The following is a 53,510-nucleotide window of genomic DNA, read 5'->3' as shown; positions in this document are numbered from 1 at the left end:
TTCGCTCGCCTCAGTCGTGTGTCCGAGGGGGGAGTTGTCCACCTGCGACACGAGTTGAGACTTTTCGACTTAGTCCTTGACCGAACAAACGATAGCCATAGTCACGCTTTTGATCTGCAGGTATTGCGTAAATATGTCTTACAAGCGACGATATATGCATGAGCGAGATGACGGCTGTGGCCGGCGCGGAGATTCTGGGCGTCTCGGCGCGGCAGGTCGCGCGGCTCGCCCGGGCGGGGGAGTTGACGGTGACGCGGACAGTCGGCGGTGCGTTGTTGTTGGATGGTGCGTCGGTGCATCGGCTGGCAAACCAGGTCCGCCACAACGGGCGCCCCTGGACGCCGGCCACGGCGTGGGCTGCACTCGCGTTGCTCTCCGGTGAGCAGGTGGACTGGCTGGAGGCTTCGGCGTTGTCGCGGCTGCGGCACCGGCTGCGGGCTACCAGCGCGTCGCAGTTGTGTTGGATGACGCGTCGCCGCGCCGCGGTGCGTCGGATGCGTGGGTGGGGCACCGACATCGGGCTGCTGGCCTCGGGAGTCAGCGCCTTGCACGATGAGGCGATGTCGGCGCTGTTCGATCTCACGGCTGTCGATGCGGGAGTCGATGGTTATGTTCGTGCCCGCGATGTGGCCGACGTGGTCTCCGCGGCCGGGCTGGTCGACGACGTCGGCGGTGGCGTGATCGTGCGGGTGGTGCCTGAGGATGCCGGCTACGCCGTCGACCACGTCGTGACGGCCACGGTGGCGGTCGACTTGGCCGAGTCGCTGGACACCCGTGAGTCTGCTGCGGGGATCGCTGTCCTGGAGGATCTGCTCTACCGGTTACGTTCCGGGGACACCGGTCGGCGCGTGTCCGGACGACGGCACGGATGAGTCCGCAGGCCGAGAATCGACCTGGCAGGTGAATGCTCCAGCGGGCGAATGGCCGTCGCCGTGGCCGCAGCTCTTCGAGATCGCCCACGCCGTCCCCTGCACGCAGTGGACGCTGGTGGGCGGATTGATGGTGCAGCTGCACGCCGTGCGGGCGGGGATGCCACTCACCCGCGCCACGCGGGATGTGAACATGATCCTGCACATCGAGACCGGTGCGGCGACATTCGGTGGCGCTCGGCATGAGTTGGAACGCCTCGGCTATCGCCTGCGTGAACCTCTCGGCCGCGGGCCGGTACACTGATTTGTCCGCGGTGCTAGTGACGCCGAGACGGTCGACGTCATGGTGGCTGATCGCCTTGCGTCCAAGGTTCATCCGAAGGTGTTGCAGCGGAAGGTGTTTGCCGTCCCCGGTGGGACTTCGGCGCTGCGCAAGACGGTTAACTGTGAAGTAGGGGCCAGCACGGGCGTCGTCACGCTCAGCATTCCCGACCGCTGTGTTGAACCGTCTGCGTCGTGCGCAAGGACAACTGGCAGGCGTGATCTCCATGATCGAGAATGGTCGCGACTGCAAGGACGTCGTCACCCAGCTCGCCGCGGTATCGCGGGCACTGGACCGGGCCGGCTTCAAGATCGTGGCGACCGGACTGCGGGAATGCATCAGCGGTGTCGGTGCCGACGGAGCCAAGCCGATGACGGAAGCCGAGTTGGAGAAACTCTTCCTCGCCCTCGCCTAAGGGTTTCGGGGTTGCAAACGACCTCCCTGGGTCGGGGTGCAGTCCAGCGCGAGTTTTTTTGTTCGGGTAGCTACGCGCTTTTTGTGCCGGTGAGTGGCATATCCGGGGCATCTTCCCCAGCGAGGTCGGAATGGTGATGTCCCTAGCCTGAACCCCAGCTCTCAGGTCCGACGTGCCGGCGCGCCACACCGGGTGGGAAATGATTTGGCAGTAAATGCTCATCGACCCAACCGAGGCTGGGTGGGCGAGCGTGTCGATGTTGTCGACGCGGGTGTCAAGCTTGATATGCGCGGGTTGCTTACCGCAGGACGGACTGTTCTGCTGGAGCGGATCGCTGGTCTAGCTTCGGGCGTAATCACATGCCATGCAATGGAATTGCTCATAGGGGCATTCGCGGATCGCCCGCGGTGCTGTCTACCCCGGCTCTGGTTCGGACAATTTTGGGTGGCTGCCGTTACGTGTCGAGGACCGCCAGCGACCGGCACGAGCCAGGCTACTACTCACCTTCGGCGATGCTCCTCATCGCCTTCCAGCCGTGGGTTACGCCGCCACCGGCACGCAAGGCGGCGGCCACCATGACTGCTTCGGCAACATCAGCCTTGGAGGCGCCAGCTTTGACGGCGCGCTTGGCGTGGTCCTCGATGCAGAACGGACACTGTGTGGTGACGGCGACGCCGACTGCGATCAGCTCCCTGGTGGCCAGGTCCAGGTTGCCACTGTTCTTACTGAACACAGCCTTGTCGAAGGCAAAGAACGCCGAGACCATCTCCGGCGCGGCGTTTTTGATGTCGGCCATGAATTTCACTTCGTCGTCGTGCGAATGCATCGCTGATCCTTTAATTGTCTCGTCGTTCCCGCTTTGTACGCGCAGGCATAGGATCCAGCCTATACTCTAGGGGGGTATAGGTAAACACGCGGATGCGCTTGCCTCCGCGCCAGAACTGTCAGATTCGGCTGGAAATCGCTTCGTCAGGTCGTTGGCGCGGTCCGCACCAGCTCGAGTCGAGGGTGACCGGATCGTAGAAGAAGCCGCTCGTCTTCGGACGCGGGCTCGCCGTGGACCCAGCCTGGCATCCAACAGGAAATCGCGTGTGCCGGACGCGCTGCGCGGGTTGTTGTTCTGTGCCATATGTGGTCGGCGAATGCAAGGTGCTGACCGCTCCTCAAAGCAAACACCACGCATTCTGTACCGCTGTGAGTTGGGTAAATCACGCTCGGTGCCCACCGAACTCGGCGATCACCCGCGCACCGTCTACCTGCGTGAAGACGAGGTGACTGAGCAGCTTGACCCATGGATCGCCAGTCTCGCTGATCCGGTGTCCCTCGCGCGTGGGCAGGACGTGGACTCAGCCCGCAACGCTGGGTATGCGGCTCTGCAGCGCGAACTCGGTGAGGTAAACCGCAAAATCGCCGCTCTGGTCGCGGCGGTGGAGTCGGGTGTTGCCGTCGAGGAACTGAAGGATGCATTGCTTCGCCGCACCGCAGAACGTGACGAACTCAAGGCAAAGCTTGAACGAACTGAGCAGCCGCAAGTCATGTCTGCAGCGCAGATCAAAGAACTGGTGAAGGAATTGGGTGGGCTCTCTGCAGTCCTCGACGCGGCGACACCGGGCGAGCGAGCAGAGGTGTACGTAAATTTGGGCCTGCGTCTTGACTACGATGCGTACCTGCGACAAGTTACGGCCACGGCCGACCTAAGTCGTGTCGCCGGTCGTGTGATCGCGGCTTCGCCGCTCAACACCCTCCATCGGCTCAGAAATGAACGCGAGCGTTCATTTCGCTCGCCTCAGTCGGGTGTCCGAGGGGGGACTTGGCCACTTACGACACGGGTTCTGACCTGGCGAATCGGTACCTGATCGTCATCCATGCCGGGGTCGACCCACCTCTGACGTCGAGCGGTCGGATTAGGGGTCGAGTTGGGCGGGGGCGAGTCGGCACCCGGCGGCTTGGGCTCCGGCGTGCAGGCGTCGGTCCCAAACGGCGACGATCAGGCCGGGTTCGCCGACTGCCAACGCGCTGGCCAGATGGACAGCGTCGGCTTCGCGCAAGGCATGGGCGCGGGCGAGGCGGCCGGCGTGCTGTTCAACCGTGGCGGTGAGTTCGATTGGGCGGGTGGCGGCCCAGAAGTCCTCCCAGTCACGCTCGGCGTCGGCGAGCTCGGATTCGGTTAGGTCGTGATTGCGGGCTGCTGCAGCGAGTGCGGCGCGGACTTCGGGGTAGGCCAGGCGGCTGGACAATGCGGCGTCGCAGCCGTCCCACAGCGCGGATGCCAGCGAGCTTCCTGTCTCGGTGGTGAGAAGTTTAACGAAGGCGCTGGCGTCGAAGTAGACGAGCGGCACCGGTCAGCGCCGCTGGTCGCTGACCTGGTCAGACACCGGCCGCCGCGGTCGGGGCCGGGACCGTCCCGCAGCGACGGGCCGCTGCGCGGTGGCCCTGGCAATCACGCCTTCGGCCGTGAGACGCTCCAAGGTGCCTGCGCTGTCCAGCGCAGCGAGTCGCGCGACCGGAATCCCGCGGTCGGTGATGACGACCTCATCACCAGCCCGAACTCGATCGAGCCAATCGCTAAGGTGCGCGCGCAACTCGGTCACGGATACCTCCACACCGTGAACTGTACACTCGCTGAACCGTGATTTGTACATGTCACTTCTGAGTGTGGCAACGACGACCTGAGAGATTGACCCGCGCAAGCCGGAGGCGAGGTGGCAACGGGCCGGTACACCGATTCGTCCGCGGTGCTGGCGACGCCGAGACGGTCGATATTATGGTGGCTGGTGGCCTTCCGTCCAAGCTGCATCCGAAGGTGTTGCGGCGGAAGGTGTTTGCCGTCCCCGGTGGGACTTCGGCGCGGCTGGCGTTCGTGGTCAGCTGTATGAAGACGGCAGCGCCTCGGTGTCGGACGCCGGGTCTAGCTTGCAGCAGCGGGCTCTTGAATTCTCTGCGTGAGGTGCTGTGTGCGGTGACTGCCGACGATCGCCTTCATTGGCGTTCTGTTGCCAGCGACCCGATTGAACGACTCTCCCAGTAGTAACAGTTGGCCTGAGTCGCGAAGAACCTCGACATCCCTTGGATCGTATTCGTATGACGGAGCGTGCTTCAAGCTGGTGTAGGCGTCCCAGAACAGTTGGCTCCACATGTCCAGTTGGTGGCATTACCCCGAGACCGTGGCTAAGAGACCGAAATCACAACTACCCGTTTGAAATTCAATAGCCCACAACTGACTAGGAACATAAGGGGTAACCGAGCTTCAACTTGGGTGCGATTGCTGAACAACCGTTTTTACTCAATCGTCACGTCGAGGGGCTCGCCCATCGGGCGGCCAGGAGTCGGTACCCGACTCAAGCGGAATATTCAAGGATCGAAGCAGGATCGAAAAGAGCCGCCAATTGGCGATCGCTCCGACAAGTTCGACCAAAACCGCGTGATCGCCATTGAATGCCTTGTGGCACGCGGCCCAGTTTTCCTCGGCAATGACCCCGTCACGTACCACATCATCGGTCGCCGCCAGGACCGCACGCTCGGCATGGCCCAGACGATTGGAACTCTGCCAGTCACGCACCGCCAGAAGGTCATCCGAAGCCACACCGAGCAGCGTCGCGATTCGCCAATGCTGTGTCCACTCATATACCGACCCCGTTACCCAGCCGATGCGCATGATGATCAATTCGCGTAGCCGGGCGTCGAGCACACCGTTAAATAGCAGCGCCTCAAGCATTCCGTACAGGGCCACTGCGAGGCTCGGCTGGTGAAGTGCCACGCGAAATACTGACAGTTCTGCCATCTCTGCGGGCAGCCCACACTCGGCAGCCCGCAGCCGGGCCTGCTCAAGGTCGAGCATCGGTACGCGTTCCGTTCTCGTCACGTGTGACCTTCCTCTGTTGAAGCTCCGCATGCTGTGAGGGCGTGGGCACGAAGACGTTGTGCAGGGCCGCACTCGATTTGGCATTTTCATCTGCAAGCGAACTGAGCAGCGGCGCGAGACCAGCGAATCCGGTTGATTCTCTTGTGATCCGGTCGAACGGCCAGCGGCGCGTGGCCAGAATCTCGAGGGCTGCCCGGTAGGCGGGATACTCCACGCCGAGTGCACCGGCGATGTGTAATTCCTTATACACCAGCGTGTCTGGTTCAAAGCCGGGCGCGCCGCCTCCGCCGCGGGTGCCAGCAACCACGACCCTGCCGCCAGGCCTGGCAAGGGCGACGGCGTCGGCGAACGCGGAGGGTGCTTTGGCGGTGACATCGATGACCACGTCGGCAAGCTGTCCGCCTGTCTCACGCTGGAGCGCTGTCACTGCATCGTCCTGCGATACGTCGATGGGCAGGTCGACACCGAATGATCTGGCTATGGCCAGTCGCTGATCGTCGCGTGGACCGATGCCGGTCATCGCGACGAAAGCGGCTCCCGCCTCTTTCGCCGCCACCGCCGCGCAGATCCCGCGGATGCCCGGTCCCAGTATCGCTACGATACCCCCCGCCTTGGTGTCGGGAAGAGTTTTCCCCCATTGGATACCGGCCCCGAGAGGGTTGAACAACGTGGCGAGAACGGGGTCCATGTCTTCGGCAATCGGGAGTAGCATCGCGTCCCACGGAAGCTCCACATGGGTGGCGTATCCGCCCCATAACCCGGCGCCGATCTCCACGTCGACGAACCCGAACATGGTGGCGATGCCGTTCACCGCACATCGCCGGTATTCGCCGCGGCGACACTCCGGGCAGTCTCGGCAGGACCGGAACACCTCGACGGCCACGCGCTGGCCGGCCCGGACGCACCAGCGTTCGCTGGCCGCATTGCCGACATGTTCGACGATGCCGACGATTTCGTGACCTGGAACGAATGAGAAGCCGGCAGGCAGGTGTCCGGTGAATTGTTCGTGATCTGTACCGCATAGACCACATGCTTCAACTCGCAGGATCGCACCGCGGTCACCGACGTCGGGGATGGTCATCTGGCGCCGCTCCAGATTCCGCGGTCCGGTCAACACCATGGCCTCGGCGATCATGGAAGCTCGAATCCCGTGGACGACCCTGTGTTTCGGAGGCAAACCGTTCTGCCAACGTACATCTCGCCCGCCATCGCCTCGGCAATCTGCGGATCGTCGCTGCGTGCGACGACTCTTCGCCCGTCGGACAGGTGCGCGATGGTCGGTGTCCATCGAGGTCGCCCGTCTCGGTCGTATTCGACCGTGTACCCGTCCACTGTCGCGCGACCGGTCGCCTCGTCGACGCCTGCGACGGCCAGCCGCGATGAATCGATCGGAGTTTGTTCGTCTGCCGTGTCGATCAGTCGCCACCCGGTTGGTGGAGGGGTGGCCGACCACACACCGACCGAATGTTTCGTCGAATACCAACCGAGGCCGGTGACGACGTCGTCCCCGCGATGGGTGACTTCGCCTACGCCGACCGCCACCGGAGTACGCGCTTCTACCGACAATCGATCACTCGCTCAGGGCCACGGGCTGTTGTGAGACACGAATGCGATGGTGTCATATCTGCAGTCAAGCCACAATGGTGTGCGCCCGCGGCATACTGGCTGTTGTGTCGACGAAGTTGGTGCGATGGGGTGCCGCCGCGCCGTCAGATCGTGATTCCGCTCGCGACCGATTGCTAGATGCTGCCGAGCGGTGCCTAGAGAGTTGCGGCGTGGTAGGCACGACCATGGAGGACATCGGCAGAACAGCGGGTGTCTCCAGGGCAACGGTGTATCGCTACTTCCCTAATCGGGAGGCGGTGATGTCGGGCGTCATCATTCGCGCCGCCGAGCGCTATCTCGATCGCATCAACCCCCGGATCGCGGAGCACACCGATCTGGGCTCCGCTCTCGTCGATTTCGTGGAATACACAGTTGAGGCCGCGCGCCGCGAAGAGATCATCGGATTGTTGTTCGGCAGCGACGAGGAACTCGCCGGCGTTGGCCTCGCGGCGGGGACCTCGACGTCACTCTTCGAACTCGTCACCGAGTTTCTCCGTCCCATCTTCAGGAGACACTGGAGTTACGTAGAACCGGGCGTCTCCGTCGACGACGCCGCCGAGTGGGTTCTCCGCACGATACTGAGCCTGCTGACTGTTCGAGGACCGCGGGAGCGCAGTCGTGACGGGCTCCGGACATTTCTTTCAAGGTTTCTCCTTCCCGCAATCCTGGCGAGCGACCATTGTCGACCGATGTGACAGACAAGGCGTAATGTCTCAACCACAGCTGAGGTAGGAGGCCGGACATGTCTGTGCAGTTCACCGCGTTCAACCAGCAGGTCGCTGAACAACTGCAGAGCGCAGCAGAAACCACGGGCGGGCTGGCCGGTTACCTCGGCTTCCGGCACACTGAATTCACTGCTGGACGGCTCGTCGCGGAGATGGACGCACGCGACGACCTGAAGACGCCTTTCGGCAACTTGCATGGCGGCTGCTTGTCGGCCATGGTCGACCATTGCCTTGGAGTGGTGTTTTATCCCGTGATTCCGATGGGATCCTGGGTCGCGACGACGGAGTTCAAACTGAATTTGCTTCGTCCAGTCTCCAGCGGAACCTGTGTAGCCACGGCTGAGATCATCTCGCTGGGCAGAACCAGCGGTGTGGCACGTATCGACATCTGCAACGACGGCAGAGCGGTGTGTGCGGCGCAGGGCACCGTCACCGTCGTCGCACCGAAGGCCATCTCTTGATGTCTGCAAACAGAGCACATGATTCGTCCGCTCCTGTCGTCGAGCGCGTGCCCACGGTGGATGGGCTCTCGCTGGCGGTCGACTTCTACCGCTGTGACGGACCGCGGGCGGTCGTGTTGCTCCTTCACGGCGGTGGTCAGAGCCGGCACGCCTGGGATGTCACCGCCCAACGATTGCATCAGCGGGGCTACACCGTTGCCGCCTACGACGCAAGGGGACATGGTGACAGCGACTGGGATCCAGACGGACGCTATGACATCGAACGGCTGGGGTCCGACCTGTTGGCCGTGCGCGCGTACGCCGGCTCCGCCCGCCCAGTTGCCGCGATCGGGGCATCGTTGGGCGGTTTGACCATCCTCGGCACGCACTTGCTCGCCCCATCGGAGCTATGGCAGGCCGTCGTCCTGGTTGACATCACTCCGCGAATGCAGATGCACGGCGCCCGCCGAGTCCTATCGTTCATGTCGGCCCATCCCGAAGGTTTCGACAGCCTAGAGTCGGCCGCTGACGTGATCGCCGCCTACAACCCGCACCGCCCTCGCCCCGAAAACGTCGACGGCCTTCAAAAAGTCCTCCGCCGACGTGGAGACGGTCGCTGGGCCTGGCGATGGGATCCGGCGTTTGCGACGTCGAATTTTCAGTTCCTGCAGAGTGATTCAGACGACGGCGCAGAGGAGTTCGAGATGATGAGCGCATTCCTTGTCGATGGCGCGCGACAGGTGTCCGCGCCGGCGCTGCTGGTCCGCGGCCTGCTGTCGGACATAGTCTCCGAAGAGACAGTGAAGGATTTCCTCACCTTGGTTCCCCACGCGCAAACCGTTGACGTGTCGGGCGCGGGCCACATGGTTGCTGGCGACAACAACGACGCATTCTCGACGGCGGTCGTCGACTTTCTCGACCGTACCGTTTGACGCCAGTCGTCGGGCTGCGCGGGAGATCCCAGTTCGCCACCTATTCTGCTCGTATGCCAACTGATTCGGCGCGGATGTCGTTTCGCCGACATATCCGCGAGCAGGTCTTGAGGGCGACACGGGAACTCACCATTGAGAAGGGCTGGGAACAAGTCCGAGTGAGTGAGGTCGCCGAACTTGTCGGCGTCTCCCGACCGACGCTATACAAGGAGTTCGGCGATAAGCAGGGACTTGGTGACGCGCTCGTGGTGGCCGAGGGTCAGCGCTTCCTGGAGGGTATCCACGCCATCCTCGCCGAACACACCGGCGACGTTCAGGGCGGCATCACCGCAGCGGTGCGGTTCACCCTGCGTGAAGCAGAAGCCAGTCCGCTCCTGAAGTCGGTGCTGACGTCCAGCCACTCAGGGGATGATCGCGCCGGTGCGCCGACGACGGGCGTTCTTCCTCTCCTGCCGACATCGGCGTCCCTGCTCCAGCTCTCCTCCGCGGCTTTGGTCGCGTGGTTTCACGACCACTTCGCCGATCTCGACTCCGAAGACGTCGAGGAGGTCGCAGACGTTCTGGTGCGGCTCACCGTGAGTCACGTCGTCCTTCCCTCCGCGGACATCGCCACCACGGGTGCGCGGATCTCGCGGGTGGCGCTCCGCTACCTCGGCGTTGGCTATAGATAGCTGTGACTTGAGCGGTCTTAGCCTCGATCCACTGACAATGGACTGTTTGTCGGGGTGTCGGGATAAGGAAAGTGCGTTCTGAGCTGGGAAGATTGATATTGTTCAGGCAACAATCGGTCCAGTTCGAGAACGGCACTTCCGGCGCGAGTGTCCCACACGTTCACCCCGCGGTCCGATGTGTTCGATGAGGACATCTGGTGTCGTGCGCGGGCCTGGTGCCGGTGATGGCGCTGGCTGAGCAGGCAGGCCTATCGGAGTTGTTGGCCAACAAGATTCACATCGCAGCTCCCAGGGTCAAGTCGAGGTCGGCCAATCCGGCTCCGAAACTGGCCACCCTGATCGCGAGCATGTACGCGGGCGCGGATTACATCGATGATGTCGACCTGGTCCGCGCTGGCGGCATAAAAACCCTTTTTCCGCCGGGTGTATCCCCCGTCAACGATGGGAACGCTGTTGCGGGAGTTCACTTTCGGTTATGCCCGCCAATTGGATTCGGTGCTGGCCGAGCATCTGGCCGGCTTGTGTGACCGGGTGAATCTGCTGCCCGGCGCGCAGGCTCGGGCCTTCATCGAACACCCGGGGAGAGGCGACGCTGCAGAAAGACGCCGCAAAGGTCGGGATCTCCGGACCCGCCGGGACAGCTCAATGTGGTGAGAGCCGAAACTCGCTCGGAGAGCGGCCGGTCCATCGCTTGAAGGCGTGTGAGAAGTTGGCGAGGTCGCTGTATCCGAGATCCGTGGCGATCTCACTCACCGATAGGGATCGGTCGAGTAGCTGCAGCATCGCGCGCTCGCGCAGGAATGCTTGGCGCAACTCGCGAAAGGTGGTCTCCTCTTCGGAGAGGCGCCGCTTGAGTGTGCTGGTGGACATCGACAGCTCATGTGCGAACCAATGTTTACTTCGGCGTCCGGGCTCCTTCTGCAGCAGCCGTCTCACCTTCTCCGAGAACGACGTGGTTTCGCTCCGCTGGTCGAGAGTTCGCTGCAGATCGACGATGGCGAGTCGGTATGCGACGGGATCGGAGAACCGGCACACCTCGTTGAGCGTGTCCGCGGGAACATGGAGGAAGGACATCGGAGCGTCGAAGAACAGGCGCCCGGCGGTAAGGTCGTCCTCGCGATCTTTCAAGGCGGCGGGCGCTGGCCAACTCAAGTGGAGTGTGAGGGTCGGCGCCGCACGGACGAGCATGTCCAGCAGTCGCAACAACGCCAACCCGGCGTACGTGACGGCGAGGCAGTCCAGGGCACGATCGCTGGTGTGTCCCCAGAGCCCGACGGTGAGGCCTTGGTCATCTGGATGAAACTGTGCTTTGACAGCCGTCGTGATCAACGGCAGATAAGTCAGCAGCTCTACGATCTCGGCCACTGAGCCCGCGCTGACCAGCGGAACACTCAGCGGGCCGAAGGACGTCAACTGTGCCTGTTCGGCTAACGCAAATCCGAGCAGCGTTGCCTGATCGATGTCTAGACCGGGGTACGCCTCACGAAACCACCGTAACGGGGCCTGGATATCACGCTGAATCAGCGTCGCCTCGTCGGTTCCTTCGCGAGCCATGATGTTGCGAAGCCGCGCGACGGCGTCTGGGTCAAACGCCGGGCTCTCGAGCATTTGCACGAATGCGAGTGGGGGCACACCCGCGTCATTGGGGTTCACTGACCATGGCCCCTTTGAGCCGAAATCACAAGTTTCTGACTCCGGCGAACATAGCCGCAGCGCTCATCTGGCGCAAGACTTGTGTCAAGTAACTGAGGACACGCAAGGAGCCTGGCTATGGCAGTTGTCACATTTGTCTCCCACGGCGGCGAGAAGTATGAGGCGCCTCTCGAGGAAGGTCAGTCACTGATGCGGGTCGCGACCAACAATGCGGTGCCCGGCATCGACGGCGACTGCGGAGGCGAAGCCGCGTGCGGCACCTGCCATGTGATCGTCGATCCGCAATGGTCCGATCGGGTCGGCCTCTCCGGGGCCAATGAAGAGGAGATGCTCGCGATGAACCCCGAGCGTCAGCCGACCTCCCGGCTGTCCTGCCAGATGCAGGTCTCTGAGGCGTGGGACGGTTTGATCGTCCATCTGCCCGAGTTCCAACTGTGATGACGAAAGAGAGGTGAGACGTGAGCAATATTCGCGAGGCAGTCACTGCCAAGGCTCAGGCAACAATTCCGATGGACCGAATAATCCAGGGCGCCCACCTCTACGACAGAACGCGGCGCTGGGTCACCGGCACCAACGGTGAAAAAATCTTCATCGAGCGACCGATCCCGCCGGCTGACGAGGTTGAACTGACCGACATCGACCTTAGCAATCCTTTCCTCTATCGTCAGGGTCGCTGGAAGTCCTATTACGAGCGCCTACGCAACGAGGCTCCCGTGCACTATCAGGCCCACAGCGCGTTCGGCCCGTTCTGGTCGGTGACGCGGCATGCCGACATCGTGGCCGTCGACAAGAACCACGAGGTCTTCTCCTCCGAGCCGTTCATCGTCATCGGGAGCCCGCCGCGCTTCCTCGACATTGCGATGTTCATCGCGATGGACCCCCCAAAACACGACCGGCAACGGCAGGCTGTCCAGGGTGTGGTCGCACCGAAGAACCTGCGTGAGATGGAGGGCCTCATCCGCGAGCGGGTGGTAGACGTGCTCGACGCTCTGCCGCTTGGCGAACCGTTCAACTGGGTGCAGCACGTCTCGATCGAGCTAACCGCGCGCATGCTGGCCACGCTGCTGGACTTCCCGTTCGAGCAGCGGCGCAAGCTCGTCCAATGGTCCGATCTCGCCACCTCCATGGAGCAAGCCAACGGTGGGCCCTCGGACAACGACGAGATATTTCGCGGCATGGTCGATATGGCTAGAGGTCTCAGCGCTCACTGGCGGGACAAGGCAGCCCGGACAGCTGCCGGAGAGCTGCCCGGCTTCGATCTGATCACCATGTTGCAGAGCGACGAGAGCACCAAGGACCTGATCGATCGCCCGATGGAGTTCTTGGGCAACTTGGTATTGCTGATCGTGGGTGGCAACGATACGACCCGCAATTCCATGAGCGGTGGTGTTCTGGCGCTGAACGAGTTCCCTGACCAGTTTGAGAAGCTGAAGGCGAACCCCGAGCTGATCCCCAACATGGTCTCGGAGATCATCCGGTGGCAAACCCCGCTCGCGCATATGCGCCGGATCGCCAAGGCCGACACTGTGCTCAACGGGCAGTTCATCCGCAAGGGCGACAAGGTCCTGATGTGGTACGCCTCGGGCAACCGCGACGAGCGCGTGTTCGATCGGCCCGATGACCTGATTATCGATCGGGCCAACGCCCGTAACCACATCTCCTTCGGTTTCGGCGTGCACCGCTGTATGGGTAACCGGCTGGCCGAGATGCAGTTGCGGATCCTGTGGGAGGAGCTGCTTCCGCGGTTCGAGAACATCGAGGTCGTCGGTGAGCCCGAGTACGTGCAGTCCAACTTCGTGAGGGGGATCAGTAAGCTGATGGTCCGCCTCACCCCGAAAGGTGGCGCATGACCGTGCAGCGAGCGGTCATCGCGGGGGCCAGCCACGCGGGCACCCAGCTCGCCGCCAGTCTTCGCCGAGAAGGGTGGGACGGCGAAATCGTCCTCGTCGGCGATGAGTCGGCGTTGCCCTACCAGCGGCCCCCGCTGTCCAAGTCGTACCTGGCCGACAAATGCGAACTGGCCGAACTCGCGATCCGCAACTCGGATTTCTACGCCAAGCAGCGGATCCGACTCCTGGATGCGACGGTGGCGGCGGTCGACCGCTCGGCTGGTCATGTCGTGCTGAGTACCGGCGACGCACTGCCCTACGACAAGCTCGCGCTGTGCACTGGCGCCCGGCCTCGTCGGCTCCCCACCCCGGGAGCGGACCTGGCCGGAGTCTTCTACCTACGCACCGCCGCGGACGGCGAGATGATCCGAGAGGCCGCCGGCCCCGGGCGTCGGGCGGTGATCGTCGGCGGCGGCTACATCGGACTGGAGACAGCCGCCTCGTTGCGTGCACTGGGTCTGGAGGTCACCCTGCTCGAGGCGACCGGGCGCGTCCTTGAACGGGTCACCGCCCCGGAGGTATCGGAGTTCTTCGACCGGATCCACCGGGAGGAGGGCGTCAACATCCGGACGGGCACGCTGGTCGAGGCTCTGTCCGGCGACGGCAGGGTCCGCGAAGTAATCCTGGCCGGTGGCGAATCAATTCCCGCCGACCTCGTCATTGTCGGCATCGGCGTGGAGCCGAACACCGAGCTCGCCGCCACCGCGGGCCTGGTCGTCGACAACGGCGTCGTGATCGACGATCAGGCCCGGACTAGCGACCCCGACATCGTGGCCGCCGGGGACTGCGCCAGCCACGACATGGCCCGTTACGGCCGTCGCATCCGCCTGGAGTCCGTGCCGAGCGCGGCCGAGCAGGCCAAGGTCGCCGCCGCGACCGTCTGTGGGAAGTCCAAGAAGATAGCGGCCCTTCCATGGTTCTGGTCAGATCAATACGACCTCAAGCTCCAGATCGCCGGTCTCAACACCGGGTACGACGAGGTCGTCCTCAGCGGCGACCCGACCCGGGAGCGCGACTTCACCTGCTTCTACCTCCGTGCCGGCGAGCTTCTTGCCGCCGACTGCATCAACCGTCCCCGCGACTTCATGTTCAGCAAGCGGGTCATCACGCAGCAAGTCGCCGTCGAACGGGCCGAACTGGTGCTCGCCGGCTCGGACTGAGGTGCCGGCGGTGCGTAGGCGGTGGGAACGACGACGGCGGATGCGACGCGTGTCTTGGAGAGGTACTTCAGTGACAATTGCCATCCAGCCCCGCTGGCAAAGGAACGCTAGCGGCTGCCCGGCGGTCGCCTTGGCGCAGCGCATCAGGACCTAGTGGGGTTTCCCAACGAGCATGACGATTCTTTCCGGAGGAGCAGCGTCAGAAGTCGGTGCCTGTTCTGTTCTGTTCTGTTCTGACAATGAGGTTAGTTGAGGTTGACGGTGGCGGTATTTAGGGACGAGGACGAGGTCTATGCCTTCCTGGGCGGGATCTTTCGGCGGGGTTTGGAGAAGGAGGGTCTGGCGGACAAGCTCGCGAATTCGGGTGTGGTGTTGCGGGTGCATTACACAGATCCGGATGCGGTTGTGACGGTGGACATGCCGAACAAGGTGGTGGAGACCGGAGCGGCCAGTACCGCGGTGCCCAACGTGGAGTTGTTCATGTCGGCAGACACGGGGAACAAGTTCTGGTTGGGGAAGGTGAACTTGACGATGGCGATGGCCAAGGGAACGGTACGTGCGAAAGGTCCGGTGCCGAAGTTGATCAAGTTGATCCCGCAGGCCAAGAACCTGTTCCCCGAGTACCGGTTGATGCTGGAGAGCCAGAATCGGCAGGACCTCATCGATGCGTGACCCTCGCCTCACCGCGGGCTGTAGGGCGGGTGTGCGATGAGGAGCACGATGCAGGACGTTGCGTTGACTGTGCCCGCGATCGTGGCCCATGCTTCGGCAGTCCATGGCGATCGCGAGGTGCTGACTGCGCGCGGACCCCGGCAGATCTCTGGGGTGTCCTATCGCGAGGTGGGTGAGCGTGCGGCACGGTTGGCAAATGCTTTGCGCCAGATCGGCATCCGTGGAGATGAGCGTGTCGCGACGCTGCAATGGAGCAACCAGGAGCATCTGGACTGTTACGCGGCGGTGCCGTCGATGGGCGCGGTGCTGCATACGTTGAACCTGCGGCTGCCGCCGGAACAGCTGACGTGGATCGCCAATCATGCCGAGGATCGGGTGATCATCGTCGACAGTACGGTGCTTGCCCTTTTGGCGGCGGCGTTGCCGTCGATGACCTCGGTGCGCACGGTGCTAGTGACCGGAACCGGCGATCTTGCCGCGGTCGAGGGGTGCGGAAAGGACGTCCTACGGTACGACGATGTGGTGGCCGCCCAGTCGAGTACGTTCGAGTGGCCCGATGTCGATGAGCGGTCGGCTGCAGCGATGTGCTATACGAGCGGTACCACCGGGCACCCGAAAGGTGTTGTCTACAGCCATCGTTCGACGTGGTTGCACTCTCAGGCGGCGTGCACCTCGAATGCCTTGGGCATCGGTCATGACGACACGGTGTTGGCGATCGTTCCGATGTTCCACGCCAACGCGTGGGGGTTGCCGTATGCGGCGATGATGGCCGGCGCGCAGCTTCTGCTGCCTGACCGTTTCCTGCAGGCGGGGCCTTTGGTGGAGATGATCGAGGCGGTGCGGCCGACGATGGCGGGGGCGGTGCCGACAATCTGGACCGATGTTCTGCATTACTTGCGCGACAATCCTGGCCATGACGTGAGTTCGCTGAAGATGGTGGCCTGCGGTGGTTCGGCGGTTCCGCGGTCGTTGATGACCGCCTATGACGAGCTGGGCATCCGCATTGTGCAGGCTTGGGGGATGACTGAGACTTCCCCGCTGGCCTCGGTCGCTCTGCCGCGGAGTTCTGATACCCCGGAGAGGTCGCTTCACCTGCGCGCAACCCAAGGCCGGGTGGTGGCCGGTGTGCAGGCCCGCATCGTCGATGACAGCGGTGCAGAACAACCGTGGGACGGAAAATCGGTGGGGGAGATTCAAGTCCGCGGCCCGTGGATCACTCAGTCGTATTACGAGAATGACAGTCCGGCGGCGTCGCCGGACGGGTGGTTGCGTACCGGGGACGTCGGGACGATCAGCGCGGACGCGCTCATCGCGCTGACCGACCGCTCCAAGGATGTCATCAAGTCCGGGGGCGAATGGATCTCCTCGGTGGAATTGGAGAACGAGTTGGCCGCTCACCCTGCGGTGCGCACCGCCACGGTGATTGGAGTGCCCGACGACAAGTGGCAGGAACGGCCGCTGGCGGTGGTCGTCCTGGCTGCCGACCGCACCGCCACCGCGGCGGAGCTGACCGAATTTCTGCGTGCGCGGGTGGCCAAGTGGTGGCTACCGGAACGGTGGGCGTTCGTCACCGACATTCCGCTGACTTCCACTGGCAAGTTCGACAAGAAGAAGCTGCGCCGCCAGTTCGCCGACGGTGACCTCATCATCGAGACGCTGGCGTGAATCATCAATCCACTGCGACCGAAACACTGACGTTAAGGAGACACACATGAAGACACGTGCTGCAGTGCTGTGGGGCCTAGGAGAAAAGTGGGAAGTCGAGGACATCGAGTTGGATCCTCCCGGCCCCGATGAAGTGCTCGTCCAGCTGACCGCGACCGGGTTGTGCCATTCCGACGAACACCTCGTGACCGGCGACCTGCCCATTCCGCTGCCCGTCGTCGGTGGCCACGAGGGTGCCGGCACCGTGGTCGAAGTGGGTGCGGGTGTCGAGAACGTCGCCGAGGGCGATTCGGTGATCCTGACGTTCCTGCCGTCGTGCGGGCACTGTTCCTATTGCGCGCGGGGGATGGGGAACATGTGCGACTTGGGTGCCGCGCTCATGATGGGACCCCAGATCGACGGCACTTACCGTTTCCATGCCAGGGGTGAGGACGTCGGCCAGATGTGCCTGCTGGGCACGTTCTCGGAATACACCGTGGTCCCCAAGGCGTCTCTGGTCAAAATCGACCAGGGGACACCGCTGGACAAGGCGGCGTTGATCGGGTGTGGTGTGACGACCGGGTACGGGTCGGCGGTGCGCACCGGTGAGGTGCGTGCCGGGGATACCGTGGCGGTGATCGGAGCCGGTGGCATCGGCATGAATGCGATTCAGGGTGCCCGCATCGCGGGCGCGTTGAACATCGTGGCTGTCGATCCGGTGGCGTTCAAGCGTGAACAAGCCGGCGGTTTCGGTGCGACGCATGCCGTTGCCACGATCGACGAGGCCTGGTCACTGATCAGTGACATCACCCGCGGCAAACTCGCCGATGTCTGCGTCTTGACCACCGATGTCGCCGAAGGGTCCTACATCGGCGAGGCGCTGTCCTTGGTCGGTAAACGCGGCCGTGTGGTCGTTACCGCGATCGGGCACCCCGAAGACACCTCGATGTCGGGTTCACTGCTGGAATTGACGCTGTATGAAAAGCAGATCCGCGGCGCTCTGTACGGTTCTTCGAACGCCGCCCACGACATCCCGCGGCTCGTCGAGCTCTACAACGCCGGACACCTCAAGCTGGATGAGCTGATCACCCGTGAGTACACCCTCGATCAGATCAACGAAGGCTACGCGGATATGCGATCGGGCCGCAACATCCGAGGACTCATCCGATTCTGATAAAGCAGCCGAAGCGCGGGAGCGCGACCACGGGAGCAAGCGAGCTGAGTACAACGGTTGAGTGCTGCGCGTCTGTGGCTCTTACCGTTGACGTGTTGATGCAGGACTAGCGATCGAAAGTCAATGTGCCCCATCGCCATAGGCTGTCGAGATGCGCGGCTGAGGTTGGCTGCGGTCACGCGTGTTGGTGTTGGCACCTACTGTCAGCCGGGAAGCCGTGATGAAACGTAGCTTTTGACGAGTCTCAACAGTGCTACTGACAAGGAAGGAAGCGGCGATGACGAGGATTCAAGTTCCCTATCCCCATAGGAGGGGAGGGCACTGTGGTTCCGGTGCGCTTCGTGACCTTACTGAATGGGCCCAACTCGGATGGGGGACAGAAGCACTCAGTGAAGGATTGGTCTTCACCCTCGGCGGAGTCTTGGACTTCTCGTACGTCCGCTCTACGCAGTTGTTCCCCCAGGTGTACCTGGTAGGACGAGGAAGCGACCTGGAACAGGATTACCTCTCCCGGGTTGGCGCAAAGTTCGTCGTGCGATCGACCGATGACCCGGACGTGGGATGGGCATTTGTGACCGACGAAATCGACAAAGGTCGACCCGTCATGGTCTGGGCTGACATCGGCGAACTTCCTTACCTGCGCGTCCGATTGCACATGAGCCGTCACGACATTGTCATCACCGGATACGATGACGAACAACGGGTCGCCTATGTGGTCGATAATGACCGCGAGACAACCCAGACGGTGGCCTACGACGACCTACGCCGGGCGCGGTCCTCGGTCGGGTTTCCCACACCTACCCGGCACACCACATATCACGTCGACTGGCCAGAGCGAGTGCCAGACCTTGGGCCGATCGCGGCCGCTGCACTCGCCGCGAGCGCAGCGTTCATGCGCGGCGGTGCCGTAGGTGCGCCGCTACTGCGCATCGAGGCAGCTGAAGTCGAATCTTCCGGTTTGAAGGGTGTGCAGGACTTCGCCGATGACGTAGGGCATTGGCCAACGCTGTTCGATGACGATGCCCTGACCGCGGCATTGTTCGGGCTCGGGGCGTTCATCGAGAAAGCCGGTACCGGCGGCGGGCTCTTTCGTACGCTGCAGGCAGACGGTTGCCAGAACATCGCCGATCTCCTAGATGACGCCGCCACTGCCGAAGCGGCTGCCGCGGCCCGACATGCTTCCAAAGCGTGGTCTACGCTTGCGGCCGCAGCCACGGATGCCGGCACATCGCTACGGAGTCGTAGTCTAGCTGCGGCCAAAGTCGCCGCGACGATCCCGGACGCCGAAACGCGCCTCGTCGAAGCCCTCGAAACGGCCAGTCGATCCGTTGGCACTGTCGATACCGGCATCGAAGCTCATCTGAAAGGCTATCTGTGAGTGGCACTTCAAATCAATCGAGTTTCCTGAAGACTACTGGTTTCTCGATTGGCAGCATGACGATGTTCAGCGCTTCGCCCAGAACGCGGTCGGTGACGTTCGTGACCCTTGTGCAGAAGGCGAGGTTGACCGTCACCGCTGTGGGGGACAGGATTTGGTATGACCCCTATAGCACCGACGACGACCCCGAGCATTATCGGGCGAGCTATGCGGCGACAGCGTCGAGGGCGTATTGCGGGGCAGGACCAAATGGCTGATAGTGACGGAACTGGAAGGTGTACCGCAGCGATGATCTCGGCGGGCTAACGAGTCCTTTACATACTGTCTTCGGGCGATCAGCCCAGCCGACGTCGGCGCAGTTCTTCAGTCGCATGGTGGTCCATGCACTGCGTGGTCCTATTTAGGAGGATTTCGTCATCGACGAGCAAGCGGAAGAAGATTCGGCCATCGCGTGGTGGCATAACTTTCAGAATCGTGTTATCGCCGCCGACGGCGACTACCTCGATGCGCACCATCCGTGGTGCCTTGGTTGCGGCACAGACAATCCGCACGGTCATCGCCTGCGAGCGCGTCGGCGTGGCGACGGGGTGGGCGCCAGGCATATCTTCGACGGCCGACATCGCGGCGCACCCGGGATCGCACATGGCGGCGCAGTCATGACGGTTCTTGACGACACGGTGGGCATGCTGCTCTACGTCGTCGGTGAGATGGCCGTCACCCGTAAGCTCGACACCGAGTTCTTCGCGCCGGTATTGCTGGGGGTTCCCTACGAGGTCAGCGCGGAGCTCGTGTCCAGAACCGGCCGGAAACTCGAAGTGCGGACAGAATTGCGCGAGGAAGCCACCGGCCAGCTGGTCGCGTCCGCGTCCGGGTTATTCGTCGTCGTCACGCTGGATCACTTCACTAGCTCCATACAGAAGGCGTCGTCAATACGCTGCACTGCGCGACCACCCTGGGAAGGATGACTCAACCCGTAAATCTGCTCATTTTTCAACCGGCGCAGGCTGCTCAGGATTGAACCGGGGCCGACAGGGGGTTTGCTAAGCAAACGCGTACTCGACCACATCGTGGTGTACCAGCCTTCGGTAGCGTGACGCCGCAGCGTGTCGGCGAAAATACCGCCGGTCTCATCTGTTGTGGCCCGCCGGGGAGTTGATATCGACCTGGATGTGCGAAGCGGCCGGGTCAGGTTTCTGGCCGAGGGTATACAGGCCAAGACTGCCGAGAAAACCCGCACAATGCTCGATAAGCACTTCGGTCGATAGGTTTAGTTGTCCGTCTATCCAGCGACGGAGAATCTCGAACAGGCCCCCGACACCGTAGGTAGCGGCGAGATCTGCGACCTGAATCACCTCGCTGGGTATATCGAGATGCAGGCGGGCCTCTCTGAGGACGAGCTCCGCAAATTCGGACATCAGTTCGCTTCGCAGCTGCCGAAGCAGGGGTTCAGCGCCCGATTCGACAAACAATATGCGGGCCATGCTGGGATCGTTCTCGATCATCTGAACCAGGGCCTTTATCGGAGCGTAAGCGAGTTCTTGAGGAGCAACGGTGTCATCCGGTATCGCCTTGGTGATCACGGCTTGGAAGGTGGTGGAGATCTTGGTGAACATCGCACGCAGGAGCGCGTCTCTGTCGCGAAACTGCTGGTAGAAGTACCGGCTCGTCACTCCTGACTCCGTACACACAGCGGTCACGGTGCACGCGGCGGCTCCCTGCTTGCCCATGAGCGCGACCGCGGCGTCAATCAGCAGTGCGCGGCGCTGCGCATCGCGTTGAGTTGCGGACAGCCCGCCATAAACACGTGCTGGACTCATGCCCTACATTCTGGCAGTCTCATGTGACAAGGCCTAAAGTCAGATCACGCAACGGAGGAAGGACCCCGTCAAGATGCCGGAAGATCGAGCCTCGACCAAGAGCCGTGTATTGCCAAAACCCCGGCGCGTTCGTTTCCCCATGCCCACCTCCACGAAGCGGCGACACTTCGTGGATGGCGACCTGGTGATGAGCCATTTCATCTCGGTGCTTTCTGCGACCTTCCCGGAAGGGGAAGACTTCTTCATCCGCTCGGTCAAGTATTTCCAGAGTTCCATCGACGATCCCCAATTGCTGACAGCGGTCAAGGGTTTCATCGGGCAAGAGGCCACACACCGACACCAGCATCGGCTCCTCAACGAACGGCTCCAGGCCATGGGTTATCCGACCGCGCGGATCGACCGCCACGTCGCACGCCTGATCAAGCGATTGGAGCGGCGCTTTTCGCCAGAAATGCGGCTGTCGATGACCTCTGCATTGGAGCACTACACCGCGACGCTCGCTGAAATCATTCTCACCAGCGATGACGCGCAGAAGCTCATCGGACAGACAGAGGTTCGACCGATTCTGCTGTGGCATGCGTTCGAGGAGTCGGAGCACAAAGCCGTCGCCTTCGACGCCTATCGGCTGATTGGAGGCACCGAGCGCACCCGCGTACGGGGCATGCGGATCGCCTCTGCAATTCTGTTCGGCGAACTCATTCTGCAGACTGCGCTGTCGATGGCCTCTGACAAGGCCTCGTATAACCCGGTCACGTTGGTGCGTAGCCTACGTCGCTTCAGTCGCACCCCGATGTTCACCGCCGATGCGCTGCAGCGATTCCGTTCGTACAACCGCCCCGGCTTCCACCCTGATGATTGGGACAGCACCGCGGTCCTGGAGCGATGGAGCAAGGAACTGTTCGACCAAGACGGCTCACAGAAGGTCATCGCTCAGCCGGGGTAGCAAAAGTGCGTGAGGAGGGCGACGCAGAAAGACACTGTTTCTGCGTCGTTCCTCCAAACAATCGACAGCGCGCCTGTCGTCACGGATTGGATGCCCGGTGGCGGGTCAAGGCGACAGTCATACAGACAAGTGCAGTCGGCCTCGAAACTCACGGAAAGGTTAAGCCTCAGCCGCTGACGACGTAGCGTTGAGCCAAGGTTTCAGCCAGTCGGCTCGTGTGCGCGACCACTTCCTTTTCGGTCACCGCGAGCAAACCGGAGTGCCAGGCCGTGATGACTTCGACGAACCCCCCCACCGCAACCAAAGTGTCCATACGAAGGGCCGTCTCGTCGGCGTCTTCTCTGAGATGTGGCCGGCTTGCCTCGACGACCAACTGCGTTGCCTCCTGCAGCGCCACAGCGCGGCGATCTTGCAGCGGTGAGCTACCTACATGCTGAGCGAGGAGGATGTGCGCCCGGCCAGGATCGCGTGCGATCCGGTCGACCACGATGGCGATCGCCGCGGTGATGGTTTCGATCGGCGGCCGATCCACACGCTCGTCGAAGAGCGCGGAAACCTCGCCGAGCATGTCATTGCGAACGCCATCCCACGCTGCGACGAGAAGATCCTCGCGCGTCTTGAAGTCCTCGTAGAAGTATCGATCGTTGAGCCCTGTCCGGGCGCACACGCCGCGCATAGTCACTGCGGCCCAACCGCTCTCACTCCAAATCTCGGTCGCAGCCTCGATCAATTGCTGCCGTCGCTCTGCTCGACGCTCAGCACCGGTCCGACCACCCCAGCGCGTGTTTCTCGACCGCACATCAAACATCTTGACAAAACGTCGGGCTCACGACCAAACTGGTGGCATGCGACACCAATGGTGGCTGATGCCCCCAAATCAATGGTCTCCCGCACCGGAAATCAGTGTCGCGATCCGAAAGGCAAGCAGATGAGGTTCTTGCCGTTCGGTAGTTCACCAGGTAGAACCCACCGCGCCCACGCAGTAGTCACAGGCGCAGGGAGCGGTATCGGCCGCGCGTTCGCCGTTGAGCTTGCACGCCGAGGTGGACGTGTTGTGTGTGCGGACAAAGACCCCATCACTGCGAAAGAGTCGGCCGAGTTGGTGAGGCAGGCCGGCGGCGAGGGTTTCGACGTCGTATGCGACGTCACCGACCTTGAGCAGGTCCGTAACCTCGCTGATGCCAGTGAAGACTGGTTTGGCAAGGCGGCGAGCCTGGTGATCAACAACGCCGGAATCGGTGCGGGCGGCAATCGCATCGGCGCTACGTCGGTCGAGGACTGGAACGCTGCGATTTCTGTCAACCTTTGGGGTGTTATCTACGGGTGCGAGACTTTCGTTCCCCGGCTCCGGAGCAACGGCCGTGGCGGAGTGATCAATGTGGCGTCCGCCGCGAGTTTCGGCTCGGCGCCCCGAATGGGGGCATACAACGTGAGTAAGGCCGGAGTGCTCGCTCTGTCCGAGACCTTGGCGGCCGAACTGAGCGGTACTAACGTCAATGTCACAGTGCTTTGCCCCACCTTCGTCAAGACGAACATCGCCAAAAATCCTCAGATTGAGGAGTCGGCGGCGAAACTCGCGACCAACCTGATGAGGTGGACCGGCATTTCGCCGGATCAAGTGGCTCGAACGACCTTGAACGCGCACGATCGCGGACAAATCTATGTAGTGCCCCAACTGGACGCGAAAATTTTGTGGCAACTGAAAAGAGCTTTACCCGGTCAGTTTACGCGGGCGTTGGGGCTGGTGGAGCGCGTGGCCTCATGGAACGATCCAGCCGAACAGAGGGAGCAGTGAAATGGCGTTCGCATATAGCGACATGCTCGAGACGATCAAGAACAAGCAATGGGCTCTCGCCGATATCGATTGGGGCGCCCCTGGTGCGGAGTTGATCACCGACGAACAGCGTCCCAAACTCAAGCAATTCATGTCCGACGTGGTGTGGATTGAGCATGTCGGAGCGCGCGCCTTTGCTGCGATGGCCCCGAAGGCGCCCTTCGAAGCGCTCGGAGACATTTACCGTTACTTTCACGCCGAGGAGCAGCGTCACGCCAACGCCGAACTTGCTCTGATGCGTCGCTGGGGCATGATCGAGGAAGGCGAAAAGCCTGTACCGAATAAGAACATCCGTCTCGTGATCGAGTGGCTAGATCGGTACGCTGAGGCTCTTCCTCTGACTGTCATCGGCGCCGCGATTCCCGCACTGGAGACCGCGCTGGACGGGGCCCTGCTGAAATTTCTCCTTGATGAGGTCGACGACCCAATTTGCGGGGAAGTATTCAATAAGGTCAACAGCGACGAATCGCGGCACCTTGCAGTAGGTTTTCAAGTCCTGAATGACCTCGGCGCCAGTCCCATGCGAATCCATGCAATCCAAACGGTCGGCGCTGTGATGGACCCCCGTATTCTCACTGGCGCGTTGCTGTATATACCGCTTCTCACGCGCATGTTGATGAATCTCAACGCGATGGGGCTATCCGAAGAGAAGCTGTACAACGCGGTGACGCGATATGGCAATGTCGGGGACCGCAGTGAGCACACGCGGAGGGTGCCTGGATATCACATCTTGAAGGCCCACATGTCCTCCTCGATCAAGCGGTCCCAACCCCTTCACTTCGTTTCCCAGCGCTTAGGCAATGCGATCGACATCTTCCCCGTGCAAGTACTCGGGCGACCGCCTTCATGGACGGATGAACTGACCTATGAACCGGTCGCTAAATGACGGACACGGTAACGACTTTGATCGTCGGCGCCGGCTTCGCGGGTATCGGTACGGCGATGAGAATGCTTCAAGCGGGCGTTAACGACTTTGTCATCTTGGAGCGATCACATCGCGTCGGGGGCACCTGGCGTGACAACACTTACCCCGGCGCCGCCTGCGACATTCCGTCATTGCTGTACTCCTACTCGTTCGAGCCGAACCCAGGCTGGACTCGCGCATACTCGGGGAGCGCAGAGATCCTCGCCTATATCGACGCGATTGTCGCGAAATACGATCTTGGGAGGTTCATTCATTTCGGTGCGGACGTGAGTGCACTGGAATTCGACGAGGATGCCGGAGAGTGGGTTGTCGACACGACCGGCGGCAGGCGGTATCGGGGCCGTTCAGTCGTGATGGCTAGCGGACCACTTGCTGACGCCAGTTTCCCGGATATTCGTGGCATCGAGTCGTACGAGGGGAAAAAGATTCACAGTGCTCGGTGGGACCACTCCTATGACATGAGCGGTAAGAGGGTGGCGGTTATCGGGACCGGGGCGAGCGCTGTGCAGATCGTTCCCGAATTGGTCCAGTTGGCGGCGTCGGTCAAGGTGTTTCAGAGGACGCCCGGCTGGGTCCTACCGAGGGTGAATTTCCGGCATCCGGCCTGGGCGCGTTCGACTTTCAAGCGCATGCCGGCAACCGAACAGGCCCTACGAGGTGCGTGGTTTTGGGCGCATGAGGTCATGGCCGTGGGCATGGTTTGGGATACCGCTGCCACATCTGTCATCCAAGCGGCCGCGAAGGCGAATCTGCGTCGGCAGGTGAAGGATACCTGGTTGAGACGTCAGCTAACACCGCAGTTCAGACCTGGGTGCAAACGCATGCTTATGACTAACGACTATTACCCTGCTCTCCAGGCCGATAACTGCAAACTCGTCAGCTGGCCGATCGCCACACTGGCTCCGAACGGAATTCGAACCGCCGACGGCATCGAGCATGAGGTGGACTGCATAGTATTCGCGACAGGCTTCGATGTGTGTAAACGCGGTACGCCATTTCCGATCCTGGGGCGCGACGGGCGAAAACTCGAAGACGCGTGGTCTGAGGGGAGATTTGCCTACAAGAGCGTGAGTGTGGCCGGGTATCCGAATTTGTTCTTCACTTTCGGGCCTAATTCCGGTCCTGGCCACAACTCCGCTCTTCTATATATGGAGGCGGCAATCGATTACATCGTAAAAGCGATCGAGCTCTTGCGCGACCAAGGTAACGGAGTCCATACCCTGGATGTGAAAGAGAATAGCCAAAACGCGTACCACTCCAATATTCAGCGGCGGTTACGACGCACGACATGGAACTCGGGTTGCAGCAGCTGGTATTTAACAGAGGATGGCTATAACGGCACGATGTATCCGGGCTTTGCGACTCAGTTCACCAGGGAACTGTCCCGTCTGGATATGCGGGATTACGATATCACTCGGCGTGACGATGCTGACCTGAAGTTGACACAAACACGCTGAACTGCAGCAGCGGATAGGGTAAACATCAAAGCGCACGTGAGGAAGTAATGGGTTCTGAGTCTGGGCAGCACTACGAAATTGTAATAGTCGGAGCCGGGTTTTCTGGGATTGGTACAGCGATCAGCCTGTTGAAGGCCGGATTTGCGGACTTTCTTATAGTCGATGACGCCGATGGCGTCGGCGGTACATGGCACTGGAATACGTATCCGGGAATAGCGGTCGATATTCCGTCCTATAGTTACCAGTTCTCTTATGAGATGCGAACATCCTGGTCACGTACTTACGCTCACGGGGATGAGTTGAAGGCTTATGCAGAGCGGTGTGTAGAAAAATACGGACTCCAAAATTACATCCGGTTCAACACGACTGTGGACGAAGCCTGTTTCGACGAAGGCGCCGCACTATGGCGGCTGAGCTGCTCCTCTGGTCAGAATCTGACCGCGCGTTTTGTGATAAATTGCTCTGGCGTTCTCAGTCGGCCGAAGTGGCCTGATATTCCAGGAGTGCGCGACTTCGCCGGCGTGACGCTGCATACGGCCAGATGGGACCATACGAAAGATCTCACCGGTAAGCGGGTGGCGGTGATCGGGACTGGGGCATCTGCGGTGCAGCTGATTCCCGAAGTCGCGAAGATCGCATCAAGTCTGACGGTCTTCCAGCGAACGCCGATTTACTGCTTGCCGAAGCCGGATTTCTCCATACCGAGCTGGGCCGCGACAGTGATGCGGTTGGTGCCAGGGGCACAACTGATGACGCGCACTGCGAGTCAGGCGTTCGTCGAGTTCACATTTCCCATCGCAGCTCATTTTCACTCGTTGATCCCTGTGTCGGACCTCATGGAAGAGGCGGCGAAACGCTATATGCGTCGGGCGGTCGACGATCCGGTGACTCGAGACCAACTCATTCCTCGCTATTCGTTGGGTTGTAAGCGACCGAGTTTCCACAATTCCTATCTCGCAACGTACAACCGTCGCAATGTTTCGCTCGAGACCAGCGGCATCACCCATGTCGACCATGCCTCGGTTCACACTGAAGATGGCAAGAGTTATCCGATCGATGTCATGGTCTTGGCCACCGGGTTCAAAGTGATGGAGTCGGGCAATATGCCGACTTATGTGCTGAAGGGACGCGGTGGAGTGGAGCAGTCTGCCTGGTGGGATGAGCACCGCCTCCAAGCCTTCGAGGGTGTGAGCGTCCCAGGGTTCCCGAATCACTTCAATATCTTCGGTCCCTATGGTTACAACGGCTCCTCGTACTTCACACTCATCGAGGCGCAAAGTCGGCATATCGTCCGCTGTCTTCGTCGTGCGCGCACGCTGAAGGCTGATTACGTAGAGGTCAGACAGCAGGCGAACGATCGCTACTTCGGTGACATGGTTAGCCGCCGACATCGACAGGTTTTCTGGCAGCCGAGCTGTTCCAATGCCAACAGTTACTATTTCGACAAACACGGCGATGTTCCGTTGCGTCCGTCAACTACCCTGGAGACTTACTGGCGTAGCCGCACCTTCCGGCTCTCCGATTACCGATTTGAACGTCGCGCAGAATCCGTTGGCGCACGGTGACCAACACTGATGCGGCGGACCGGCGCCCCAGTCTTGCAAGTCATTTCGTGGCAATGACTTCGCGAAACACACTGCGTCCGCTGTCGCAACTCATCCCGTCGAGCGCCCACGGCCTCGCGGTGATGGATCGCGTACTCCGGATGGCGCTTGTGGGATCGCGGCCCCGCCGAAGCGTGGCGGTTCGCACAATAGATACCGAGTTCGCCGGGAATCAGATACGCGGGGATTGGATCACTTCTCCTGCAGTCGATCCACACGCGGTTCCGTTGCTCTACATTCATGGCGGCGCCTACTCCATGTGCTCACCGGCTACCCACCGCGGCCTGCTCGGTGAACTTGCCTCCGCGAGCGGTCGGCCCATCTTTGCGGTGAGGTATCGGCTAGCTCCACGCTATCCCTTTCCCGCTGCCGCCGACGATGCACTGAACGCATACCGCTGGCTCGTCACAGGGCAGCCTTCGGCTTCCGGCGAACGCGGTGTTGCGGTGGCCGGGGACTCGGCGGGCGGCCAGCTCACGATGGCCACCGCCCTTGGCGCACGTAGTGACGGACTGCCGCTGCCGGATTCGATGCTTCTCATGTCTCCGGTCCTGGATCTGACATGTGAACTCGCGAGGGCACGCGAACTTCGCCGCCGTGATCCTTTCGCCTCTGCTCGGTCCGCGGCCCGCGCTCTTGACCTGTACGTGGCTGGTGCAGATCACCGCAATGAGCGAATCAGCGTGCTCGACGCAGACCTCAGGTCCATGCCACCGATCCTGATTCAGGTAGGCGGAAGAGAAATGTTGATCGATGACTCGAGGCATCTTGCCGACCGCCTCCGATCGGCCGGATCAAGCGTTGAGATACAGGTGTACCGGGGACAGATCCACGTGTTCCAAGCCATGTTCCGAATCCTGCCCGAGGCTCGTGAGGCGATCCACCGCGCTGGAAACTTCCTGAAAGCTTCGGCCCACCGGTGAAAGTGTTGGGACCGTGGATGCTCCACTGCCACCGCGCCATCAACTGCTTCTTAGCTGTCTCATGACAGGCGGCTTTGCGAGGGATCCTCGAGGACACGATCCGTCGATAGTGATCATCGGGGCCGGCGTCGCGGGTATCGCCATGGCCCATCAGCTGAAGAGGGACGGATTCACCAACTTCACCATGGTGGAAAAGGCTGCAGACATCGGCGGCGTCTGGCGCGACAACACCTATCCAGGAGCGGCTTGCGACGTGCCGTCAGCGTTGTACTCACTCTCGGACAAGCCCAACACTCGTTGGTCGAGACGTTATGCAGAACAGCCCGAGATACTCCAATATCTTCGCCGACTCGTCCTGGCCGACGGAATGGACCTGCATTTGCGCACGCGGACCGAAGTCGTCGAGATGACCTTCGATGAACAGGCCGGCCGTTGGCGTTTGGTGACCGGATCCAGCGAGACGATCTGGTGCGATGTCGTGATTTCGGCCGTGGGGCAGCTCTCGCGACCTCATACGCCGAATATTGCCGGCGAAGACACCTTCGAGGGGCCGCGTTTTCATTCGGCGCGTTGGGACCATTCGGTATCGCTGCGCGGCAAGGAAGTAGCCGTCATCGGGACAGGCGCAAGCGCGATACAGTTTGTGCCACGGATCGCACACGAGGCACAGCGCGTAACGCTGTATCAGCGCACGGCGCCTTGGATTTTGCCGAAGTGGGACAGCAGGTACGGACGTCTTCACCAACAGCTGATTAAGGTTCTGCCGCTGTGGCTGCGTCTTGAGCGTTTCGCGGTATGGCTGATTTTTGAAGTGCTCGCAGTGACGTTGGTCGACGCGAAGCCCTTGTCACGCATTCTCGGCGCGGTCGCCCGCTACCACCTCCATCGGCAGGTTGCCGATCCAATGCTGCGCCGGCAACTCACGCCATCAGATGCGCCGGGGTGCAAGCGGGTGTTGTTCTCGAATGATTACTACCCCGCGATTGCCAACGGTGAAGTCTCGTTGGTGACCAACGCGGTTGCGAAGCTTTGCGACAAGGGAGTCGTGACCGACGATGGCGTACTCCATCGCGCGGATGTCGTCATTTACGGAACAGGTTTCCGCGCTACCGACTTCCTCGCCCCGATGCGTGTTCGCGGCTGGGGCGGAGTGACTCTGGACGAGGTGTGGGGGACGCAGGCGCACGCATACCTGGGCATTACAGTCCCGATGTTCCCGAATCTCTTTCTCCTCTATGGCCCGAACACGAATGTCGGTTCCGGGTCGATCATTTACATGATCGAGTCTCAGGTCCGCTATGTCGGTGCCCTCATCAAGATTTTGGCGAGTGACCCAGGGCGTACGGTCGACGTCAGGCCAGACATCGAGCAAAGCTACAACACACGATTGAGCCGGCGGCTGCGAAGGTCGGTGTGGGCGCTTTGCGCGAGCTGGTACACGACCTCGAGTGGCGCGATCCCGACGAACTGGCCTGGGCCTACATTTGCCTACCGGATCCTCACCCGCAAACCACGCAGTCACGATTATCTATTCAGGCACGTTGAACGCCTTCAGTTAGACGGCCCGAGTGAGAACCGCGCGAGGCTGCGCAGATGATCCGGGTCGCAGGCGGTGTCTAACATTTCACTGTTAACTGTTCGAATATTGACATTCAGCACATCTATGTAAACTATTACCAGATACCCGTGCAGCAGAGCGCCCAGGAGGCATCGTGGCTAATCAGCTTCTCGCAATCACGCGTCACCCCAAGGAGCGGTTGACGTCTGTCCTGTTGGCGCCCGCCCCCCGCGTCGTCGATGACAAATGGCGACAGTGGAGTCGGGACTGGAGAGTCCGGGAACTTGCGCCGGCCCCCGCCGGATCTGGGCTGAGAGCCGTCCTAGGGGACGCTGGACTCCCGTTGCTGGGGCACACTGTCGACTACATCCGATTTGGTTCAGAATTCAGTCGGGAGCGTTACGAACGTTTGGGCTCGGTGTCGTGGATGGGCGCATTCGGTACCAAAATGGTGGTCATCGCCGGTCCAGACGCAACGCGTGAGGCGTTCACAAGCGAAGCCAAGGCCTTTTCTCAAGATGGCTGGTCCTTCCTGATCGATGCTTTCTTCCATCGCGGGTTGATGCTCATGAGCTTCGACGAACATTTGATGCACCGGCGCATCATGCAGGAGGCGTTCACGCGTCCTCGCCTGACCGGATATGTCGGGCAGGTGGCCCCGTGCGTTCGCGCAGCCGTGCCCGCGTGGCCGACCGGTCCGTCGGTCCGGATCTACCCGTTGTTGAAGAATCTCACCCTCGATATTGCCACGGATGTCTTCATGGGTGGCCGCGGCAAGGACGAGAGCGCTGCTGTCAACGAGGCGTTCGTGTCCACTGTTCGCGCGGCGAGTTCCTTTGTGCGAGTTCCACTCCCGGGCACCAGGTTCCGCGCCGGCGTGCATGGGCGGCGCGTGTTGGAGGACTACTTCTCCCGACACCTGCCGGCCGCGCGTGCAGGCGAGACCGACGATCTATTCGCCGCCCTCTGCCAGGCGACCACAGAAGACGGTGAACGGTTCTCCGACGAGGATGTGATCAACCACATGATCTTTCTCATGATGGCCGCCCATGACACCTCCACGATCACCACCACTGCTGTCACCTACTTCCTCGCTAAACATCCTGAGTGGCAGGAGAAGGCAGCGGCGGAGGCGCGGTCCTTCGGTCACGATTCGCCAGATATCGACGAACTGGAGCGGATGACGGTCCTCGATCTGATCCTCAAAGAAGCTCTGCGTCTGCTGGCGCCCGTTCCGCTGGTGATGCGCAAGACCGTCCGCGATGTCGCCATCGACGGCTATCACATCCCCCGTGAAACCTTGTGCGCAATCACACCCGCCGTAAATCACTTCGACCGCAGAATATGGAGCGACCCGGACCGTTTCGATCCGTCGCGCTTCGATGAGCCCCGGCGCGAGGACCAACAGCACCGATTCGCCTGGGTGCCGTTCGGCGGGGGGGCGCACAAATGCATTGGGATGCAGTTCGGCACACTCGAGGTGAAGGCAATCCTGCACCAGATGTTGCGTACCTACACTTGGACGGTCCCAAACGACTATCACGTGCGTTGGGACAACACCTCGCTGCCCATTCCCGTGGACGGACTGCCTGTGACGTTGCGGCACCGATGAGCGGTGAGAACTCGCCTTACCTGGAGCCCACGGAGTTCCTCGATTGGCAACATGAATCGGTACGCGACTTCGTTGCATCGGCGACCCGCGGCGCGGTCGACGACACCACGAAGGCCATAGCCATCTTCACTGCGGTCCGCGACTCGATTTGGTATGACCCCTACACCGTGACCGATGACCCGCATGCGTATCGCGCCAGCACCATCGCAACTGCAGACCGCGCTTACTGCGTCCCGAAGGCGGTGCTCTTGACGGCGGCCTGCCGAGCAGCAGGCATCCCAGCGCGGCTGGGGTTCGCCGATGTCCGAAACCACCTTCAGACCGAGACATTGCGTGAGCGGATGGGCGGTACCGACGTCTTCGTCTACCACGGATACAGCCTCATGCATCTCTGCGGTGTCTGGGTCAAGGCAACTCCGGCGTTCAATCGCGAGCTATGCGCACGGTTCGGCGTCCCGCCAATTGATTTCGACGGGCGCACAGACGCCCTGCTGCACGGGTTCGCCGGTGACGGCACACAACACATGGAATATCTGAGGGATCGAGGCGCCTTCGACGATCTACCGCTGGCAGAGATCCTGCAAGCGCTCAGAACCCACTACGGGACGCTCATAGGCGATGCGAGTCGCCATCCAGACCTGTTCGCCTGAAGGGCCGATGCGTAATGCACAGCACGATGCAAGACGTCCAGCTCACAATCTCGGCAATTGTCCGCCATGCCGCCTCCATTCACGGAAACAGCGAGGTGATCACCCCCGACGGAATTGGATACCGAAGTATGTCCTACCGTAGCGTCCTGGGGCGAGCGGGCCGACTTGCCAATGCGTTGCGCGGGCTCGGAATAACGGCAGATCAACGGGTGGCCACTTTTCAGTGGAGTAACCAAGAACATCTCGAGGCCTACTGCGCGGTTCCCTCCATGGGCGCGGTGCTGCACACCCTCAACATTCGTTTGGCTCCAGAGCAACTCGCGTACATCGCCAACCATGCCAGCGATCAGATCATCCTGGTGGATGCGTCGGTTGCGCCATTGTTGGCTAGTGCGCTACCAGCGATGGAGTCGGTGCATACGGTCATCGCCACCGGGGGCGGCGACCTCGCTCCGCTGCAGCGATGCGGGAAGACGGTGTTGCGTTACGAGGAGATCCTGGCGCAGCAACCGGAGACTTTCGATTGGCCCGAGATCGATGAGCGTTCCGCCGCGGCCATGTGCTACACCAGCGGGACTACTGGAAATCCCAAAGGTGTTGTCTACAGCCACCGTTCGACCTACCTACATGCACTGACCGCCTGCACGTCGAACGCCCTGGCAGTGAGCGAGGCCGACCGTATCCTGGCCATTGTCCCGATGTTTCACGCCAATGCGTGGGGACTGATCTACGCGGCGTTGATGTCTGGTGCGGACTTGGTATTACCCGATCGCCATCTGCAAGCCGCGCCGCTGGTGTCGATCATCGAAGAGACTCAGCCGACTATCGCCGGTGCAGTGCCGACGATCTGGAACGATGTCGATCGATACCTGGAATCGAATCCCGCCCGGGACATCTCCTCACTTCGGCTGGTTGCCTGCGGGGGATCGGCAGTCCCCGTCTCGCTGATGCGGGCATTCGAAGACAAGTACAACGTGCCTATCGTGCAGGCATGGGGCATGACCGAAACCTCGCCGCTGGCTACCGTCGCACGCGCAGCGCACGGAGTAGGCGAGACCCGTGCGTGGGAGATGCGCGAAAGCCAGGGTCGGCCGATGTGCGGTGTCGAGATCCGGTTGCGTGACGACCACAAGAAGACAGTGCCGTGGGACGGTCGATCAGCGGGTGAAATACAGGCGCGAGGCCCGTGGATCACCGGCGCCTACTTCGGCGACGATGATCCGGACAAGTTCGACGGAGGGTGGCTGCGCACCGGCGACGTCGGCCGGATCGACCCGGACGGGTATCTCACGCTGACCGATCGTGCGAAGGACGTCATCAAGTCAGGTGGAGAATGGATCTCCTCAGTCGAGCTGGAAAACACGCTGATTGGTCACCCGGCGATCTACGAGGCTGCGGTGGTGGCAGTTCCCGACGACAAATGGCAGGAAAGACCGCTCGCCCTGGTCGTGGTTCACCGTGGAGCCGAGGTCGACATCGACCGACTGCGCGCGTTTCTGTTGGACAAGGTCGCCAAGTGGTGGATCCCGGAGCGGTGGAGCTTCGTGTCTGAGATTCCCCGAACAAGCGTCGGGAAATACGACAAGAAGGCCATACGCGCGCGTCACTCCGCCGGCGAGTATCAGATCGAAACGTCCTAAGAAATCAAACCCATTGATATTGAACAGCCGAGAGGGAATCCTGTGACAGCATCAATTTCTCCCTGGATGAGCGCCGAATTGCTCGAGCTTCGTGACCTTGCCGCGAAGTTCTTCTCGACCGAATTGGCCCCACATGCGCAACGTTTCGCAGACCAGCACCAAGTTGACCGAGAATTGTGGCACAAAGCCGGCGAACTAGGCCTGCTCTGCATGTCCATACCCGAAGAATACGGCGGGGGAGGCGGCACATTCGCGCACGAAGCCGTCGTACTCGAAGAGCAAGCCCGAGTCGGGGACAGCTCATGGGGCGCAGGGCTGCACAGCGGAATCGTCGCGCACTACATCCTCCAGTATGCGGCCGAAGAACTACGGAGGCAGTGGCTGCCCAAGATGGCCTCAGGCGAAATGATCGGTGCTATCGCCATGACGGAGCCAGGGACCGGTTCTGATCTGCAGAGTGTCAAGACCAAAGCAATTCTTGACGGTGACGAGTACGTGATCACCGGCGCAAAGACCTTCATCACCAACGGTCAGCAAGCCGACCTGATCATCGTCGTCGCCAAGACAGATCCAAGTCAGGGCGCCGCCGGCATCTCGCTGATCGTCGCCGAAGCCGATCGACCCGGATTCCGGCGCGGCAAGGTCCTCGACAAAATCGGCCAACGCGGACAAGACACCTCCGAGTTGTTCTTCGACGACGTAAGAGTGCCCCGCTCGCACCTCCTGGGCGAGACCGAGGGTCAGGGTTTCATTCAGCTGATGACGCAGCTACCTCAAGAGCGGCTCATCGTCGCGGTTGGGGCGGTCGCGGCGATGGAACTTGCCGTGGAGCAGACACTCAAATACACCCGTGAGCGGGAAGCGTTCGGACGGCCCGTCTTCGGCTTCCAGAACACGAAATTCATCTTGGCCGAAGCTGCAACCGAAACGCGCATCGCACGAGTATTTTTGGACTACTGCATCGACCTACACCTCGCGGGCCAACTCGACGTCCAGACCGTCGCCATGGCGAAATGGTGGACCACTGAGCGAGCGATGAAGGTGCTCGATGACTGTTTGCAGCTCCACGGCGGATATGGGTACATGACCGAGTACCCCATCTCGAGATTGTGGGTGGACCAGCGCGTGCAGAAAATCTACGCCGGCACAAATGAGGTGATGAAGGAAATCATCTCGCGTTCCCTATGACCCTGAACGATTAGCCACCTGCACATTACTCACCTGGGAGGATTGATGGCATCTACAGAGGTGCCATATCGCCACGAAATGGGTGGACATTGCGGATCGGGTGCCCTTCGGGAGTTGATACCAGATGCTCCTATCTTCAGGCAATGAGTTCTTCAGGCAATGAGTTCGTTGGTTCTTCTGCTGGGTTGGCGGAGGGCGTGGTAGATCTCGCGGGCGATGTACGCTTGATGCAGCGCATGATCTCGTTCTTGGTTTTGCCTTCGGCCAGGCGGTGAACGAAGTAGTCGCGGGTGGGCTGGTGACGGCGCATGCGCACCACCAGGATGACGTGCAGGGCACGGTTGGCGTCGCGATTGCCTCCCCAATTGAGCCGGTGGCGGATCGTTTTGCCGCTGGAGGCTTCCAGTGGGCTGACCCCGCAGAGTTTGGCGAAAGCGGCGTCGCTGCCGATCCGAGCGGGGTTGTCGCCGAGGGCGGTCAGCAGCGTGGCAGCGGTGTCGGGCCCGACGCTGTAGCTCGGGTGCGGCGGTGGCGGTGATGGTGTCGACGTGGCGTTCGAGTCGGGCGGCTGCGGTGTCGAGCTGGTGGCAACGTGCCGCCATCGACTTGATAGCAGTAAAGAAAGTTCTCACATCGCAGGCCAGCGGCGGTCAGGCGGGCGTTGGTCGCGCCTGCTGCCCGCGGCGTCTCGATGCGGCGAGGAGCGAGGACAGTCCTGGCTTGTCGTGGTGCCAGGATGCCGTGGCCGTTGAGATGTACAGCGCTCGTCGTCGTGTGCAAGCTTGTGTGGCGGCGGACGGAGGGCGAAGCGTAGCGAGCGGCGCGGACGGGAGCGCCAGCGGACGGGAGCAGAGGGAGTGTAGCGAAGCCCGCAGGTAGCCGCCGGTTCCTCGCGGGCTATGGCGGCCCGGGCTCCGCTGAGCATCAGTTGCGGGTCTGCGCCATGGCGATGGGACTCGTAGGATGGCGGTTGTGAGCGGGATGCTGGCGCAGCGTGCACGGCGAGAGGCCGAGACGCGACTGGTGGGGCAGCTGCGGCGGTTGGCGCATGTGCGGGGTGTCGCGACGACTGCCGAGCGGCTGAGTCGGCGGTTCGATGCCCAGACAGCGGACTCTTTGGTGGCAGCGGCGTGGCTGCACGATATCGGCTACGCACCGTCGTTGCGCCGGACCGGGTTTCATCCGCTCGATGGCGCAGAGTTTGCCCGGGCGGCGGGTTTTCGGGAGCTGGTCGCCTCCCTGGTGGCGTTCCATACTGGGGCGCACGCGGAAGCTGCCGAGCGCGGCTTGTCAGGTTTAGCGGCGTTCAGCGATCCGCCCAGCGATGTTCTGGATGTGTTGACCTTTTGCGATCTGACGACCGGGCCGGACGGGGCGCCGGTATCACCGCGAGATCGATTGATCGAGGTGTTGGGCCGCTATGGACCCGAGGACCCGGTGCACCGCGCGGTCGACGCGGGGCGCGACGAACTGTTGGCGGCGGTCCGACGGGTACGCGATTGGCTGTAAACCCAGCCGGTTAGCCGAGGTAGGGGCTGTCGCGGTGTTGCAGGTAGTGCTCGATGCGCAGTCGCATCGACGGGTGCATGTCCAGATTGGGGATGTCGTCGGGATCGGTCCAGGCGATGTCGGTGCTTTCGTGATCGATGGCCAGGGTACCGCCGAGAACCTTGGTGGTGAAGGACAGAGAGAACTGTTGGCGGACTTCGCCATCGGTGAACGCGACGACATGCTGCGGGTTGGTGTAGACACCGACAAGGCCGGTGACTTCAATGTCGAGCCCGGTTTCCTCTTTGACTTCCCGGACGGCGGTGTCGGCAATCGTTTCGCCGATGTCGTGTCCGCCGCCGGGTAGCGCCCACAGGGTGTTGTCGCGGCGTTTGATCAGCAGGATACGACCCTGTTCGTCGGTGACGATGGCCGAGGCTGACGGAACGACGCTGTTGGGCAGCGGGGCGTTGGGGTCGTTGTAGTAGTCGGTTCGCATAGGGTTCAGCCTTTCGCGCTGAGCGGTCTGGCGCGATCCCAGACCTGGGTGAAAGCGTCTTCGAGGGTGGCCCAGAGCCGTGGTTCGTGGTGGCGCGACAGCACAAGCACGGGGTTGTTGCGCCCGGGTGAGCCGTAGATGTGGAAGTTGACGATCATGGCGTCGTCGACCCGGAAGATCGACGTGTAGAGCGTGGTGTCGTGGGTGCGGATATCCAGCCCCGGGGTATCGGCATGCGGGGCGAGCAACTCCACGGACGTGCGGCAGCGGGCGATGACGGCCTCGCCGATGCCTTCCTCCTTGCCGCGCAGGATCGTGGTGGCAGTGTCAGGATCCCCGACGAGAAACCGCACCGCCACACCGCGGGCGGCGGCGTCGAGCAGAATGTCGAGGAAGCCGTCGAGGGTGTCAAACAGGAACGTGGCCGCCAGGACGAGGATGTCGATGCCGGTGGTGGCGTCGCCGAAATGCTGCTGCCACGTCGTGATCGGCAGCTGGGTGCGGCTGGCATACAGCGTCGCGGTGAACGGACCACCCAGCGACGTCGTCGCCAGCGCGCTCGCGGTAGGGGCAGGATACTGGTTGGGCCACAGGTTGTGCGGTGTGCAGCCAAGCAGCTTAGCGGCGCGGCGGGCGTTGTCCTCGCGGACGTTGTAGTCGATGTTGGCCAGCCAGCGGCGCACCGTCTTGATATCCACGCCCACCGCAGTGGCGAACCTCTGTGGGGAGAGTCCCTTGGCGTGCAGCCGTTGGGTGAGGCGATCGTTGGGGATCGTGGCGGCCTCGGCGTCGCCGTCCTGATCGCCCGTCGTCTCAGCGCACATCTTTCCGTGTCATCCCTGTCCATCCTCAGCGCGTGGTTCCTAGTTTGCCATGCGACTGCCGCCGCCCCGCGGCGGTGATGCCCGTCCGATGCCCACGGGCATGTCCCTGTCGTGTCCGAAATGTCTGCGGCAGTGTCGGCAATGCCTGCCAACGTCCCTCGCTACGTCCGCGATGTCCACGTGAACTGAGCCCAGCGCCGCAACGGGCGCAAACAGATCACGAAAGGAACAGCGGGACAATGCGTTTAAGAATCGACACATCAGGCACACGGTTCATCGTCACCCGAGCGGCCGAGCCGCGGCTGAACTTCGAGACCGGCAGCCCAAAAGTGGACACCGCCACCGGCGTGCCACTGTATGCCGCGCAGCTGTTGGCGTTGGATGACACCGGTGGTGAAGTGCTCAACGTCACCGTCGCCGGGGATCCGAAAGTGACAGTCACCCAACCTGTTTCAGTCGCGGGTCTGGTTGCTATCCCTTGGGCTCAAGGTGATCGCAGCGGCGTGGCGTTCCGTGCCGACGCCATCACCCCCACCAACCCCGCGGCTGCGCCGAGCGATCAAGCGTCCCGCGCGCAGAAATAACCCCATTTGCTGGGGCGCGGCGCTCGTGGGTGTCGCGCCCCAGCACGTGAGCTGCTATCGACCATTCACTCACCAGAGGGACGCCTGTCATGGCATCAAACTACAAAAACAGCAAGAACTCTCAATCCAACGACGACGACTGGATCACCGACCTCATCCTCTCACTGTTCAAAGCGGCCGGGTATCTGCTGTGGTGGGCGGTCCTGTTCCCGGCCATCAGCATCCCGATCATCGCCAGCGTGGCGATGGCCATTACCCATGGCTCACGCGCGGGTCTGATCATCGGTATTGCTTTCGCTGCCGCGTATGCGGGCTGGGCGTGGCTGGACCCGCGATCGTTTCACGGATGGGTCACCGAGCCGGTGCGGCGGCGCTGGTTGACCTGGTCGCGCTACACCCGCACCTGGCAATCGGTGTGCACCCTGCACGGCCTGACCGCCACACTTGGCGAACGCACCTTGGTGCCGACCTTGCAGTCGGTGCGCATCGGCAAGACGACCGACGTCCTGGCGCTGCGAGTGGTCACCGGCCACTCCCTGGCTGATTGGCACAAGCAATCCGAGGCGCTAGCCGCCGCCTGGCGTGCCGACCGGATCGCCATCCGCGCGACCGCGCCCGGAGAGCTACGCATCACCCTGATGCGCGGCGACGTGCTGGCCGACCCGATTGCCCTGCCCATGCCCACGACGGCGACTGCGGTGGATGTGGGGTCGGTGCGGGTCGGGATCACCGAAACCCGCCACTGGTGGCACCTACCTCTGCTTGGCCACCACCTGCTCGTGGCTGGCGCGACCGGCGCGGGGAAAGGTTCAGTGTTGTGGTCACTGATCGCTGGCCTCGCCCCCGCCGTGAAAACCGGACAAGTGCGGCTCTGCGTCATCGACCCGAAAGGCGGCATGGAACTGGGCGCCGGAGCACCCATGTTCACGGTGTTCACCCACGACGCCACTGGCACCACCCTGTACCTGCTGCGGCAACTAGTGGAGGTGATGCACGCCCGCGCCAATCGGTTACGGGGCAAGACGCGCATGCACACCCCGACTCCGACTGAGCCGTTATTCGTGGTGGTGATCGATGAGATCGCCGCGCTGACTGCGTATGTGACCGACCGCAAGGTGCGCAGCGAAATTGAACAGCTGTTGGGCCTGCTGCTCTCCCAAGGCCGGGCCGTCGGCATTTCGGTGGTGGCAGCGGTGCAAGATCCGGCCAAAGACACCCTGCCGGTGCGGCAGCTGTTTACCGTGCGAATCGGGTTGCGGTTGACCGAAGCCACCCAAACCACCATGGTTTTGGGCCAGGGCGCCCGCGACGCGGGGGCCGACTGCGATCACATCCCCGACACCACTCCCGGTGTGGGCTACATGATGATCGATGGCACGGCCCAACCGGTGCGGGTACGGGCATTTCACGTCGCCGACCACGACATCGCCACTCTGGCAGCACGATTCCGGCCACCTCGTGCCGCGACCCGAACCAACCAGTCCAACAGCGGGCGCACCGACACCGCCCGGGGTCAACGGTGACTACTGCAACGACAGCCCCCACGCTGGTGTTGCCCGGGGTTCCCGGCTCGATCGACACCAATGCGGTGGTGGATCAGATGGTGCGCCGCGCGTCCTCGACGGGGTTCGAATCGTGGTGGCGGCGCGCGGAATCTGTTGGCTTCTGCGCCCACCCCATCCAACTCAGAGGTACCGACGAGATAGGCCGCGATCGGGTGGTGTGGACACGGTGCAACAACCGCCGCGCACAGGTATGCCCATCGTGCTCAGACCTGTACGCCCGCGACACGTGGCAGCTCGTGCACGCTGGCACCGCCGGCGGCCACCACAACATCCCCGCAGCAGTGGCCGATCGTCCGCAGGTGTTCGTCACCCTCACCGCACCTAGCTACGGGCCTGTTCACGCCGCCGCGCGTGCAGGCGACAAGAAGCAGCGTGTGTGTCGCGACCACCACCACACTGGCGGCTACCGCCGATGCCCGCATGGAAAACCACTGTGGTGCAGCACAACCCACGGCGAAGGTGATATCTATGCGGGACAGCCGATCTGCGCGGACTGCTACGACTACACCGGGCATGTCCTGTTCACATGGCACCTGCCCGAACTGTGGCGACGCTTCACCATCACCCTGCGACGCACACTGCGCCGAGAGCTACGTGCTTCGGGCGCCGACCCGGATGCGGTGCAGGTCAGCTTCATCAAAGTCGTCGAACTGCAAGCCCGGCTCATCCCGCACATTCATGCCCTGATCCGCCTCGACCCGCCCGACAGCGATGACTCTGGCGGTCATGACTGGCATGCGCCCCTTGCGGCAACCGAACTGGCCACCATCATCCAACAGGCCGTTCGAACCGTGGCCGTGACGGTCACCGACTCATCCTCAAATACAGCGACACGGGTGATCAGGTTCGGCACACAAGTCGACACCCAACCCATCGACAACCGGCACGCCGGCACGGACGGCTCTGCTGTGCAGGAGGATTCACCACACGGCGGGGTTCTTCCAGGCCGCCGCGTAGCTCGCTACCTCGCGAAATACGTCACCAAATCCTTAGCTGACGTCGGGATCAGCGCGCGACGCATCTCCACCGAGGCCATCGCTGACCTCGATGTCTGCGACCACGTTCGGGCGATCCTGACCGCCATCAGCCAACTCGCCGATAAGGGACTGGCCGGTGTCGGTCGGTGGCTGCACACCCTGGGCTACCGGGGCCACATCACCAGCAAATCCCGCCGCTATTCCACCACGATGACCGCGCTGCGCGAACGTCGCGCGGCCTGGACCCGTGAACAACGTTTAAAAAGCACTGCGCACCAACATGATCTCGGCCTCGACTCCACCGATGGCGATGATCTGGTGGCATGGGAATTCGATCGTGCCGGCCCCACCAGCCTCGGCGACCGGACCCTCATCTACTCCGCGGCCGTCCAACACATCCACACCCGCCGCATCGGACTGATCGAAGTCCGTGGCCAAGCCCGCAATCAACAATGGGATCCGCCAGGGGGAAGCGATGGCTGACAGGTCCCGAGCAGCACGTGCTCGCTCCGGGTGTGACGCTCGTCCCGATGCGCCGACGGTGTCAGAGGGGGGTGTTGAAATTGTTGTGCCCAACCAATATCGACTTCCGTCCGAGGCCAACCGCGCGCTGGTACACGTGATAATGGCTGTGCGGGACCGGATGCTTGGATCAGGGAGGGGAGTGGCGTGAGCCTGAGGTTCGCCTTCTATGGCCGAGTGAGCACGGAGGACGCTCAAGACCCGGAGGCGAGCCGCAGCTGGCAGAAGCGGCGTGCCATGGACCTGATCACTCCGCACGGCGGATTCATCGCCGCCGACTACTTCGATGTGGGACAGAGCCGTTCACTGCCGTGGAAGCGCAGGCCAGAGGCGTCACGTCTGCTTGCTGATGTCGCTTGTCGGGACCGTAGCTTTGATGCCGTAGTGATTGGGGAACCCGCCCGTGCGTTCTACGGGCCGCAGTTTGCGCTCACCTTCCCTGTCCTCACGCACTACGGAGTTGGCCTGTGGGTACCCGAGGTCGGCGGAGCGGTCGATCCCGGCTCCGAGGCACACGACCTGGTGATGACTCTGTTCGGCGGCATGAGCAAGGGAGAGCGCGCTCGAATCCAGATGCGCGTCCGTACGGCGATGTCAGCACTCGCGCACGACACCGCCAGATATCTCGGTGGTCGACCACCCTACGGTTACCGGCTCGTCGATGCCGGCCCGCATCCAAACCCTGCCAAGGCCAATCTTGGGCAGCGGCTTCACCGCCTCGAACCCGACCCCGCGACATCTTCGGTCGTCGAGCGGATCTACCGCATGTACGCCGACGGAGCGGGCCTGCGCTATATCGCGCAACGGCTCACCGACGATGGTGTACCGTCACCGAGCCAGTACGACCCGGCACGGAATCGGCATCGTGACCCACGAGGATGGTCCCATTCGGCGATCCGCGCGATACTCGACAACCCGGCGTACCGCGGTATCCGTGTTTGGGGCAAGCAGGAGAAATACGAGGTTCTGGTCAACCCCGATGATGTCGCTGCGGGGTATGAGACTCGTATGCGGTGGCGTGATGAGGCCGACTGGATCGCACCAGAACGCCGCACGCATGAAGCGCTGATCCGTGACGAACTAGCGCAGGCTGTTCGTCTTCGGATGCAGGCGCGGCGGGGTCCCGGTCTTGTTTGCAGCAGAGAGTCAACAGTGCCATATGCACTGCGTGGGCTGCTGTTCTGTGCCGCATGTGGACGGCGGATGCAGGGCGCTGCCCGCGCCGGGAAGCGAACAACACGCATCCTCTACCGTTGTGAGCTCGGTAAGTCGCGTTCGGTACCCGCGGACCTGAGTGATCACCCGCGCACCGTCTACCTCCGTGAAGATGAGGTGACTGCGCGACTTGACGAATGGATCGCCACCCTGGCCGATCCGGCCGACTTGGCACGCGGGCAAGACGCGGACCCGGTAGCAGGGGCTGGCTACGCGGCCTTGCGGCGCCAGCTCAGCGAGGCGAATGCGAAGGTTGCTGCTCTGGTTACCGCCGTGGAGTCTGGTGTGGCCGTTGAGGATTTGACTGTTGCATTGCGCCGCCGCACCGCCGAGCGCGACGAGCTGAAGGTCCGTCTTGAGCAAGCGGAGCGACCTCGCGTCATGACTGCCGCACAAATCAGCGAGTTGGTTGAGGAATTGGGCGGGCTGTCAGCAGTGCTTGGTGAGGCAACCGGGGCGGAACGCGCTCAGGTATACGCAAGCCTGGGCCTGCGCCTCGACTACGACCCGCATCTTCAGCGAGTCACGGCGACTGCCGACTTAAGTCGTGTCGCCGGACGTGTCCGAGGGGGGACTTGAACCCCCACGCCCATTAGTAGGGCACTAGCACCTCAAGCTAGCGCGTCTGCCATTCCGCCACTCGGACATAACCAACCGCAAGAGTTGGCAGCTAAGGCTATCGGATCGGTCCGCCACGACCCAATCGGCCCAGCACGGGCGGCGGGAGCGCGCTGCGGAGTGGTAGGAAAGGAGACTGTGACCCTTCCCGCTGACCAGGTTTTCGTCGACGACGTGGCTGAGGTGGTCAGCACGCTGATCCGGTTCGACACCACCAACACCGGCGATCTGGCGACCACCAAGGGCGAGGAGCAGTGTGCCCAGTGGATAGCCGGGCAACTGGCCGAGGTCGGCTACCGGACCGAATACGTCGAGTCCGGAGCGCCGGGTCGCGCCAACGTGTTCGCCCGGCTGCCGGGGGCCGATCCGTCCCGGGGGGCGCTGATGATCCACGGGCACCTCGACGTGGTGCCCGCCGAACCCGCCGAGTGGAGTGTGCATCCGTTCTCCGGCGCCATCGAGGGCGGCTACGTTTGGGGCCGCGGCGCGGTCGACATGAAAGACATGGTGGGCATGACGTTGGTGCTGGCCCGCCATCTGCGCCGGACCGGCATCGTCCCGCCGCGCGACCTGGTGTTCGCATTCCTCGCGGACGAGGAGAACGGCGGCAAGTACGGGGGACAGTGGCTGGTGGACAACCGCCCCGACCTGTTCGCCGGGGTGACCGAGGCGATCGGCGAGGTCGGCGGCTTCTCGCTGACCGTGCCGCGCCGCGACGGCGGGGAGCGCCGCCTGTACCTGATCGAGACCGCCGAGAAGGGCATCTCCTGGATGCGGCTGACCGCGCAGGGCCGCCCCGGGCACGGGTCGATGGTGCACGACCACAATGCGGTCACCGTGTTGGCCGAGGCGGTCGCCCGATTGGGTCGCCACCAGTTCCCGCTGGTCATCACCCCCACGGTCGCGGAGTTCCTCGCCGCGGTCGGCGAGGAGACCGGACTGGTCCTCGACGTCACCTCGCCCGATCTCGACGGGGTCATCGACAAGCTGGGCCCGATGGCCCGCATGCTCAAAGCGGTGCTGCACGACACCGCCAACCCGACCATGCTCAAGGCCGGGTACAAGGCCAATGTGGTGCCTGCGACCGCGGAGGCGGTGGTGGACTGCCGCGTGCTGCCGGGACGGCAGGCGGCCTTCGAAGCAGAGGTGGACGCGCTGATCGGGCCCGACGTGACCCGAGAATGGATCCGCAGCCTGGACTCTTACGAGACCACTTTCGACGGCGACCTGGTCGACGCGATGAACGCCGCGGTGCTTGCCGTCGACCCGGACGGGCGGACGGTGCCCTACATGCTCTCCGGCGGTACCGATGCAAAAGCGTTCGCGCGCTTGGGAATTCGTTGCTTCGGGTTCAGTCCGCTGCGGCTGCCGCCGGAGTTGGACTTCTCGTCGCTGTTCCACGGCATCGACGAGCGGGTACCCATCGAAGCGCTGCGGTTCGGCACCCAGGTGCTGGCGCACTTCCTCACGCACTGCTGATCACACGAAAGGACTGTTCATGACTGTGCCCAATCCCTATGACGCGTTGCCCGACCTGCCGTCGTTCACCCTGACCTCGGAGTCGATCACCGACGGAGAATCGCTGGCCAACGCTCAGGTCAGCGGAATCATGGGCGCCGGCGGTGAGGACGTGAGCCCGCAACTGAGCTGGTCGGACTTCCCGGCGGAGACGCGCAGCTTCGCGGTCACCGTCTACGACCCGGATGCGCCCACCGCCTCCGGATTCTGGCACTGGGCGGTGGCCAACCTGCCGGTCGACGTCACCGAACTTCCGGCCGGCGCCGGCGACGGCAACAACCTGCCGGGCGGCGCGCTGACGCTGCTCAACGATGCCGGGCAGCGACGCTACATCGGCGCGGCCCCACCGCCCGGGCACGGGCCGCACCGCTACTACGTCGCCGTACACGCGGTGGATGTCGACAAACTCGAACTCGACGAAGACGCCAGCCCCGCCTACCTGGGTTTCAACCTCTTCCAGCACGCGATCGCCCGGGCCGTGATCCACGCGACCTACGAGCAGAAGTAGGCGCCGGGCACGCTCGATGCGCGGCTGCGTGCTGGTGCTGCCGGGTGGGCAGGTCCGCAGCGAGCAAACGTTTCGGTGGTGGCAGCCGGCCGGGTTGCGGATGGCTTTCCTCGTCTACGCCTTGCGGCGTCGGCTCGGACGCGGTGTCAAAGTGGTTCTGGTGCGCTACCGGCTGCGGGGGTGGAACAGCCCACGCCAGGATCCGGTAGGTGACGCCCGGACCGTGCTCCGTCTGCTCCGCGCCCGCTGCGAGCCGGAAAAGGTTGTGCTGGTTGGACATTCGATGGGCGGGCGGGTCGCGGCGCACCTGGCCGCTGAGGGTGGCATCGATGCGGTGGTGGCCTTGGCGCCGTGGTGGCATGGCGACAAGGGCGATCTGATCCCGGTCGGTACGCGACTGCTGGTGGTGCACGGCAGCGCGGATACTCGCACCGACCCGCAGATCTCCCGTGCGCAGACGCAGCGCGCCCGGCAGCGCGGGGTGGACGCCCAGTGGGTGGGCATCGAGGGGGTCGGCCACCACATGATCCGGCATTGGCGCGAATGGCACTCGCGCACCGCCGATTTCATCGCCGACCAGTTGAGCTAACCCGGCGGTGTCTCTCTGCCGACCGCGGATCCGACGGCGTCACCCAGCCCGCGGAAGCCACCGTCGCGCAACCGCTGGGCGAGGCCGTCGTGAATGTGCTTGGCCCACAGGCCTCCTCCGTAGACGAAGCCGGTGTAACCCTGCAGCAGCGAGGCTCCGGACACGATGCGCTCCCAGGCGTCGTCAGCGGTCTCGATGCCGCCCACGCTGATCAGCGCCAACCGATCCCCGACACGCGCATACAGTCGGCGCAGCACCGCCACAGCGCGTCGCGCCACCGGCGGGCCGGAGATGCCGCCGGGGCCCAACTCGTCGACGCCGGGCGTACGCAGGCCGTGCCGCGACACAGTGGTGTTGGTGGCCACGATGCCCGCCAGACCCAACTCCACGGCCAGATCGGCGATGTCGTCGATTTCGGCATCGGCGAGGTCGGGAGCGATCTTGACCAGCACCGGCGTCGTGGGGGCTTCGGCCAGCACGGCCGAGAGCACCGGCCGCAGGGACTCCACCGCCTGCAGATCACGCAGGCCCGGTGTGTTCGGCGAACTGACGTTGACCACCAGATACGACGCCAGCGGCGCCAACAGCCGGGCGCTGGCCCGGTAGTCTTCCACCGCGTCGGCGGCGGTCTTGGTCTTGCCGATGTTTACCCCGAGCGGCACCTCGGGCACCCACTGGGCCAGCCGCGCGGCCAGCGCGCCGGCGCCGTGGTTGTTGAAGCCCATCCGGTTGAGCAGGGCGCGATCCTCGGGCAGCCGGAACAACCGCGGAGTCGGATTGCCGGGCTGCGCGTGGGCGGTGACGGTGCCGATCTCGGCGTACCCGAAACCCATTGCGCCCCAGACTGACAGGCCGGTCCCGTCCTTATCGAAGCCGGCCGCCAACCCCAGGGGCGCCGGAAAACGCACCCCGAACACGGTGCTGGCCAGGATCGGATCCGTCGGGGCCAGTCTCCGGCTCAGCGCGCGGCGGGCCGGCCCGCCGGCGGTGGCACCGCGCAGCGCAGCAAAGACCAAGGTGTGCACGCGTTCGGCCGGCACCTGGAACAGCACGCCACGCAGCAGACCGTACACGCTCACGGTTCCGACGGTTCGGTTACACGAATCTTCTTGCGCCGCAACAACACCCGCCTGCTGCCATCGGTGTAGAGCCGCACCCGGGTCAGCTCCCAGCCGCGGTACTCCGCCTCGATCGACAGCCGGGTGGACGCGCTGAGCCGGGTGACATCCGGCGGCAGCCGCAGCGGGGCCCACTCGTACTCGTCGGACATATCCGCTTCCCACCCGGCGGGCAGTCGGCTCCACCGCGGCGCCGTCACTGCCGGCCCGCCGCGTGCTCGATGACCTGAACTCCCGCACCGGACGCGGACACCACATACAAGGTGTCCGACGCCTCGTCGAAGGCCAGCGAGTTCGGTTGCTGCACGGTTGGGTAACGCACCTTTTCCACGGGGATTCCGGTGCTCAGATCGTAACCAACGACCTCGTTGGACGCCGTCTGGGACACCCACGCCAAGGTGTTGGACCCGACCAGACCGTAGGGCGCCCGGCGCACCGGGAACGCCTGACGCAGGATCAGCGGGTTCACGCCGTACACCAGCAGCAGGCCGCCGCGGGTGTCGGCGACCAGCACCCGGCCCGCCGGGTCGACGGTGAGCGTCGTCGCCCCCTCCCCGGCCCGCAGCGCCTGCTCGGCGCGGCCGTCGGCGCCGATCGACGTCACCGAGGTCTGCCCGCAGTCCAGCACAACGGTCGTATCGCCTTGTGTCGCAAGCGCATCGACGCGCGCGAAGATCTTGGTGCGGTTGGCGATGTTTGTTGGGAGTACGTCGCCGTCGAGCGTGTATACCGCGCCGTCGGCGCTGCCCAACACCAGCCTGCCGTCGGCACGCCGCGCGATCGCGGTGAAATCCACCCGCTCGGCGACGCGCACCGCGGTGCTGGTGCCGCGCGCCAGGTCGACGGTCAGGTAACCGCCCGAGGTCGCCAGGTAGGCCGTCCCGCGCCCGTCGCCGGCCAACGCGGTCGCGGGTCCGGGCAGTGGGATCTCGCGCGGTGCGGCCTGCGCGCCGATCAGGGCGATGCTGGCGGGTGCGGCCGGGTCGGGGCCGGGGGACAGGACCACCAACTGGCGGGTGCCGGCGTCGAATACGGCGCGTTGCGGGTGCCCCCCGAGTGGTCGCACCGTGCCGGCCGGATTCGCAGCGGGCGGTGCCACCGCGGGACCGGCGGGTTGGATGGTGGGTGGCGCGGCCGTCAGCCCATCCGACGAACACCCAGCCACCAGCATCAGCAGCGTCAGCAGCGCCACCGCGCACCGATTCGGTGACCTCAACCGACCACTCCCGCGACGTCGGCGGCAACCCTGGCTTGTCGAAGGAACGGCACCGCGCTCAATTCCGTCATTTTGGCGGTGTGAAACGGTACGGCGGGGGTATTCTGCCCGTATGACCGTCATCGTTGACCGGCATATTGCAAACCATGAGTTTGTTTTCGAGGACATCAGCGCTGGAATCTTCGCCAGCGGGTATGGACAGGTCGGGGATGGCCGCAGCTTCTCCTTCCACATCGAGCACCATGCGCTCGTCGTTGAAATCTACCGGCCCCGCCTCTCGGGACCCGTTCCGCAGGATGAAGACGTGGTGGCGCGCGCTGTGCGCAGCGTCCGCGACATCGACCTCACCGATGAACGCAGCCTAGCCGCCGCGGTACGCGACTCCGTCGCCCACGCGGTACCCGTCGCGCGCTGAACCGGTCTCCGCAAGCTCCACCCTCAACCAGGTACGGTCGTCGTCGTGTCCGCCGTCGTGCCCATGTCCTGGGGACAAGTCGTCGTCCTTTCCGTGGTGCAGGGACTGACGGAGTTTCTGCCGGTCTCGTCCTCGGGGCATCTGGCGATCGTGTCGCGGGTGTTCTTCAGCGGGGACGCCGGTGCGTCGTTCACCGCGGTCAGCCAACTGGGGACCGAGGCCGCGGTTCTGCTCTACTTCGGGCGCGACATCGTGCGCATCCTGCGTTCGTGGTGCAACGGGCTGATCGTGAAGTCTCAGCGCGACGCCGACTACCGGCTGGGCTGGTACGTCATCATCGGCACCATTCCGATCTGCGTGCTGGGCCTGCTGTTCAAAGATCTGATCCGGTCCGGCGTGCGCAATCTGTGGGTGGTGGCCGCGGCGCTGGTGGTGTTCTCGGGGGTGATCGCGCTGGCCGAATATCTGGGCCGGCAACGACGCGACATGGAACATCTGAACTGGCGTGACGCCGTCATCGTGGGCGGCGCGCAGTGCCTGGCGCTGGTACCGGGAGTGTCGCGCTCCGGGGCGACCATCAGCGCCGGGTTGTTCCTGGGGCTGGAACGCGAACTGGCCGCCCGCTTCGGTTTCCTGCTGGCCATCCCGGCGGTGCTCGCCTCCGGCCTGTTCTCGCTGCCCGACGCTTTCCACCCGATCACCGAAGGGATGAGCGCCACCGGCCCACAGCTGCTGGCATCGACCCTGATCGCGTTCGGGATCGGCCTGGCCGCGGTGTCGTGGTTCCTGCGTTTTCTGGTGCGGCACAACATGTACTGGTTCGTCGGGTATCGGGTGCTGGTCGGTGGCGCAGTGCTGATCCTGCTGGCGACCGGGACGGTCGCGGCGACATGACCGTGCTGCTGGTGCGTCACGGCCGGTCCACGTCGAACACAGCGGGGACCCTGGCCGGCCGCTCCGAGGGCGTCGACCTTGACGACAAGGGACGCCAGCAGGCCGCCGGGCTGGTCGATCGGATCGGTGATCTGTCGATCCAAGCGGTGGTGACTTCGCCGCTGCTGCGGTGCCGTCGCACCGTGGAGCCGCTGGCTGAGGCGCTGTGTCTGGAGCCGCTGGTCGAGGACCGGATCGCCGAAGTCGACTACGGCGAATGGACCGGCCGCAAGATCGGCGAGCTGGTCAGCGAGCCGCTGTGGCGGGTGGTGCAGGCCCATCCCAGCGCGGCGGTGTTTCCGGGCGGGGAAGGCCTGGCACAGGTCCAGGCTCGCGCGGTGGCTGCCATCCGGGAGCACGACCGCCGCCTCGGCGAGCAGCACGGCGGTGACGCGCTGTGGGTGGCCTGCACCCATGGCGACGTCATCAAAGCGGTGATCGCCGACGCCTACGGGATGCACCTGGACAGCTTCCAGCGCGTCAACGCTGATCCGGCGTCGGTGAGCGTGGTGCGCTACTCGCCGCTGCGCCCGTTTGTGTTGCACGTCAATCACACCGGGGCGCGGCTGTCGGCCGGCCTGCACGCGGCGCCTCCAGCTCAGCCGGAGGAAAAGCCCGCGGAGGCGTCGGACGGCGAAGTGGCTTCCAGCGACGCCGTGGTGGGCGGCTCCACCGGTTAGCGGGGCGCGCCCTGGGAATACGAGTCGCACAGCGACATCACCTGCACGGTATTTTGGAAGAGCCATGGCCCGCGCAATTCACGTATTCCGTACACCCGACCGCTTCGTGGCCGGGACCGTCGGGCAGCCCGGAAACCGCACCTTCTACATCCAGGCGGAGCACGACTCCCGAGTGGTGTCGGTGGTGCTGGAAAAACAGCAGGTCGCGGTGCTGGCTGAACGGATCGGCGCGCTGCTGCTCGAGGTCAATCGGCGCTTCGGCACGCCGGTGCCCCCCGAACCCACCGAGGTCGACGACCTGAGCCCATTGACCATGCCGGTGGACGCCGAATTCCGGGTCGGGACGATGGGGCTGGGCTGGGATTCCGAGGCGCAGACCGTGGTGGTCGAGCTGCTGGCTGTCACTGATGCAGAGTTCGACGCTTCAGTGGTGCTCGACGACACCGACGAAGGTCCCGATGCGGTGCGGGTGTTTCTGACCCCGGAGTCGGCCCGCCAGTTCGCGACCCGGTCCAACCGCGTCATCTCGGCCGGCCGTCCGCCGTGCCCGTTGTGCGATGAACCGCTGGATCCCGAGGGACACATCTGCGCACGCACCAACGGCTACCGGCGCGACGCGCTCTTCGGGTCCACCGATGAACCCGAGGTCTGACGAACGCGAGGCGCTGCGGGACGGCGAACTGACAGTCCTCGGCCGGATACGCTCGGCGAGCAACGCCACCTTCCTCTGCGAGGCAGCGCTGGGTTCGGTGGCCGTGCACTGCGTCTACAAGCCGGTCGCCGGGGAGCAACCCCTGTGGGACTTTCCCGACGGCACGTTGGCCGGCCGCGAACTCGGGGCCTATCTGGTATCGCAGGCGCTGGGGTGGAACATTGTGCCGCACACCATCATTCGCGACGGGCCCGCCGGTCCCGGCATGCTGCAGCTGTGGGTGCAGCAGCCCGGCGATGCCGCCGACTCCGATCCGCGGCCCGGCCCCGACCTGGTGGATCTGTTTCCCACCGGCAAACCGGAGCCCGGTTACCTGCCGGTGCTGCGGGCCTACGACTATGCCGGTGACGAGGTGGTGCTGATGCACGCAGACGACGCGCGACTGCGGCGGATGGCGGTCTTCGACATCCTGGTCAACAACGCCGACCGCAAGGGCGGCCACGTCCTGCACGGACTGGACGACAACGTCTACGGGGTCGACCACGGCGTGAGCCTGCACGTGCAGGACAAGCTGCGCACCGTGCTGTGGGGGTGGGCCGGCAAGCCGATCGACGAACCGACGCTGGAAGCGGTCGCCGGGCTGGTCGACGCGCTGCGCGGCCCGCTGGCCGCCGAGCTGCGGGGCCGGATCACCACCGCAGAGATCGCGGCGCTGACCCGCCGCGCGCACGCGTTGCTGGACGATCCGGTGATGCCCAGCCCGAACCGGCACCGCCCGATTCCGTGGCCGGCGTTCTGACCGGCGATACTGGGGCGGTGAACCCGGCCGCGAGCGACCTGACGGACGCCGCGCTGGCCGCGGAGCTGGCCGTCGACGCGGGAAAGCTGCTGCTCAAGGTGCGCGACGAGGTCGGTTTCGACTACCCCTGGGAGCTGGGCGATGCCGGTGACCGCCGGGCGAACTCCCTGATCTTGCGTCGCCTTGCGGTTGCGCGGCCCGAGGACGCAGTGCTCAGTGAGGAAGCTCACGACGACCTGGTCCGGCTGAAATCCGACCGGGTGTGGATCATCGACCCGCTGGACGGCACCCGCGAGTTCTCCATGCGGGGCCGCGACGACTGGGCGGTGCACATCGCGCTGTGGCAACGCCCGTCCAATGGCAGGCATCAAATCACCGACGCCGCGGTGTCGCTGCCGGCGCGCGGCAACATCGTGTACCGCACGGACACCGTCACCGCGGATGCCGCGCCCGTCGGCGTTCCCGACGTCATCCGCATCGCTGCGAGCGCCACCCGCCCGCCGGCCATCCTCTACCGCATGCGTCAGCTCATCGACATCGAGCTGGTGCGGATCGGGTCGGCGGGCGCCAAGGCAATGGCGGTCATCGACGGGGTGGCCGACGCCTACGTGCACGCTGGCGGGCAGTGGGAGTGGGATTCGGCCGCGCCGGCCGGTGTGGTGCTGGCCGCCGGGATGCACGCCTCGCGTCTGGACGGCTCGCCGTTGCTGTACAACCAGCTGGACCCCTACCTGCCGGATCTGCTGATGTGCCGCAGCGAGGTGGCGCCGATCCTGCTGGACGCGATCCGCCAGTCGTGGTGGTGACCCCGGTTCGGTCACCGGGCGAGCCGACGGCGTTGGGTGTGAGCTGACGGCCTTGAGTGTGAGCCGACGGCGTTGAGTGTGAGCCGACGGCGTTGAGTGTGAGCGCTGTGCGGCAGAATCGCGAAAGTAGCGCCCTCAGCTCACTCTGAAATCCGTGTCTTCACACTCAATTGCCGGCCCGCGCTGCTCATGAACGGCTGCATCGTCCGGCGGGATTGATTGCGCGCCTTCTTCTCAGCCCGCTGCGCGGGCTGCATCGTCGCCACGCGGGGTCTGATTGCGCGCCTCCTTCTCAGCCCGCTGCGCGGGCTGCATCGTCGCCACGCGGGGTCTGATTGCGCGCCTCCTTCTCAGCCCGCTGCGCGGGCTGCATCGTCGCCACGCGGGGTCTGATTGCGCGCCTCCTTCTCAGCCCGCTGCGC

The 53,510-nt window shown here is 63.4% G+C and carries 55 protein-coding genes, 1 tRNA gene and 3 pseudogenes; 42 read left to right on the top strand and 17 right to left on the bottom strand.

The genetic code is table 11. The features are described from left to right. Positions 1 to 158: 158 nt before the first annotated feature. The 3 genes from ACZYZ9_RS01550 (at position 159) to ACZYZ9_RS01540 (ending at position 1,606) form a co-directional block, all read left to right on the top strand. A complete protein-coding gene (locus ACZYZ9_RS01550) occupies positions 159 to 872 on the top strand; it encodes a MerR family transcriptional regulator (RefSeq protein ID WP_463824441.1) in 714 nt (237 codons plus the stop codon). A gap of 28 nt (positions 873 to 900) precedes the next feature. Then, positions 901 to 1,173, top strand: a complete 273-nt coding sequence (locus ACZYZ9_RS01545) for a hypothetical protein (protein WP_463824440.1) — start codon at positions 901 to 903, stop codon at positions 1,171 to 1,173. Between the two features lie 193 nt (positions 1,174 to 1,366). Then, positions 1,367 to 1,606 carry a metal-sensitive transcriptional regulator gene (locus tag ACZYZ9_RS01540; RefSeq protein WP_463824439.1) on the top strand — a complete coding sequence of 80 codons (240 nt, stop codon included), beginning with the start codon at positions 1,367 to 1,369 and terminating at the stop codon, positions 1,604 to 1,606. Between the two features lie 496 nt (positions 1,607 to 2,102). Here the strand turns inward: ACZYZ9_RS01540 and ACZYZ9_RS01535 are convergent, their stop codons facing one another. After that, a complete protein-coding gene (locus ACZYZ9_RS01535) occupies positions 2,103 to 2,432 on the bottom strand; it encodes a carboxymuconolactone decarboxylase family protein (protein WP_463824438.1) in 330 nt (109 codons plus the stop codon). A 265-nt stretch (positions 2,433 to 2,697) separates the two neighbouring features. Between ACZYZ9_RS01535 and ACZYZ9_RS01530 the strand changes: the two genes are divergently transcribed. Beyond that, positions 2,698 to 3,462, top strand: coding sequence for a recombinase zinc ribbon domain-containing protein (locus tag ACZYZ9_RS01530; protein ID WP_463824437.1), 765 nt, complete (start codon positions 2,698 to 2,700; stop codon positions 3,460 to 3,462). A 48-nt stretch (positions 3,463 to 3,510) separates the two neighbouring features. Here ACZYZ9_RS01530 and ACZYZ9_RS01525 read toward each other — a convergent pair whose 3' ends face one another. From ACZYZ9_RS01525 to ACZYZ9_RS01505, 5 genes and pseudogenes are all read right to left on the bottom strand, one after another. Further along, positions 3,511 to 3,945, bottom strand: a complete 435-nt coding sequence (locus ACZYZ9_RS01525) for a type II toxin-antitoxin system VapC family toxin (protein WP_012394840.1) — start codon at positions 3,943 to 3,945, stop codon at positions 3,511 to 3,513. 3 nt (positions 3,946 to 3,948) lie between these two features. Beyond that, a pseudogene (locus ACZYZ9_RS01520) lies at positions 3,949 to 4,403 on the bottom strand (type II toxin-antitoxin system Phd/YefM family antitoxin). Positions 4,404 to 4,889: 486 nt separating this feature from the next. Then, on the bottom strand, positions 4,890 to 5,468 hold the full coding sequence (locus ACZYZ9_RS01515) for a carboxymuconolactone decarboxylase family protein (RefSeq protein WP_012394838.1): 579 nt from the start codon (positions 5,466 to 5,468) through the stop codon (positions 4,890 to 4,892). Then, positions 5,431 to 6,603, bottom strand: coding sequence for a zinc-dependent alcohol dehydrogenase (locus ACZYZ9_RS01510; RefSeq protein ID WP_012394837.1), 1,173 nt, complete (start codon positions 6,601 to 6,603; stop codon positions 5,431 to 5,433). Before ACZYZ9_RS01510 ends, ACZYZ9_RS01515 begins: the two co-directional genes overlap by 38 nt. Beyond that, a pseudogene (locus ACZYZ9_RS01505) lies at positions 6,600 to 6,968 on the bottom strand (hypothetical protein); the annotation flags it as partial. The gene ACZYZ9_RS01510 and the pseudogene ACZYZ9_RS01505, both read right to left, overlap by 4 nt. 275 nt (positions 6,969 to 7,243) lie before the next feature. Between ACZYZ9_RS01505 and ACZYZ9_RS01500 the strand changes: the two are divergent. The 5 genes and pseudogenes from ACZYZ9_RS01500 to ACZYZ9_RS01480 form a co-directional block, all read left to right on the top strand. Further along, the gene (locus ACZYZ9_RS01500) at positions 7,244 to 7,768 is read left to right on the top strand and encodes a TetR/AcrR family transcriptional regulator (RefSeq protein ID WP_008256180.1); all 525 of its coding nucleotides are present in this window, start codon (positions 7,244 to 7,246) and stop codon (positions 7,766 to 7,768) included. A 53-nt stretch (positions 7,769 to 7,821) separates the two neighbouring features. Next, complete coding sequence (locus ACZYZ9_RS01495; protein ID WP_041325313.1) at positions 7,822 to 8,259, top strand: PaaI family thioesterase; 438 nt, start codon at positions 7,822 to 7,824, stop codon at positions 8,257 to 8,259. Beyond that, on the top strand, positions 8,259 to 9,170 hold the full coding sequence (locus ACZYZ9_RS01490; protein WP_012394833.1) for an alpha/beta fold hydrolase: 912 nt from the start codon (positions 8,259 to 8,261) through the stop codon (positions 9,168 to 9,170). Before ACZYZ9_RS01495 ends, ACZYZ9_RS01490 begins: the two co-directional genes overlap by 1 nt. Before the next feature lie 92 nt (positions 9,171 to 9,262). Beyond that, positions 9,263 to 9,841: a TetR/AcrR family transcriptional regulator gene (locus tag ACZYZ9_RS01485; protein ID WP_172827193.1), complete on the top strand. Its 579-nt coding sequence runs from the start codon at positions 9,263 to 9,265 to the stop codon at positions 9,839 to 9,841. 147 nt (positions 9,842 to 9,988) lie between these two features. Further along, a pseudogene (locus ACZYZ9_RS01480) lies at positions 9,989 to 10,414 on the top strand (IS1380 family transposase); the annotation flags it as partial. 69 nt (positions 10,415 to 10,483) lie between these two features. Here the strand turns inward: ACZYZ9_RS01480 and ACZYZ9_RS01475 are convergent. Beyond that, the gene (locus tag ACZYZ9_RS01475) at positions 10,484 to 11,449 is read right to left on the bottom strand and encodes a helix-turn-helix transcriptional regulator (RefSeq protein WP_046188922.1); all 966 of its coding nucleotides are present in this window, start codon (positions 11,447 to 11,449) and stop codon (positions 10,484 to 10,486) included. A gap of 162 nt (positions 11,450 to 11,611) precedes the next feature. Here ACZYZ9_RS01475 and ACZYZ9_RS01470 point away from each other — a divergent pair, with 162 nt between their 5' ends. The 7 genes from ACZYZ9_RS01470 to ACZYZ9_RS01440 all read left to right on the top strand — a co-directional run bounded on the left by ACZYZ9_RS01470 (position 11,612) and on the right by ACZYZ9_RS01440 (position 19,411). Next, complete coding sequence (locus ACZYZ9_RS01470; protein ID WP_012394830.1) at positions 11,612 to 11,932, top strand: 2Fe-2S iron-sulfur cluster-binding protein; 321 nt, start codon at positions 11,612 to 11,614, stop codon at positions 11,930 to 11,932. A 71-nt stretch (positions 11,933 to 12,003) separates the two neighbouring features. Next, positions 12,004 to 13,344: a cytochrome P450 gene (locus tag ACZYZ9_RS01465; RefSeq protein WP_046188902.1), complete on the top strand. Its 1,341-nt coding sequence runs from the start codon at positions 12,004 to 12,006 to the stop codon at positions 13,342 to 13,344. Next, positions 13,341 to 14,543: an NAD(P)/FAD-dependent oxidoreductase gene (locus ACZYZ9_RS01460; protein WP_012394828.1), complete on the top strand. Its 1,203-nt coding sequence runs from the start codon at positions 13,341 to 13,343 to the stop codon at positions 14,541 to 14,543. The genes ACZYZ9_RS01465 and ACZYZ9_RS01460 overlap by 4 nt, the downstream gene beginning before the upstream one ends. Positions 14,544 to 14,804: 261 nt before the next feature. After that, entirely contained in the window at positions 14,805 to 15,215 is a 411-nt protein-coding gene (locus tag ACZYZ9_RS01455) for an SCP2 sterol-binding domain-containing protein (protein WP_016889191.1), read from the top strand. A 48-nt stretch (positions 15,216 to 15,263) separates the two neighbouring features. After that, positions 15,264 to 16,880 carry a fatty acid--CoA ligase gene (locus ACZYZ9_RS01450; protein WP_016889190.1) on the top strand — a complete coding sequence of 539 codons (1,617 nt, stop codon included), beginning with the start codon at positions 15,264 to 15,266 and terminating at the stop codon, positions 16,878 to 16,880. Between the two features lie 46 nt (positions 16,881 to 16,926). Beyond that, positions 16,927 to 18,033, top strand: coding sequence for an NDMA-dependent alcohol dehydrogenase (locus ACZYZ9_RS01445; protein ID WP_012394825.1), 1,107 nt, complete (start codon positions 16,927 to 16,929; stop codon positions 18,031 to 18,033). A 277-nt stretch (positions 18,034 to 18,310) separates the two neighbouring features. After that, positions 18,311 to 19,411: a BtrH N-terminal domain-containing protein gene (locus ACZYZ9_RS01440; protein ID WP_042789224.1), complete on the top strand. Its 1,101-nt coding sequence runs from the start codon at positions 18,311 to 18,313 to the stop codon at positions 19,409 to 19,411. 335 nt (positions 19,412 to 19,746) lie between these two features. Here ACZYZ9_RS01440 and ACZYZ9_RS01435 read toward each other — a convergent pair whose 3' ends face one another. After that, positions 19,747 to 20,031, bottom strand: coding sequence for a hypothetical protein (locus ACZYZ9_RS01435; protein WP_012394823.1), 285 nt, complete (start codon positions 20,029 to 20,031; stop codon positions 19,747 to 19,749). Between ACZYZ9_RS01435 and ACZYZ9_RS01430 the strand changes: the two genes are divergently transcribed. Beyond that, positions 19,999 to 20,376: a PaaI family thioesterase gene (locus ACZYZ9_RS01430; RefSeq protein WP_016889187.1), complete on the top strand. Its 378-nt coding sequence runs from the start codon at positions 19,999 to 20,001 to the stop codon at positions 20,374 to 20,376. The two genes, ACZYZ9_RS01435 and ACZYZ9_RS01430, sit on opposite strands and share 33 nt — an antisense overlap. Positions 20,377 to 20,538: 162 nt before the next feature. Here the strand turns inward: ACZYZ9_RS01430 and ACZYZ9_RS01425 are convergent, their stop codons facing one another. Beyond that, positions 20,539 to 21,228 carry a TetR/AcrR family transcriptional regulator gene (locus ACZYZ9_RS01425; RefSeq protein ID WP_012394821.1) on the bottom strand — a complete coding sequence of 230 codons (690 nt, stop codon included), beginning with the start codon at positions 21,226 to 21,228 and terminating at the stop codon, positions 20,539 to 20,541. Between the two features lie 73 nt (positions 21,229 to 21,301). Here ACZYZ9_RS01425 and ACZYZ9_RS01420 point away from each other — a divergent pair, with 73 nt between their 5' ends. After that, the gene (locus ACZYZ9_RS01420) at positions 21,302 to 22,171 is read left to right on the top strand and encodes a metal-dependent hydrolase (protein WP_012394820.1); all 870 of its coding nucleotides are present in this window, start codon (positions 21,302 to 21,304) and stop codon (positions 22,169 to 22,171) included. Positions 22,172 to 22,337: 166 nt separating this feature from the next. On the opposite strand, the gene ACZYZ9_RS01415 is transcribed toward ACZYZ9_RS01420, so the two are convergent. Next, on the bottom strand, positions 22,338 to 22,970 hold the full coding sequence (locus tag ACZYZ9_RS01415; RefSeq protein ID WP_074319847.1) for a TetR/AcrR family transcriptional regulator: 633 nt from the start codon (positions 22,968 to 22,970) through the stop codon (positions 22,338 to 22,340). A gap of 129 nt (positions 22,971 to 23,099) precedes the next feature. On the opposite strand from ACZYZ9_RS01415, the gene ACZYZ9_RS01410 reads away from it, so the two are divergent. From ACZYZ9_RS01410 to ACZYZ9_RS01365, 10 genes are all read left to right on the top strand, one after another. Further along, positions 23,100 to 23,966 (top strand): SDR family NAD(P)-dependent oxidoreductase, encoded by an 867-nt coding sequence (locus ACZYZ9_RS01410; RefSeq protein WP_012394818.1) that lies wholly within the window; start codon positions 23,100 to 23,102, stop codon positions 23,964 to 23,966. Position 23,967: 1 nt separating this feature from the next. Continuing rightward, a complete protein-coding gene (locus ACZYZ9_RS01405; RefSeq protein WP_012394817.1) occupies positions 23,968 to 24,891 on the top strand; it encodes a hypothetical protein in 924 nt (307 codons plus the stop codon). Beyond that, complete coding sequence (locus ACZYZ9_RS01400; protein WP_012394816.1) at positions 24,888 to 26,387, top strand: flavin-containing monooxygenase; 1,500 nt, start codon at positions 24,888 to 24,890, stop codon at positions 26,385 to 26,387. Before ACZYZ9_RS01405 ends, ACZYZ9_RS01400 begins: the two co-directional genes overlap by 4 nt. 47 nt (positions 26,388 to 26,434) lie before the next feature. Beyond that, positions 26,435 to 27,952 (top strand): flavin-containing monooxygenase, encoded by a 1,518-nt coding sequence (locus tag ACZYZ9_RS01395; RefSeq protein ID WP_012394815.1) that lies wholly within the window; start codon positions 26,435 to 26,437, stop codon positions 27,950 to 27,952. Further along, positions 27,949 to 28,914 carry an alpha/beta hydrolase gene (locus ACZYZ9_RS01390; protein ID WP_012394814.1) on the top strand — a complete coding sequence of 322 codons (966 nt, stop codon included), beginning with the start codon at positions 27,949 to 27,951 and terminating at the stop codon, positions 28,912 to 28,914. Before ACZYZ9_RS01395 ends, ACZYZ9_RS01390 begins: the two co-directional genes overlap by 4 nt. 61 nt (positions 28,915 to 28,975) lie before the next feature. Next, positions 28,976 to 30,511: a flavin-containing monooxygenase gene (locus ACZYZ9_RS01385; protein WP_012394813.1), complete on the top strand. Its 1,536-nt coding sequence runs from the start codon at positions 28,976 to 28,978 to the stop codon at positions 30,509 to 30,511. A gap of 115 nt (positions 30,512 to 30,626) precedes the next feature. Beyond that, positions 30,627 to 32,084: a cytochrome P450 gene (locus tag ACZYZ9_RS01380; protein WP_012394812.1), complete on the top strand. Its 1,458-nt coding sequence runs from the start codon at positions 30,627 to 30,629 to the stop codon at positions 32,082 to 32,084. Further along, positions 32,081 to 32,734 carry a transglutaminase-like domain-containing protein gene (locus ACZYZ9_RS01375; protein ID WP_012394811.1) on the top strand — a complete coding sequence of 218 codons (654 nt, stop codon included), beginning with the start codon at positions 32,081 to 32,083 and terminating at the stop codon, positions 32,732 to 32,734. The genes ACZYZ9_RS01380 and ACZYZ9_RS01375 overlap by 4 nt, the downstream gene beginning before the upstream one ends. Positions 32,735 to 32,748: 14 nt before the next feature. Beyond that, on the top strand, positions 32,749 to 34,374 hold the full coding sequence (locus ACZYZ9_RS01370; RefSeq protein WP_016889183.1) for a fatty acid--CoA ligase: 1,626 nt from the start codon (positions 32,749 to 32,751) through the stop codon (positions 34,372 to 34,374). 66 nt (positions 34,375 to 34,440) lie between these two features. Continuing rightward, positions 34,441 to 35,562, top strand: coding sequence for an acyl-CoA dehydrogenase family protein (locus ACZYZ9_RS01365; RefSeq protein ID WP_016889182.1), 1,122 nt, complete (start codon positions 34,441 to 34,443; stop codon positions 35,560 to 35,562). A 136-nt stretch (positions 35,563 to 35,698) separates the two neighbouring features. Here ACZYZ9_RS01365 and ACZYZ9_RS01360 read toward each other — a convergent pair whose 3' ends face one another. Further along, entirely contained in the window at positions 35,699 to 36,013 is a 315-nt protein-coding gene (locus ACZYZ9_RS01360; RefSeq protein WP_231973737.1) for a transposase, read from the bottom strand. A 521-nt stretch (positions 36,014 to 36,534) separates the two neighbouring features. Here ACZYZ9_RS01360 and ACZYZ9_RS01355 point away from each other — a divergent pair. Beyond that, complete coding sequence (locus tag ACZYZ9_RS01355) at positions 36,535 to 37,071, top strand: HD domain-containing protein (protein WP_012394808.1); 537 nt, start codon at positions 36,535 to 36,537, stop codon at positions 37,069 to 37,071. Positions 37,072 to 37,081: 10 nt separating this feature from the next. On the opposite strand, the gene ACZYZ9_RS01350 is transcribed toward ACZYZ9_RS01355, so the two are convergent. Both ACZYZ9_RS01350 and ACZYZ9_RS01345 read right to left on the bottom strand, forming a co-directional pair. Continuing rightward, on the bottom strand, positions 37,082 to 37,549 hold the full coding sequence (locus tag ACZYZ9_RS01350; protein ID WP_012394807.1) for an NUDIX hydrolase: 468 nt from the start codon (positions 37,547 to 37,549) through the stop codon (positions 37,082 to 37,084). Positions 37,550 to 37,554: 5 nt separating this feature from the next. After that, a complete protein-coding gene (locus ACZYZ9_RS01345) occupies positions 37,555 to 38,373 on the bottom strand; it encodes a hypothetical protein (protein WP_012394806.1) in 819 nt (272 codons plus the stop codon). A 239-nt stretch (positions 38,374 to 38,612) separates the two neighbouring features. Between ACZYZ9_RS01345 and ACZYZ9_RS01340 the strand changes: the two genes are divergently transcribed. From ACZYZ9_RS01340 to ACZYZ9_RS01325, 4 genes are all read left to right on the top strand, one after another. Then, positions 38,613 to 38,957: an SCO3933 family regulatory protein gene (locus ACZYZ9_RS01340; RefSeq protein WP_011893911.1), complete on the top strand. Its 345-nt coding sequence runs from the start codon at positions 38,613 to 38,615 to the stop codon at positions 38,955 to 38,957. Positions 38,958 to 39,046: 89 nt separating this feature from the next. Further along, positions 39,047 to 40,480 carry an FtsK/SpoIIIE domain-containing protein gene (locus ACZYZ9_RS01335; protein ID WP_012394805.1) on the top strand — a complete coding sequence of 478 codons (1,434 nt, stop codon included), beginning with the start codon at positions 39,047 to 39,049 and terminating at the stop codon, positions 40,478 to 40,480. Beyond that, entirely contained in the window at positions 40,477 to 41,982 is a 1,506-nt protein-coding gene (locus ACZYZ9_RS01330; protein WP_012394804.1) for a replication initiator, read from the top strand. The genes ACZYZ9_RS01335 and ACZYZ9_RS01330 overlap by 4 nt, the downstream gene beginning before the upstream one ends. Before the next feature lie 186 nt (positions 41,983 to 42,168). Next, on the top strand, positions 42,169 to 43,815 hold the full coding sequence (locus tag ACZYZ9_RS01325) for a recombinase family protein (protein WP_012394803.1): 1,647 nt from the start codon (positions 42,169 to 42,171) through the stop codon (positions 43,813 to 43,815). Here the strand turns inward: ACZYZ9_RS01325 and ACZYZ9_RS01320 are convergent. Next, a tRNA-Leu gene (locus tag ACZYZ9_RS01320) sits at positions 43,797 to 43,882 on the bottom strand. The two genes, ACZYZ9_RS01325 and ACZYZ9_RS01320, sit on opposite strands and share 19 nt — an antisense overlap. Positions 43,883 to 43,992: 110 nt before the next feature. On the opposite strand from ACZYZ9_RS01320, the gene ACZYZ9_RS01315 reads away from it, so the two are divergent. From ACZYZ9_RS01315 to ACZYZ9_RS01305, 3 genes are read left to right on the top strand one after another with little or no spacing between them, the layout of a single operon-like run. Next, positions 43,993 to 45,333 carry a M20/M25/M40 family metallo-hydrolase gene (locus tag ACZYZ9_RS01315; RefSeq protein WP_463824436.1) on the top strand — a complete coding sequence of 447 codons (1,341 nt, stop codon included), beginning with the start codon at positions 43,993 to 43,995 and terminating at the stop codon, positions 45,331 to 45,333. A 19-nt stretch (positions 45,334 to 45,352) separates the two neighbouring features. Continuing rightward, positions 45,353 to 45,880 carry a YbhB/YbcL family Raf kinase inhibitor-like protein gene (locus tag ACZYZ9_RS01310; RefSeq protein ID WP_463824435.1) on the top strand — a complete coding sequence of 176 codons (528 nt, stop codon included), beginning with the start codon at positions 45,353 to 45,355 and terminating at the stop codon, positions 45,878 to 45,880. 28 nt (positions 45,881 to 45,908) lie between these two features. Continuing rightward, a complete protein-coding gene (locus ACZYZ9_RS01305) occupies positions 45,909 to 46,469 on the top strand; it encodes an alpha/beta hydrolase (protein ID WP_463824434.1) in 561 nt (186 codons plus the stop codon). On the opposite strand, the gene ACZYZ9_RS01300 is transcribed toward ACZYZ9_RS01305, so the two are convergent. Genes ACZYZ9_RS01300 through ACZYZ9_RS01290 form a run of 3 tightly spaced genes read right to left on the bottom strand, consistent with a single transcriptional unit; the run spans position 46,466 to position 48,758 of the window. Then, entirely contained in the window at positions 46,466 to 47,542 is a 1,077-nt protein-coding gene (locus tag ACZYZ9_RS01300) for a quinone-dependent dihydroorotate dehydrogenase (protein WP_463824911.1), read from the bottom strand. The genes ACZYZ9_RS01305 and ACZYZ9_RS01300 overlap by 4 nt on opposite strands. A 2-nt stretch (positions 47,543 to 47,544) precedes the next feature. After that, a complete protein-coding gene (locus ACZYZ9_RS01295; RefSeq protein ID WP_463824433.1) occupies positions 47,545 to 47,787 on the bottom strand; it encodes a DUF5703 family protein in 243 nt (80 codons plus the stop codon). Further along, positions 47,784 to 48,758, bottom strand: coding sequence for a YncE family protein (locus ACZYZ9_RS01290; RefSeq protein ID WP_463824910.1), 975 nt, complete (start codon positions 48,756 to 48,758; stop codon positions 47,784 to 47,786). Before ACZYZ9_RS01290 ends, ACZYZ9_RS01295 begins: the two co-directional genes overlap by 4 nt. Positions 48,759 to 48,915: 157 nt before the next feature. Here ACZYZ9_RS01290 and ACZYZ9_RS01285 point away from each other — a divergent pair, with 157 nt between their 5' ends. The 6 genes from ACZYZ9_RS01285 to ACZYZ9_RS01260 all read left to right on the top strand — a co-directional run bounded on the left by ACZYZ9_RS01285 (position 48,916) and on the right by ACZYZ9_RS01260 (position 53,088). Further along, a complete protein-coding gene (locus ACZYZ9_RS01285) occupies positions 48,916 to 49,218 on the top strand; it encodes a hypothetical protein (protein WP_463824432.1) in 303 nt (100 codons plus the stop codon). 63 nt (positions 49,219 to 49,281) lie between these two features. Next, positions 49,282 to 50,112 carry an undecaprenyl-diphosphate phosphatase gene (locus ACZYZ9_RS01280; protein WP_463824909.1) on the top strand — a complete coding sequence of 277 codons (831 nt, stop codon included), beginning with the start codon at positions 49,282 to 49,284 and terminating at the stop codon, positions 50,110 to 50,112. Next, positions 50,109 to 50,831, top strand: coding sequence for a histidine phosphatase family protein (locus ACZYZ9_RS01275; protein WP_463824431.1), 723 nt, complete (start codon positions 50,109 to 50,111; stop codon positions 50,829 to 50,831). The genes ACZYZ9_RS01280 and ACZYZ9_RS01275 overlap by 4 nt, the downstream gene beginning before the upstream one ends. A gap of 64 nt (positions 50,832 to 50,895) precedes the next feature. Continuing rightward, entirely contained in the window at positions 50,896 to 51,483 is a 588-nt protein-coding gene (locus ACZYZ9_RS01270) for a DUF3090 domain-containing protein (protein ID WP_463824430.1), read from the top strand. Next, on the top strand, positions 51,467 to 52,282 hold the full coding sequence (locus ACZYZ9_RS01265) for an SCO1664 family protein (protein WP_463824429.1): 816 nt from the start codon (positions 51,467 to 51,469) through the stop codon (positions 52,280 to 52,282). The genes ACZYZ9_RS01270 and ACZYZ9_RS01265 overlap by 17 nt, the downstream gene beginning before the upstream one ends. A gap of 17 nt (positions 52,283 to 52,299) precedes the next feature. Continuing rightward, positions 52,300 to 53,088 carry a 3'(2'),5'-bisphosphate nucleotidase CysQ gene (locus ACZYZ9_RS01260; protein ID WP_463824428.1) on the top strand — a complete coding sequence of 263 codons (789 nt, stop codon included), beginning with the start codon at positions 52,300 to 52,302 and terminating at the stop codon, positions 53,086 to 53,088. The last annotated feature ends 422 nt before the right edge of the window (positions 53,089 to 53,510 follow it).

It is taken from the genome of Mycobacterium sp. IDUB_28 (assembly GCF_055419285.1).
This window is presented reverse-complemented; position numbering and strand designations above follow the sequence as displayed.

Coding starts and splice junctions, on each gene's coding strand:
- ACZYZ9_RS01425 (WP_012394821.1), bottom strand. CDS start 21,228: ATGAGTCCAGCACGTGTTTATGGCGGGCTGTCCGCAACTCAACGCGAT.
- ACZYZ9_RS01270 (WP_463824430.1), top strand. CDS start 50,896: ATGGCCCGCGCAATTCACGTATTCCGTACACCCGACCGCTTCGTGGCC.
- ACZYZ9_RS01460 (WP_012394828.1), top strand. CDS start 13,341: ATGACCGTGCAGCGAGCGGTCATCGCGGGGGCCAGCCACGCGGGCACC.
- ACZYZ9_RS01370 (WP_016889183.1), top strand. CDS start 32,749: ATGCACAGCACGATGCAAGACGTCCAGCTCACAATCTCGGCAATTGTC.
- ACZYZ9_RS01275 (WP_463824431.1), top strand. CDS start 50,109: ATGACCGTGCTGCTGGTGCGTCACGGCCGGTCCACGTCGAACACAGCG.
- ACZYZ9_RS01280 (WP_463824909.1), top strand. CDS start 49,282: ATGTCCTGGGGACAAGTCGTCGTCCTTTCCGTGGTGCAGGGACTGACG.
- ACZYZ9_RS01350 (WP_012394807.1), bottom strand. CDS start 37,549: ATGCGAACCGACTACTACAACGACCCCAACGCCCCGCTGCCCAACAGC.
- ACZYZ9_RS01290 (WP_463824910.1), bottom strand. CDS start 48,758: ATGCTGGTGGCTGGGTGTTCGTCGGATGGGCTGACGGCCGCGCCACCC.
- ACZYZ9_RS01535 (WP_463824438.1), bottom strand. CDS start 2,432: ATGCATTCGCACGACGACGAAGTGAAATTCATGGCCGACATCAAAAAC.
- ACZYZ9_RS01510 (WP_012394837.1), bottom strand. CDS start 6,603: ATGATCGCCGAGGCCATGGTGTTGACCGGACCGCGGAATCTGGAGCGG.
- ACZYZ9_RS01465 (WP_046188902.1), top strand. CDS start 12,004: ATGGACCGAATAATCCAGGGCGCCCACCTCTACGACAGAACGCGGCGC.
- ACZYZ9_RS01490 (WP_012394833.1), top strand. CDS start 8,259: ATGTCTGCAAACAGAGCACATGATTCGTCCGCTCCTGTCGTCGAGCGC.
- ACZYZ9_RS01285 (WP_463824432.1), top strand. CDS start 48,916: ATGACCGTCATCGTTGACCGGCATATTGCAAACCATGAGTTTGTTTTC.
- ACZYZ9_RS01410 (WP_012394818.1), top strand. CDS start 23,100: ATGAGGTTCTTGCCGTTCGGTAGTTCACCAGGTAGAACCCACCGCGCC.
- ACZYZ9_RS01435 (WP_012394823.1), bottom strand. CDS start 20,031: ATGTCGGCCGTCGAAGATATGCCTGGCGCCCACCCCGTCGCCACGCCG.
- ACZYZ9_RS01335 (WP_012394805.1), top strand. CDS start 39,047: ATGGCATCAAACTACAAAAACAGCAAGAACTCTCAATCCAACGACGAC.
- ACZYZ9_RS01365 (WP_016889182.1), top strand. CDS start 34,441: ATGAGCGCCGAATTGCTCGAGCTTCGTGACCTTGCCGCGAAGTTCTTC.
- ACZYZ9_RS01395 (WP_012394815.1), top strand. CDS start 26,435: ATGGGTTCTGAGTCTGGGCAGCACTACGAAATTGTAATAGTCGGAGCC.
- ACZYZ9_RS01470 (WP_012394830.1), top strand. CDS start 11,612: ATGGCAGTTGTCACATTTGTCTCCCACGGCGGCGAGAAGTATGAGGCG.
- ACZYZ9_RS01475 (WP_046188922.1), bottom strand. CDS start 11,449: ATGCTCGAGAGCCCGGCGTTTGACCCAGACGCCGTCGCGCGGCTTCGC.
- ACZYZ9_RS01265 (WP_463824429.1), top strand. CDS start 51,467: ATGAACCCGAGGTCTGACGAACGCGAGGCGCTGCGGGACGGCGAACTG.
- ACZYZ9_RS01420 (WP_012394820.1), top strand. CDS start 21,302: ATGCCGGAAGATCGAGCCTCGACCAAGAGCCGTGTATTGCCAAAACCC.
- ACZYZ9_RS01550 (WP_463824441.1), top strand. CDS start 159: ATGAGCGAGATGACGGCTGTGGCCGGCGCGGAGATTCTGGGCGTCTCG.
- ACZYZ9_RS01345 (WP_012394806.1), bottom strand. CDS start 38,373: ATGTGCGCTGAGACGACGGGCGATCAGGACGGCGACGCCGAGGCCGCC.
- ACZYZ9_RS01445 (WP_012394825.1), top strand. CDS start 16,927: ATGAAGACACGTGCTGCAGTGCTGTGGGGCCTAGGAGAAAAGTGGGAA.
- ACZYZ9_RS01340 (WP_011893911.1), top strand. CDS start 38,613: ATGCGTTTAAGAATCGACACATCAGGCACACGGTTCATCGTCACCCGA.
- ACZYZ9_RS01450 (WP_016889190.1), top strand. CDS start 15,264: ATGCAGGACGTTGCGTTGACTGTGCCCGCGATCGTGGCCCATGCTTCG.
- ACZYZ9_RS01405 (WP_012394817.1), top strand. CDS start 23,968: ATGGCGTTCGCATATAGCGACATGCTCGAGACGATCAAGAACAAGCAA.
- ACZYZ9_RS01400 (WP_012394816.1), top strand. CDS start 24,888: ATGACGGACACGGTAACGACTTTGATCGTCGGCGCCGGCTTCGCGGGT.
- ACZYZ9_RS01375 (WP_012394811.1), top strand. CDS start 32,081: ATGAGCGGTGAGAACTCGCCTTACCTGGAGCCCACGGAGTTCCTCGAT.
- ACZYZ9_RS01310 (WP_463824435.1), top strand. CDS start 45,353: ATGACTGTGCCCAATCCCTATGACGCGTTGCCCGACCTGCCGTCGTTC.
- ACZYZ9_RS01385 (WP_012394813.1), top strand. CDS start 28,976: ATGACAGGCGGCTTTGCGAGGGATCCTCGAGGACACGATCCGTCGATA.
- ACZYZ9_RS01440 (WP_042789224.1), top strand. CDS start 18,311: ATGACGAGGATTCAAGTTCCCTATCCCCATAGGAGGGGAGGGCACTGT.